Origin of the sequence: Streptomyces sp. DSM 110735, from assembly GCF_016482685.1 — a bacterium.
Lineage (GTDB): Bacteria > Actinomycetota > Actinomycetes > Streptomycetales > Streptomycetaceae > Streptomyces.
Window position 1 is genome coordinate 449,714 of record NZ_JACYHF010000003.1, and the last position, 56,093, is coordinate 505,806.

Annotated in this window: 52 protein-coding genes, 1 tRNA gene, 2 pseudogenes and 1 riboswitch (1 of these 56 cut by a window edge); of the genes and pseudogenes, 31 read left to right on the forward strand and 24 right to left on the reverse strand. The window is 71.7% G+C overall.

The features are described 5' to 3' along the window. Positions 1-225 precede the first annotated feature (225 nt). From IF655_RS07465 to IF655_RS07475, 3 genes are all read left to right on the forward strand, one after another. Positions 226-1,374 (forward strand): macrolide family glycosyltransferase, encoded by a 1,149-nt coding sequence (locus tag IF655_RS07465; RefSeq protein WP_199583172.1) that lies wholly within the window; start codon positions 226-228, stop codon positions 1,372-1,374. Between the two features lie 116 nt (positions 1,375-1,490). Beyond that, the gene (locus IF655_RS07470) at positions 1,491-2,534 is read left to right on the forward strand and encodes a sporulation protein (RefSeq protein ID WP_199583174.1); all 1,044 of its coding nucleotides are present in this window, start codon (positions 1,491-1,493) and stop codon (positions 2,532-2,534) included. Positions 2,535-2,610: 76 nt separating this feature from the next. Further along, entirely contained in the window at positions 2,611-3,066 is a 456-nt protein-coding gene (locus tag IF655_RS07475) for a tellurite resistance TerB family protein (protein ID WP_161179422.1), read from the forward strand. A gap of 41 nt (positions 3,067-3,107) precedes the next feature. Here IF655_RS07475 and IF655_RS07480 read toward each other — a convergent pair whose 3' ends face one another. The 3 genes from IF655_RS07480 to IF655_RS07490 all read right to left on the reverse strand — a co-directional run bounded on the left by IF655_RS07480 (position 3,108) and on the right by IF655_RS07490 (position 4,827). Then, positions 3,108-4,058 (reverse strand): M56 family metallopeptidase, encoded by a 951-nt coding sequence (locus tag IF655_RS07480; RefSeq protein ID WP_199583175.1) that lies wholly within the window; start codon positions 4,056-4,058, stop codon positions 3,108-3,110. Between the two features lie 6 nt (positions 4,059-4,064). Continuing rightward, positions 4,065-4,451 (reverse strand): BlaI/MecI/CopY family transcriptional regulator, encoded by a 387-nt coding sequence (locus tag IF655_RS07485; protein WP_199583177.1) that lies wholly within the window; start codon positions 4,449-4,451, stop codon positions 4,065-4,067. A 157-nt stretch (positions 4,452-4,608) separates the two neighbouring features. Beyond that, complete coding sequence (locus IF655_RS07490) at positions 4,609-4,827, reverse strand: twin-arginine translocase TatA/TatE family subunit (protein WP_199583179.1); 219 nt, start codon at positions 4,825-4,827, stop codon at positions 4,609-4,611. Between the two features lie 168 nt (positions 4,828-4,995). Here IF655_RS07490 and IF655_RS07495 point away from each other — a divergent pair, with 168 nt between their 5' ends. From IF655_RS07495 to IF655_RS07510, 4 genes are all read left to right on the forward strand, one after another. Beyond that, positions 4,996-5,895 (forward strand): ion transporter, encoded by a 900-nt coding sequence (locus IF655_RS07495; protein ID WP_199583181.1) that lies wholly within the window; start codon positions 4,996-4,998, stop codon positions 5,893-5,895. Positions 5,896-5,932: 37 nt separating this feature from the next. Further along, the gene (locus IF655_RS07500) at positions 5,933-6,565 is read left to right on the forward strand and encodes an AAA family ATPase (RefSeq protein WP_199583183.1); all 633 of its coding nucleotides are present in this window, start codon (positions 5,933-5,935) and stop codon (positions 6,563-6,565) included. A gap of 183 nt (positions 6,566-6,748) precedes the next feature. Then, on the forward strand, positions 6,749-6,952 hold the full coding sequence (locus IF655_RS07505; RefSeq protein WP_007502648.1) for a cold-shock protein: 204 nt from the start codon (positions 6,749-6,751) through the stop codon (positions 6,950-6,952). Between the two features lie 86 nt (positions 6,953-7,038). Next, positions 7,039-8,697 (forward strand): DEAD/DEAH box helicase, encoded by a 1,659-nt coding sequence (locus IF655_RS07510; protein ID WP_199583185.1) that lies wholly within the window; start codon positions 7,039-7,041, stop codon positions 8,695-8,697. A gap of 111 nt (positions 8,698-8,808) precedes the next feature. Here the strand turns inward: IF655_RS07510 and IF655_RS07515 are convergent, their stop codons facing one another. Next, on the reverse strand, positions 8,809-10,728 hold the full coding sequence (locus IF655_RS07515) for a GAF domain-containing protein (RefSeq protein ID WP_199583187.1): 1,920 nt from the start codon (positions 10,726-10,728) through the stop codon (positions 8,809-8,811). 173 nt (positions 10,729-10,901) lie between these two features. Here IF655_RS07515 and IF655_RS07520 point away from each other — a divergent pair, with 173 nt between their 5' ends. After that, the gene (locus IF655_RS07520; RefSeq protein ID WP_199583188.1) at positions 10,902-12,287 is read left to right on the forward strand and encodes an MFS transporter; all 1,386 of its coding nucleotides are present in this window, start codon (positions 10,902-10,904) and stop codon (positions 12,285-12,287) included. A gap of 53 nt (positions 12,288-12,340) precedes the next feature. Next, the gene (locus IF655_RS07525; protein ID WP_199583190.1) at positions 12,341-13,846 is read left to right on the forward strand and encodes an AMP-binding protein; all 1,506 of its coding nucleotides are present in this window, start codon (positions 12,341-12,343) and stop codon (positions 13,844-13,846) included. A gap of 11 nt (positions 13,847-13,857) precedes the next feature. Here the strand turns inward: IF655_RS07525 and IF655_RS07530 are convergent, their stop codons facing one another. Then, a complete protein-coding gene (locus IF655_RS07530) occupies positions 13,858-14,451 on the reverse strand; it encodes a TetR/AcrR family transcriptional regulator (RefSeq protein ID WP_199583192.1) in 594 nt (197 codons plus the stop codon). Between the two features lie 499 nt (positions 14,452-14,950). After that, on the reverse strand, positions 14,951-16,087 hold the full coding sequence (locus tag IF655_RS07535; RefSeq protein WP_199583194.1) for a permease: 1,137 nt from the start codon (positions 16,085-16,087) through the stop codon (positions 14,951-14,953). A 111-nt stretch (positions 16,088-16,198) separates the two neighbouring features. Between IF655_RS07535 and IF655_RS07540 the strand changes: the two genes are divergently transcribed. Together IF655_RS07540 and IF655_RS07545 are read left to right on the forward strand one after the other, a co-directional pair. Next, positions 16,199-16,522 (forward strand): hypothetical protein, encoded by a 324-nt coding sequence (locus IF655_RS07540; RefSeq protein ID WP_199583196.1) that lies wholly within the window; start codon positions 16,199-16,201, stop codon positions 16,520-16,522. Between the two features lie 70 nt (positions 16,523-16,592). Next, on the forward strand, positions 16,593-17,135 hold the full coding sequence (locus IF655_RS07545) for a kinase (protein WP_199583198.1): 543 nt from the start codon (positions 16,593-16,595) through the stop codon (positions 17,133-17,135). Between the two features lie 313 nt (positions 17,136-17,448). Here IF655_RS07545 and IF655_RS07550 read toward each other — a convergent pair whose 3' ends face one another. Together IF655_RS07550 and IF655_RS07555 are read right to left on the reverse strand one after the other, a co-directional pair. Continuing rightward, entirely contained in the window at positions 17,449-18,627 is a 1,179-nt protein-coding gene (locus tag IF655_RS07550; RefSeq protein WP_199583199.1) for a 4-hydroxybenzoate 3-monooxygenase, read from the reverse strand. A 145-nt stretch (positions 18,628-18,772) separates the two neighbouring features. Next, positions 18,773-19,585 (reverse strand): AraC family transcriptional regulator, encoded by an 813-nt coding sequence (locus IF655_RS07555; RefSeq protein ID WP_242488586.1) that lies wholly within the window; start codon positions 19,583-19,585, stop codon positions 18,773-18,775. A gap of 227 nt (positions 19,586-19,812) precedes the next feature. Between IF655_RS07555 and IF655_RS07560 the strand changes: the two genes are divergently transcribed. From IF655_RS07560 to IF655_RS07575, 4 genes are all read left to right on the forward strand, one after another. Continuing rightward, complete coding sequence (locus tag IF655_RS07560; RefSeq protein ID WP_307814877.1) at positions 19,813-20,739, forward strand: CDP-diacylglycerol diphosphatase; 927 nt, start codon at positions 19,813-19,815, stop codon at positions 20,737-20,739. A 188-nt stretch (positions 20,740-20,927) separates the two neighbouring features. Then, positions 20,928-21,329 (forward strand): BatC protein, encoded by a 402-nt coding sequence (locus IF655_RS07565; protein WP_199583200.1) that lies wholly within the window; start codon positions 20,928-20,930, stop codon positions 21,327-21,329. Further along, complete coding sequence (locus IF655_RS07570) at positions 21,326-22,531, forward strand: cupin domain-containing protein (RefSeq protein WP_199583201.1); 1,206 nt, start codon at positions 21,326-21,328, stop codon at positions 22,529-22,531. The genes IF655_RS07565 and IF655_RS07570 overlap by 4 nt, the downstream gene beginning before the upstream one ends. 8 nt (positions 22,532-22,539) lie before the next feature. Beyond that, entirely contained in the window at positions 22,540-23,436 is an 897-nt protein-coding gene (locus IF655_RS07575; RefSeq protein ID WP_199583202.1) for a sucrase ferredoxin, read from the forward strand. On the opposite strand, the gene IF655_RS07580 is transcribed toward IF655_RS07575, so the two are convergent. From IF655_RS07580 to IF655_RS07600, 5 genes and pseudogenes are all read right to left on the reverse strand, one after another. Beyond that, positions 23,406-23,675: a hypothetical protein gene (locus IF655_RS07580; RefSeq protein ID WP_199583203.1), complete on the reverse strand. Its 270-nt coding sequence runs from the start codon at positions 23,673-23,675 to the stop codon at positions 23,406-23,408. The two genes, IF655_RS07575 and IF655_RS07580, sit on opposite strands and share 31 nt — an antisense overlap. 76 nt (positions 23,676-23,751) lie before the next feature. Then, entirely contained in the window at positions 23,752-24,663 is a 912-nt protein-coding gene (locus tag IF655_RS07585) for a hypothetical protein (RefSeq protein ID WP_199583204.1), read from the reverse strand. A 114-nt stretch (positions 24,664-24,777) separates the two neighbouring features. Next, positions 24,778-25,440 (reverse strand): formylglycine-generating enzyme family protein, encoded by a 663-nt coding sequence (locus IF655_RS07590; protein ID WP_199583205.1) that lies wholly within the window; start codon positions 25,438-25,440, stop codon positions 24,778-24,780. Positions 25,441-25,477: 37 nt separating this feature from the next. Then, entirely contained in the window at positions 25,478-25,792 is a 315-nt protein-coding gene (locus tag IF655_RS07595) for a multidrug efflux SMR transporter (protein ID WP_199583206.1), read from the reverse strand. Positions 25,793-25,802: 10 nt separating this feature from the next. Next, positions 25,803-25,870, reverse strand: a riboswitch (guanidine-III (ykkC-III) riboswitch). 88 nt (positions 25,871-25,958) lie between these two features. Next, a pseudogene (locus IF655_RS07600) lies at positions 25,959-26,927 on the reverse strand (helix-turn-helix domain-containing protein); the annotation flags it as partial. Positions 26,928-27,251: 324 nt separating this feature from the next. On the opposite strand from IF655_RS07600, the gene IF655_RS31620 reads away from it, so the two are divergent. Next, complete coding sequence (locus tag IF655_RS31620) at positions 27,252-27,539, forward strand: hypothetical protein (protein WP_307814878.1); 288 nt, start codon at positions 27,252-27,254, stop codon at positions 27,537-27,539. Positions 27,540-27,956: 417 nt separating this feature from the next. Continuing rightward, complete coding sequence (locus IF655_RS31625; protein ID WP_307814879.1) at positions 27,957-28,859, forward strand: lamin tail domain-containing protein; 903 nt, start codon at positions 27,957-27,959, stop codon at positions 28,857-28,859. Positions 28,860-28,933: 74 nt separating this feature from the next. On the opposite strand, the gene IF655_RS07615 is transcribed toward IF655_RS31625, so the two are convergent. The 4 genes from IF655_RS07615 to IF655_RS07630 are packed head-to-tail and all read right to left on the reverse strand — an operon-like array spanning position 28,934 to position 34,557. Further along, entirely contained in the window at positions 28,934-30,946 is a 2,013-nt protein-coding gene (locus IF655_RS07615; RefSeq protein WP_199583207.1) for an acetoacetate--CoA ligase, read from the reverse strand. Further along, entirely contained in the window at positions 30,936-31,859 is a 924-nt protein-coding gene (locus IF655_RS07620) for a VOC family protein (protein ID WP_199583209.1), read from the reverse strand. Before IF655_RS07620 ends, IF655_RS07615 begins: the two co-directional genes overlap by 11 nt. 26 nt (positions 31,860-31,885) lie before the next feature. Next, complete coding sequence (locus IF655_RS07625; RefSeq protein ID WP_199583211.1) at positions 31,886-32,746, reverse strand: fumarylacetoacetate hydrolase family protein; 861 nt, start codon at positions 32,744-32,746, stop codon at positions 31,886-31,888. A gap of 29 nt (positions 32,747-32,775) precedes the next feature. Further along, positions 32,776-34,557, reverse strand: a complete 1,782-nt coding sequence (locus IF655_RS07630; protein ID WP_199583213.1) for an FAD-dependent monooxygenase — start codon at positions 34,555-34,557, stop codon at positions 32,776-32,778. Between the two features lie 151 nt (positions 34,558-34,708). Between IF655_RS07630 and IF655_RS07635 the strand changes: the two genes are divergently transcribed. Beyond that, complete coding sequence (locus tag IF655_RS07635; protein ID WP_199583215.1) at positions 34,709-35,410, forward strand: GntR family transcriptional regulator; 702 nt, start codon at positions 34,709-34,711, stop codon at positions 35,408-35,410. 103 nt (positions 35,411-35,513) lie between these two features. On the opposite strand, the gene IF655_RS07640 is transcribed toward IF655_RS07635, so the two are convergent. Continuing rightward, on the reverse strand, positions 35,514-36,470 hold the full coding sequence (locus IF655_RS07640) for an amidohydrolase family protein (protein ID WP_199583217.1): 957 nt from the start codon (positions 36,468-36,470) through the stop codon (positions 35,514-35,516). A gap of 61 nt (positions 36,471-36,531) precedes the next feature. Between IF655_RS07640 and IF655_RS07645 the strand changes: the two genes are divergently transcribed. Next, entirely contained in the window at positions 36,532-37,032 is a 501-nt protein-coding gene (locus tag IF655_RS07645) for a MarR family winged helix-turn-helix transcriptional regulator (RefSeq protein ID WP_199583219.1), read from the forward strand. Between the two features lie 122 nt (positions 37,033-37,154). Next, positions 37,155-37,595 carry a VOC family protein gene (locus IF655_RS07650; RefSeq protein ID WP_199583221.1) on the forward strand — a complete coding sequence of 147 codons (441 nt, stop codon included), beginning with the start codon at positions 37,155-37,157 and terminating at the stop codon, positions 37,593-37,595. 165 nt (positions 37,596-37,760) lie between these two features. Here the strand turns inward: IF655_RS07650 and IF655_RS07655 are convergent. Further along, a tRNA-Pro gene (locus IF655_RS07655) sits at positions 37,761-37,834 on the reverse strand. Positions 37,835-37,938: 104 nt separating this feature from the next. Between IF655_RS07655 and IF655_RS07660 the strand changes: the two genes are divergently transcribed. The 3 genes from IF655_RS07660 (at position 37,939) to IF655_RS07670 (ending at position 43,992) form a co-directional block, all read left to right on the forward strand. After that, positions 37,939-38,454, forward strand: a complete 516-nt coding sequence (locus tag IF655_RS07660; RefSeq protein WP_199583225.1) for a DUF309 domain-containing protein — start codon at positions 37,939-37,941, stop codon at positions 38,452-38,454. Positions 38,455-38,700: 246 nt separating this feature from the next. Then, positions 38,701-39,474 (forward strand): precorrin-6A synthase (deacetylating), encoded by a 774-nt coding sequence (cobF, locus tag IF655_RS07665; RefSeq protein ID WP_199583227.1) that lies wholly within the window; start codon positions 38,701-38,703, stop codon positions 39,472-39,474. A gap of 63 nt (positions 39,475-39,537) precedes the next feature. Next, positions 39,538-43,992, forward strand: coding sequence for a WD40 repeat domain-containing protein (locus IF655_RS07670; protein WP_199583229.1), 4,455 nt, complete (start codon positions 39,538-39,540; stop codon positions 43,990-43,992). Positions 43,993-44,430: 438 nt separating this feature from the next. Here IF655_RS07670 and IF655_RS07675 read toward each other — a convergent pair whose 3' ends face one another. Further along, the gene (locus tag IF655_RS07675) at positions 44,431-45,186 is read right to left on the reverse strand and encodes a cobalt-precorrin-6A reductase (protein WP_199583230.1); all 756 of its coding nucleotides are present in this window, start codon (positions 45,184-45,186) and stop codon (positions 44,431-44,433) included. Between the two features lie 47 nt (positions 45,187-45,233). Here IF655_RS07675 and IF655_RS07680 point away from each other — a divergent pair, with 47 nt between their 5' ends. Beyond that, positions 45,234-46,031: a TIGR01458 family HAD-type hydrolase gene (locus IF655_RS07680; RefSeq protein WP_199583231.1), complete on the forward strand. Its 798-nt coding sequence runs from the start codon at positions 45,234-45,236 to the stop codon at positions 46,029-46,031. Positions 46,032-46,124: 93 nt separating this feature from the next. After that, positions 46,125-46,412: a hypothetical protein gene (locus tag IF655_RS07685; RefSeq protein ID WP_199583232.1), complete on the forward strand. Its 288-nt coding sequence runs from the start codon at positions 46,125-46,127 to the stop codon at positions 46,410-46,412. Positions 46,413-46,455: 43 nt separating this feature from the next. Here the strand turns inward: IF655_RS07685 and IF655_RS07690 are convergent, their stop codons facing one another. The 3 genes from IF655_RS07690 to IF655_RS07700 form a co-directional block, all read right to left on the reverse strand. Further along, entirely contained in the window at positions 46,456-47,334 is an 879-nt protein-coding gene (locus IF655_RS07690) for a sulfite exporter TauE/SafE family protein (RefSeq protein WP_199583233.1), read from the reverse strand. 104 nt (positions 47,335-47,438) lie between these two features. Then, positions 47,439-48,032, reverse strand: a complete 594-nt coding sequence (locus IF655_RS07695) for a DUF4291 domain-containing protein (protein WP_199583234.1) — start codon at positions 48,030-48,032, stop codon at positions 47,439-47,441. 118 nt (positions 48,033-48,150) lie between these two features. Then, on the reverse strand, positions 48,151-49,338 hold the full coding sequence (locus tag IF655_RS07700; RefSeq protein WP_199583235.1) for a thiolase family protein: 1,188 nt from the start codon (positions 49,336-49,338) through the stop codon (positions 48,151-48,153). A 223-nt stretch (positions 49,339-49,561) separates the two neighbouring features. Here IF655_RS07700 and IF655_RS07705 point away from each other — a divergent pair. Next, positions 49,562-50,412, forward strand: a pseudogene (locus IF655_RS07705) (lysophospholipase). A gap of 77 nt (positions 50,413-50,489) precedes the next feature. Here the strand turns inward: IF655_RS07705 and IF655_RS07710 are convergent. Then, a complete protein-coding gene (locus tag IF655_RS07710; protein WP_199583236.1) occupies positions 50,490-51,389 on the reverse strand; it encodes a Cof-type HAD-IIB family hydrolase in 900 nt (299 codons plus the stop codon). A gap of 225 nt (positions 51,390-51,614) precedes the next feature. Between IF655_RS07710 and IF655_RS07715 the strand changes: the two genes are divergently transcribed. The 5 genes from IF655_RS07715 to IF655_RS07735 form a co-directional block, all read left to right on the forward strand. Beyond that, complete coding sequence (locus IF655_RS07715; RefSeq protein WP_199583237.1) at positions 51,615-52,424, forward strand: SAM-dependent methyltransferase; 810 nt, start codon at positions 51,615-51,617, stop codon at positions 52,422-52,424. 38 nt (positions 52,425-52,462) lie between these two features. Next, positions 52,463-53,866: a glutamine synthetase family protein gene (locus IF655_RS07720; RefSeq protein WP_199583238.1), complete on the forward strand. Its 1,404-nt coding sequence runs from the start codon at positions 52,463-52,465 to the stop codon at positions 53,864-53,866. Between the two features lie 2 nt (positions 53,867-53,868). Then, a complete protein-coding gene (locus IF655_RS07725; RefSeq protein WP_199583239.1) occupies positions 53,869-55,038 on the forward strand; it encodes an amidohydrolase family protein in 1,170 nt (389 codons plus the stop codon). A 16-nt stretch (positions 55,039-55,054) separates the two neighbouring features. Next, positions 55,055-55,582, forward strand: coding sequence for an NUDIX hydrolase family protein (locus IF655_RS07730; protein ID WP_199583352.1), 528 nt, complete (start codon positions 55,055-55,057; stop codon positions 55,580-55,582). A 195-nt stretch (positions 55,583-55,777) separates the two neighbouring features. Continuing rightward, a protein-coding gene (locus tag IF655_RS07735) for a cyclic nucleotide-binding domain-containing protein (RefSeq protein ID WP_199583240.1) crosses the window boundary here: on the forward strand, positions 55,778-56,093 show its 5' portion. 140 nt of this gene lie beyond the right edge of the window; only the first 316 of its 456 coding nucleotides appear in the window; it begins with the start codon at positions 55,778-55,780; its stop codon lies beyond the right edge, outside the window.

A 56,093-nucleotide genomic window follows, 5' to 3' on the forward strand; every position in this document is an offset into this window, starting at 1 on the left:
TGCGGTGCCCCGCCGCGCGAGGGCGGCTAGGGTCGCGGACATGCGTCTTCTTCAGATCTACGGCTGAGCGATCCGGGCAACGTCCCGGTCTTCCTCCGGCATGTCGTCGTGCGCCCCCTCGAAGAGACCCGCGCACCGGCTCGCCGTGTCCTCTCCTCCCGTAGAAATGAGTGAGCCTCCGTGTTTCCCACGCCTTCCGCGTCCCCTCGTCGTGCCCACATCGCGATGGTCGGCATTCCCGCCGTCAGCCATGTCCTGCCGGGCCTGGAGATCATCCGCGAGCTGGTCGCCCGCGGCCACCGGGTGACCTACGCCAACGACCCCGCCGTGGCCGACCTGATCACGCCCACCGGCGCCGAACTGGTGCCCTGCCCCTCGGTGTTGCCGGTCGCCGACAACAAGTGGCCCGAGGACCCCATCGGCGCGATGAGCCTCTTCCTGGACGACGCGGTCCAGGCACTCCCCCGACTGCGCGCCGTCTACGACCCGGACCCGGCCGACCTCTATCTGTACGACATCGGCGCCTACGCCGCCCGCGCCCTCGCGGAGTCGCAGGACCGTCCCCTCCTCCAGCTCTCCCCGACCTATGTGGCCTGGGACGGCTACGACGAGGAAGTCGCCCCGCAGATCCGGCAGTTGCCGGGCGCCGACGCCTACCAGGCGAGATTCGCGCGGTGGCTCGCCGACTGCGGAGCGTCGACGACCGACGTGGACACCTTCTCCGGCCGCCCGAAGCGGGCCCTCGCGCTGATCTCCCGGGCGATGCAGCCGTACGCCGAGCGGGTCGACACCGACGTCGTGACCTTCGTCGGTCCCTGCTTCGACCTCGGCACGGACGCGGAGCACTGGACCCGCCCCGCCGACGCCGGGAAGGTGCTGCTGGTCTCGCTCGGTTCAGCCTTCACGCGTCAGCCCGAGTTCTACCGCCAATGCCTCGCCGCCTACGGCGAGTTGCCCGGCTGGCACGTCGTCCTCCAGATCGGCAAGTACACCGACCCGGCGGAACTCGGCACCATCCCGTCCAACGTGGAGGTGCACTCCTGGGTGCCCCAGCGGGCGATCCTGGAGCAGGCGGACGCCTTCGTCACGCACGCCGGGATGGGCGGCTGCGGCGAGGGGCTGATGGCGGGGGTGCCGATGATCGCCGTGCCGCAGGGCGCCGAGCAGTTCACGAACGCCGACCGGCTCGTGCGACTGGGCGTGGCCCGTCGCATCGACACCGCCGAGGCGACCGGCGAGCGGCTGCGGGCGGCACTGATCGAGCTGATCACCGATCCCGAAGTCGCCCGCCGCTGCACGCGGTTGAGCGCCGAGGCGCGGGCCGAGGGCGGCACCCGGCGCGCCGCCGACCTCGTCGAGGACATGCTGCCCTGAGACCGTGTTCCTCGCCTCCCGCCCCGTATCCGGCGCTATGCTTCTACAGGCTTGTAGAAAAAACGGTGGTCACCGCCGGTTCGCGGGTGACTCGCACGTAAAGGAGTGAACGCCGGATGGTGTTCAAGAAGCTGCTCGGATCGCTCGGCGTGGGAGGGCCCACCGTGGACACGGTGCTGGAGCCCGGCCCCGCGCTGCCCGGCGGCACTCTGTCGGGGCAGGTCCATCTCCGGGGCGGGAAGGCCGACTTCGACATCGATCACATCACCCTGGAGCTGGTGGCCCGCGTCGAGGCCGAGCATGAGCACGGGGAGAGCGAGGGTGCGGTCGTCTTCGACCGGTTCACGGTGGGCGGCGGCTTCCGGTTGCGCGAGGGCGAGAGCCGGAGCGTGCCGTTCAGCGTGACGCTGCCCTGGGAGACGCCGGTCACCGAGCTGTACGGCCAGCCGCTCGGCATCGTGCTCGGCGTGCGCACCGAACTGGCTGTCGCCGGGGCGAAGGACAAGGGCGACCTCGACCCGCTCGCGGTGCGCCCGCTGCCCGTCCAGGAGGCGATCCTGGAGGCACTGGGTCAGCTCGGTTTCGGATTCCGTTCCGCCGACCTGGAGTTGGGGCGCATCGGCGGCACCGGGCAGCAACTCCCCTTCTACCAGGAGATCGAGCTGACCCCGGCACCGCAGTACGCCTACCAGGTACGGGAGTTCGAGCTGACCTTCCTCACCGACCCCGGCGGCATGGAGGTCGTCCTGGAGGCCGACAAGCGCGGCGGCTTCCTCTCCCCCGGGCACGACGCGCTCGCCCGCTTCACCGTCTCGCACGGCGAGGCGGACCGACCCGACTGGAACACCGTGGTCGACGGCTGGTTCCGCCAACTCGCCGAGCGGTGCGCGTCGTACGGGGCTCCCGGACCGTACGGCCACGACGCTCCGTACGGACACGAGCCGTCGTACGGACACGAGCCCTCGTACGGACACGGACCCTCGTACGGCCACGAGCACGCGTACGGGCACGACGGCGGGCACCACCGCTCCGGTCCCGGCATGGGCACCGCCATCGCGGCGGGCGCGGCGGGTCTCGCCGTCGGTGTCGTGGGCGGGATGGTCGCGGCCGAAGTCGTGGACGAGGTGGGCGACTTCTTCGAGGGCGACGAAGAGGACTGAGTAGGCGTCTTACGACGGGGGACACTCGGGAGCCGGGCACGGCACGGCTCCTCAAACCTTAGAGACTGGAGTGCTCATGGCCCTGTGGGACCGCATCAAGGAATCCGCCGCCACCATGCAGACGCAACTGGTGGCGAAGAAGAACGACCTGAAGAGCGGCGCCTTCCGTGACGCCTCGATGGCGATGTGCGCGCTGGTCGCCGCCGCCGACGGCACGGTGGACCCCTCCGAGCGGCGCCGGGTGGCGCAACTCATCGCCGGTAACGAGGTGTTGCAGAACTTCGACGCGATGGACCTCCAGCGCCGGTTCGAGGCGAACCTCGACAAGCTGACCGCCGACTTCGACTTCGGCAAGGTCAGCGTGCTCCAGGAGGTCGCCAAGGCGAAGAAGAAGCCCGCCGAGGCGCGTGCCGTCGTCCAGATCGGCATCGTGATCGGCGGCGCCGACGGCAACTTCGACAAGGACGAGCAGGCTGTCGTGCGCGAGGCGTGTTACACCCTCGACCTGCCGCCGCACGAGTTCGACCTCTGATCCGACCTCTGACCGGCGCGACGCGCCACGGGCGGCCACCTCTACAGCGGGGTGGCCGCCTTCAGCACGAGGAACAGCGTCACCGCCGAATTGGCCGAGGACAGCGCGGAGATGGCCGTCCCGGCCGCCGCCGTCCACACCGCCACGCCCACGGCCGTGAACAGCGACGGCCAGGCGTGCGCGGTGGGCGCCGGGTGCAGCAGCGCCGCGACCCGGCGCGGGACGGGCCCGGGAGCCGCGAACCCCGCCAGGGCGGGGCCCGGTCCGACACCCGGTGCGGCACCCGCGATCAGCGCGGCCCTGCCGATGGCCCGCGCCACGGTACGGCGGCTGCGCACCACCCCCGCCGCCTCCTCGTCCGCCCACCGCTCCACGGTGTAGGACACGGCGGTGCGCAGCGGGCGCAGGAACGGATTGGCGCGCGCGGCGAGTTGGACGAACAGCAGGAACCTGTGGTGACGTGCCGTCAGATGTGCTCGCTCATGGGCGAACAGCGCCCGTCGCTCCGCCGGAGCCAGCCGGGACAGCATCCCGCTCGACACCACCACCCGACCGCGCCGCCGCCCGCGCTCCGGCAGGGCGTACGCGTAGGGCGCGTCGTCGGGCAGCACGGCGACCGTGCGCCGGGGCAGCCCGGCAAGGCTCCGCTCGGCCCGCCGTCGCACCCGGTGATGGCGCCACAGCAGGCGCCCGCAGCCGGAGACCACGGTGAGCAGGGCGGGGATGGCGGCCTGGCCGGCGATCTCGTCGTACGGCACCGCCTCGCGCACCTCGTCGTCGGACCAGCCGTCCGGCAGGGGGTTGCCCGGGAGTTGGGCGGTGCCGACGACCATGAGGAGGGCGAGGCAGACCGTGCTGCACAGAGCCAGCACGGCGGCCGTCACGGTCAGCAGCCAACTGGCGGTGCGCGGATGGAGCCGCTGCTCGGCCAGTCGCGCCACCGGCCACGCCGTCAGCGGCAGTACCAGCGGCAGGAGGACGAACACTCCCATGGGACCTCAGTCTTCTCCCTCCGGGCCCAGACGGCCCAGCAGTTGGCGCAGCACGCGTTCGTCGTCGGGCTCCAGCGAGGTGACGAAGCGGGACAGCACCGCCTCCCGGTCGCTCTCGCCGTCCAGCACCTTGCGCATCCGGTGCGCGGCGAGCCCCGCCTGGTCCGAGACCGGCGTCCAGACGAAGGAGCGGCCCGCGCGCTCGCGGGTGACCGCGCCCTTGGCGAGCAGCCGGGTCAGGATGGTGATCACGGTCGTATAGGCGAGGTCGTCGCCCAGGCGTTCCTGGACCCACCCCACCGACGCGGGGGCGCGCGCCTCGCGCAGGGCCGAGAGCACCAGCCCCTCCAGCTCGCCCTGTCCCCGCCGCCGGGGACGCCGTTCGTCGCTCACGTCCGCTCCCTTCCGCCTCTGCCGGTCCGTCCGCCCCCGCCAGACCTTCCGCCGGTCCTTGCGCGCCCGACGGGTCGCCGTCCGGTCGCCGGGCACGACGGTCGCCGGGCCGCGCCGCGGCGCCCCGAGCAGGGCAGAGGTCCGGGGCGGGCGGCGGTCAGGACCGTGGCCCGTCGCCGCGCCCAACGATCTTTCCCTCCACGACGTTCCCGGCGGACGGGTCCGGCGCGGCGTCCTGCTCCTTGCGGGCCCGCGCCTCGCTCTTGAAGATCCGGACCGCCTTCCCCGTGGCACGGGTCAGCTCCGGCAGCTTCCTGACGCCGAGAATCACGGCGAACACAAGGAGAATCAGGGCCAGTTCACTCAGGCCGAACATCGTTTCGCGCTCCCTTCGGGCGGGTGGCTGACATCCGGCACACCCTTCACATCTACATTGCTGTAGAAGTCTTGCGTAGAGCATGATCGCTCAACAAGCCCGCCGTCCGCTCCGGATCGCCGGTAGGAGGGCGGAGAAGCACCGCGCCGCACGGAGGAACAGAGCAGGATGACCGGCACCACCCCCTCGATCCGGCCGGTTCCCGCCCGGGTCTCCCTCGCCTCATGGTGTCGTGGCGTCACCGGGGCGCGCTGGTTCGCGGTCACCGTGGTCGGGCTGATCCTGGCCAACGCGGCGCTGCTCGGCGCGGAGACCTATCCGGGTCTCGCCGCCGAGTGGCACACCGCGTTACGCCTGGCGGAGCGCGCGTGCGTGGCCGGGTTCACGGTGGAGATCCTGCTGCGCCTGGGCGCCCACGCCGACCGCCCCCGCGACTTCTTCCGCGACCCGTGGAACCTCTTCGACCTGGCCGTCGTCCTCAGCGCGTTCCTGCCGGTGGTCCGCGAGAACACCACCGTGCTACGACTTTTGCGCCTGGCGCGCGTCCTGCGCACCGCCCGCTTCCTGCCCCAACTGCGCATCGTGCTGGTCGCGGTCGCCCGCAGCCTGCCCGGCACGGTGAGCTTCCTCCTCGTCGGCGCGCTGCTGCTCTACGTCTACGCGATGGTCGGCTGGGTCTTCTTCGCCCACGCCGACCCCGAGCACTACGGCTCGATCGGGCGCGCCGTCCTCACCCTGTTCCTCCTGATGACCCTGGACGGCATCGGCGACGCCGTCCACGCGGGTCTGGTGATCTCCCGCTGGAGCCTCCTCTACTACGCCTCCTACGTCCTCCTCGCCTCCTTCGTCCTGGTCAACGTCCTGATCGGCGTCGTCCTGACCTCCCTGGAGGAGGCTCGCGAAATGGAACAGCCCCACCCGGACCCACCCACCGCACCGGACCGCACCCCCACGGACCTGCTCGCCCGCATCGCGACGGCCCGCCGCGCCCTGGACGACCTGGAGCAGAGCCTGTCCGCCACGGCACCGCAGGCGACCCCGCGCGAACCGGAGCACACCCCTGGCTGACGAGCCCGCGCCCCCTCCCGTCCCCTAAAGTCGCCCCATGCTCCTGTGGCTCAACGGTCCCTTCGGGGGCGGCAAGACGCAGACCGCCTATGAGCTGGAGCGTCGGCTGGCGGACAGCGTGGTGTGCGATCCCGAGCACATCGGGTTCGGGCTGCACCGGATGACGCCCCGGTCGCTGCGCGGCGACTTCCAGGACATCCGCGCCTGGCGGCAGGGGGTGTTCGAGGTGCTGGACCACGTGCTCAGCGAGTACGACGGGACGGTGATCGTGCCGATGACGGTCGTGGAGCCCGCATATTTCCGGGAGATGGTGGGGCGGCTGCGCGAACGGGGGCACGATGTACGGCACTTCGCGCTGATGGCGGAGCGCGAGACCGTGCTGCGGCGGTTGCGGGAGCGGGGCTTCGGGCGGGCCGTGCGGTTTCTCGCGGGCGAGAAGGCGGCGCTGCGCGGGGAGAGTTTCGCGGTGGCCAAGCTCGATCTCTGTCTGGAGCGGCTGCGCGGCGAGGAGTTCGCGGAGCAGGTGTGGACCGACCGGCTGAGCATTCCCGAGGTCGCCGAGCGCGTCGCGGCGAGCGCCGGGCTGCCGCTCGCTCCGGACCGGGGCGGCGCGTTGCGGGGGCGGCTGCGGCGGGCGCGGACGGGGGTCCGGCACATCCGGTTCGACTGAGGATTTCCGAGGCCAGGAGGGCTGTGGGCTGTCGCGCGGGGCGGATGTGTGGTACTTTTTAGGCGTTGCAGTTGTGGTACCCATGAACCTATGTGCGCCTGACGGGAATGTATCCATCGGGCGCATTAGTTGTTTTACCGGTTGTCTCCGGATGGGGCCTCTGCCTACCAGAAGGAGAAAATCATGGCTCAGGGAACCGTGAAGTGGTTCAACTCTGAGAAGGGCTTCGGCTTCATCGAGCAGGACGGTGGCGGCCCCGACGTCTTCGCCCACTACTCGAACATCGCGACGCAGGGCTTCCGTGAGCTCCAGGAGGGCCAGCGCGTGTCCTTCGACGTCACGCAGGGCCAGAAGGGCCCGCAGGCGGAGAACATCGTCCCCGCCTGATCGCCGGACGCGTCATCGCTCGCCGGGGTTCGCACCATCGCGGTGCGAACCCCGGTTTGCTGTTCCCAGGAAGGCACACACACCGCATGTCCCGCAGGCCGCAGAAGCCGACCCGTCGCGCCGCCCCCTCCTCCCCCGTGTCTCCGCCCCAAGAATTCCGGCTCCCGGAGAGCAGGACGCCCGCGCTCGAGCCCATCGCGGAATTCGCCGACATGGAGCTTCCGGCCGCACTGCTGAAGTGCCTGGCCGCGCAGGGCGTGACCACCCCGTTCCCCATCCAGGCCGCCGCGCTGCCCAACGCGCTGGCGGGGCGTGACCTGCTGGGTCGGGGCCGTACCGGTTCCGGCAAGACGCTCGCGTTCGGACTCGCGGTGCTGGCCCGTACGGCCGGGCTGCGGGCGCAGCCCAAGGCTCCCCTCGCGCTCGTCCTGGTGCCCACCCGTGAGCTGGCCCAGCAGGTGACGGACGCGCTGACCCCGTACGCGACGGCGGTCAACCTGCGGATGGCCACCGTCGTCGGCGGTCTCTCCATCACCAAGCAGGCCGCCACGCTCCGCCGCGGCGTCGAGGTGCTCGTGGCCTGCCCGGGACGGCTGAACGACCTCGTGGAGCGCGGTGACTGCCTCCTGGAGGACATACGGATCACAGTGCTGGACGAAGCCGACCAGATGACCGACATGGGCTTCCTGCCGCAGATCACCAAGGTGATCCAGCGGGTGCGCCCGGGCGGTCAGCACATGCTCTTCTCGGCCACCCTGGACCGCAACATCGACCGGCTGGTGCAGCGCTTCCTGGACGACCCGGTCGTGCACTCGGTGGACCCGTCCGCCGGTGCCGTGTCCACCATGGAGCACCACGTCCTCCACCTGCTGGACGAGACCGACAAGAAGGCGGTCACGACCCGTATCGCGGCGCGTGACGGCCGAGTGATCCTCTTCCTGGACACCAAGCGCTCGGCCGACCGTCTCGCCAAGCGGCTGCTGTCCGTCGGCGTGCGCGCCGCCGCCCTGCACGGCGGCCGCAGCCAGCCGCAGCGCAACCGCGCCCTGGAGCAGTTCAAGGACGGCCGGATCACCGCGCTGGTGGCGACGAACGTGGCCGCGCGCGGCATCCACGTCGACGACCTCGACCTGGTCGTCAACGTCGACCCGCCCACCGACCACAAGGACTACCTGCACCGGGGCGGCCGTACCGCCCGAGCGGGCGGCTCCGGCAGCGTGGTCACCCTGGTCCTGCCCGAGCAGAAGCGCGACGTCAACCAGCTCATGTCGGCGGCGGGCATCCGCCCCCGTACGACGCGGGTCACCTCGACCGCGCCCGAGCTGACCGCCATCACCGGCGCGCGCGAGCCGTCCGGTGTGGCCGTCGTCCTGGAACCGGCACAGCCGGAGCAGCCCGCGGCGAAGTCGTCCGGGCGTCCCTCCCGCAGGTCCCGCGGCGGGGGCGCGGGCGGGAGCCGGGGCGCCAGGGCGGGCGCGCAGTCCTCGCCCCAGGCCACCACCGGCCGACCGTCCCGCCGTACCGGGACCGAGGGCGGAACCGGCACCGGCACGGCGGCCAAGACCGGCGGCAGGACGGGCGCGAAGTCCGCGACCAAGCCCACCGCCCGCACCGGCGGCAAGCCCACGGCGAAGCCCGCCGTCCGGAACGGCGCGAAGCCCGCGGCCAAGCCCGCCGCGAAGTCCGGCCGCCCCGCGGCGGCCCGGCGCCGGAGCGGAACCAGGAGCGGCGGCGACCAGGGCTGACCTGATCCCGTCATCGCACCGCTGCCGGGCCCTCCCCGAGATCGAGATCCAGTTCCTGATCCGACTCGGGGAGGGCCCGTACGCGTTTTCAGGACGACCGGTCGCGCCGGCTCACCGCCCCTCCCCCACCGGCCCGTCCAGCACCCCCCTCAACTGGTGCAGCCGCACCGCGAGATGCACCCGCAGCCCCGAGTCCGCCGAGCGCCAGTCCTCCCCCAGCACCGCCCCGATGCGGTCCAGCCGCTTCAGCAGGGTGTTCGTGTGGACGTGCAGGGCGCGGGCGGTGCGGCTGAGGTTGCCGGAGTGGGTGAACCAGGCGGCTGTGGTCGTCACGAGGTCGGTGGAGCGACGGCGGTCGTAGTCGAGGAGGGGTCCGAGGGTGTCGGTGACGAAGCCCTCGAGTTCGTGGGCGCGCCCGGGGTCGAAGACGAGGGCGTACATCGCGTAGCGGCGGGTGGTGGAGCCGCGGTCGGTGTCGCCGAGGCAGCGCATGACGTCGAGGCAGCGCTGGGCCAGGGTGAAGGAGCGGGCGCGGTCGTGGCCGGTGACGCGGTCGGCGACCACCAGGGTGGGGGCGCCGAGGCGGCGGCGCAGCCGGTGGTGGAGGGTCTCGGCCACCGTCTCCGGGTCGTCCGTGTGCAGGAGCAGGGTCGCCCGGCCCAGGTACTCGCCCGCGAGCCCGGACCACTCGGATGAGGCGGCGTGCAGTTCGCGGACGATGTCGGCGGCGGACCGCCCGGGGCAGTCGGCGGCGACGAGGACGTCCAGGCGGTCGACGTCGACGCCACGGGCGAGCGCGCGGTCGCGCAGGGCGGGGTGGACGGGGTGCAGCGGGGGATGGGAGAGCAGCTCCATGAGCAGTTCGCCCCGTACCCGCTCCTCCGCCTCGACGCGGGCGTCGCGCATGAGCACGAGCAGACCCGTGATCTGCGCGGAGCGCTCCAGCATCCGGACGTCCGCCGACTCGGTGGCGGCCCGCCGCCGCAGGGACAGGGAGCCGAGATGGCTGCCGCCCGCCTGGATGGCCGCCACGCTGAGGACCGTGCCGTCGTCGCTCTCGCCGTGGACGCAGCGCCCGGTCCGCCGCGCCTCCTCCAGCAACTCCCGTTCCAGTGACGGGTCGACGCCCGGTGTCACCGCGTCGGGGCACCTCGTCGCGACGACCTTGTCGTCCCGGTCCCGGATGGTGACCGCGCCCTGGAGGTGGTCCACCAGCGACTGGGCGATGTCGCCGGGACCGCCGCCCGTCAGCACCACATGGGTCAGCGCCTCGTGCACCGCCGCGGCGAGTTCCATCGTGGCGACCTGGTCCTCGATGACCCGGTACGCGTCCCGCAGCCGCCGCAGCGCCACCCGGCTCTCCTCGTAGAGCCGCGCGTTGTGCAGCGCGATGGCGGCGTGGTCCGCGAACGCGCTGAGCAGGGCCACCTCGTCCTTCTCGAAGGGGCGCTCGGTGCGGTCGGCGGCGAAGAGGACGCCGATCACCCGGTCCCCGACCAGGAGGGGTACGCCGAGCAGCGCGACGAGTCCTTCGCTGGAGACGAGGAGGTCGAAGGCGGAGCTGTGGTCGAGGGCGTCGGCGGCGCGGTAGTCGCTGACCCAGTACGGCGCCCTGGTCTCGATCACCCGCCCGCCCAGACCGGCGCCGGGGGGCATCCGCGCGGACGAGAACTCCGGCGAGATGGTGCCCGCCGTGGCGCGGAGCGTGAGGTTGCCGTCCGCGTCCAGGAGCGAGAGATACGCGAAGTCGCTGCCGATCAGCTCATGCGCCTCCCTGACGATCGACGGCAGCACCACGTCGACCTCCCCGAGCACGGCCAGCGAACGGGCGGTGGCGTACAGGCTGCTCAACTCGCGTTCGCGGCGCAGGCGGTAGGCGGCGAGTTCGCCGCGATCGGCGTGGTCGCCGCGTTCGCCGCGATCGGCGTGTTCACCGCGCTCGGCGCGACCGCCGCGACCGCCGCGATCGGCGTGACGCCCCTGATCGCCTGGGTCGCGAGCGCCCTGCTCGTCGGAGTCCGTGCGTGCCATCGGTCGCCCTCCACGAGAAGCGGGCGGCGGAGGTGGGGATTTCCTCCACCGTCAAAGCGCCAGGAGTGTATCCCCGTCCCATCCTGCAAAGCGCTTGCTCAGCTCTACTCTCACCGCACGACACAGAGCTGTGACGCAGGTCGCAGCCCTACCCAGAACCGAGGGATGCCCCCATGGCCTCTTCCGCGCAGGCCCCGATCCAGGGCAACGGCTCCGGACCCGCCACCGCACCCGAGCGCCGCACCGGCTGGAAACTGCTCGCGGCCGGCCTGATCGGCAGCTCGATCGAGTGGTACGACTTCTTCCTGTACGGCACGGCGGCGGCTCTGGTCTTCCCGCACGTCTTCTTCCCGCACTCCTCCGCCTTCATGGGCACGCTGCTGTCCTTCAGCACCTTCTGGGCGGGCTTCGTCGCCCGGCCGCTCGGCGGGCTCCTCGCCGGTCACTTCGGTGACAAGTACGGCCGCAAGCCCACGGTCGTGGCGTGTCTGATCGGCATGGCGACCGCGACGTTCCTCATCGGCTGTCTGCCGAGCGCCGCGAGCGTCGGTGTGCTCGCCCCGACCCTGCTGGTGCTGCTGCGGTTCGCCCAGGGCGCGGCGGCGGGCGGTCAGTGGGGCGGCATCGCGCTGCTCCTCACCGAGTCCGCCCACCCCAAACGCCGTGGTTTCGCGGGCACGTTCGGCCAGACGAGCGTCCCGGTCGCGGTCATCATCGTGAACCTCATCTTCACCACGACCGGCTCCGTCGTCTCGGACGACACGTTCCTCGACTGGGGCTGGCGCATCCCGTTCCTGCTCAGCGCGGTCATGTTCCCCGTCGTGCTGCACATCCAGCGCAAGGTCGAAGACACCCCGGACTTCCGCGAGTTGCAGAAGGCGGCGACCAAGAACCCGGAGGCGCGCGTGGTCCGGGCGCCGCTCACCGAGGCCGTACGACGCAACTGGCGGACGATCCTGCTCGGTTGCGGCACCCTCTCCGCCACGAACAGCCTCTTCTACGTCAGCATCACCGGTCTGCTCAGCTACGGCACGACGACGCTGCACATGGACCGCGACTCCCTGCTGACCGTCACCCTGCTCAGCTCGGCCCTCATGGGAGGGCTGCTCCCCTACACGGGCCACCTGTCGGACCGCTTCGGTCGGCGCAACCTCATCCTCGTCGGCGGACTCGGCGTCGCGGCCTGGGCGTTCCCCTACTTCGCGCTGGTGGACACGGCGTCGGCGCCCCTGGTGTTCGTCGCGATCACCGTCGGTTTCCTCTTCCAGGGTCTGACCTACGGTCCGATGGCCGCGTTCCTCGGTGAGCTGTTCGCCCCCAACGTCCGCTATTCCGGCGCCTCTTTGGCCTACCAGCTCTCCGCCATCATCGTCAGCGGCGGCACCCCGATCCTGATGACCACCATCATCGCCAAGACCGGTACGACCACGCTGGTCGCCGCCTACATCGCGCTCATGGGTCTGATCACCTTCGTCTGCGCGTGGTTCCTGCCGGAGACCAACCCGGCGGAGGTGCGGGCCGATCCGGAGACGCTGCCCGGAACGCAGTTGTACGCGTGAGCGGTTGGCGCCGCCGGACTCCCGAACTTCCCGAACGACGAGGAGAGATCGCCATGTTCACCCCCGAACCGGGGTTCCCGCTCGGTGACATCCCGCAGGCACACGCGACAGAGCGCCCCGACGCCGTGGCGGTCCGCTCCGGCGAGAAGCAGCTCACCTGGGCGGAGTTGTACCGGGCGAGCACTGAAGTCGCGCGCGGACTGCGCCTGTCGGGCGTCGGGCACGGGCGCATCGTCCCGCTCATGCTGCCGAACGGTGTGGACGTCGTGGTCGCGGCGTTCGCCTGCCTCAAGCTCGGCGCCGTACCGCAGCCGCTGTCGACGCGGCTCGCGCCGCCCGAGGAGGAGGCGATCCTCGCGCTGTCCGACCCGGCGGTGGTGGTCGGTCTGGAGGAGGGCGCGCCGGTGGGGGACGGGCGGATGCGGTCGACGACGGTGGCCGAACTCCGCCGACGTGCGGGCGAGTTCAAGGAGGACGACCTAGTGACGGAGGTCGGTCCCTCGTGGAAGGCGCCGACCTCGGGCGGTTCGACCGGCAGGCCGAAGATCATCCTGTCCGGTGCCGCGGGGGCGTTCAACCCGTTCGACATGGAGGCGTGGGGGCTCAGACCCGGCGAGCAGTCGCTCGTCACCGCGCCGGTGCACCACAACGCGCCCTTCTCCACGGCCATGACGACGCTGTTCAACGGCGGCACGGTCACGCTCCTTGAGCGGTTCGACGCCGAGCGGGTCCTGGCCGACATCGAGCGGTACGCGATCACCTGGGTGTACCTGGTGCCGACCATGATGCGGCGCGTCCTGGCGCTGCCCGAGAAGACCCGCGAGCGCTACGACCTCTCCTCGCTGGTCTCGGTGTGGCACTGCGCGGAACCGTGCCCGCCCGCGACCAAGCAGGCGTGGATCGACTGGCTCGGTCCGGAGCGCATCCACGAGCTGTACGCCGGGACGGAGGCTCAGGCGGGCTGCACGATCTCCGGCACCGAGTGGCTGGCGCACCGGGGTTCGGTGGGGCGTACCACCTGGGGCGAGATCAAGATCGTGGCGCTCGACGGCACGCCGGTCACCGAACCCGGAGTGTCCGGCGAGATCTTCATGCGCGTCTCGGAGGGCAAGCCGCCCGCGTTCCGCTACATCGGCGCCGAGACCGAGGAGGACGACGGCTGGTCGACCCTCGGCGACATCGGGGAGTTCGACGCGGACGGTTACCTCTATCTCCACGACCGCCGCTCGGACATGCTCCTGGTCGGCGGGGTCAACGTCTACCCGGCGGAGATCGAGGCCGCCCTCACCGAGCACCCGCACGTCCTGTCCGGCGCGGTCATCGGTCTGCCGGACCCGGACCGGGGCAACCGCGTCCACGCCATCGTCCAGATCGAGGAGGGCAGCCCGACGACCGCCGAGGAGATCGACGCCTTCCTCGCCACCCGGCTGTCGCCCCACAAGCGCCCGAGGTCCATCGAGCTGGTCACGACCCCACTGCGCAGCGCGGCGGGCAAACTGCGGCGCTCCGCGCTGCGGGCGGAGCGATTGACCGACGGCGGGGGCGCGCGGACCCCCTGACACGCTCCCCGTTACGCCTCGACGCGCTCCGGCGTGGCGGTGAGCACGGCGTGGACGGCCGCGCGGACCTGCTCGGCCACCACCTCGGGCACGGAGGCGTCCAGCTTGCCGTCCAGATGGAGGAAGGCAAGCCCGTGGACGAGCGCCCACACCGCCGTCGACAGGGCGTCCTGATCGGCGTCCGGGAAGACGTCGTGGACGATGCCGCGCACGTACTGCGAGATGGCGATGGTCGCCTCAAGGCGCTCCTCGCTCGCCGGGTCGCAGGGTTCCGCGAACATCACGCGGAACAGCGCGGGGTGGTCGAGGGCGAAACGCACGTACGCGACGGCGATCTCGGCGAGGTCGTCGGCGCTGGTGGGCGCGGGGTGCGCCGCGGCCAGATGGGTCCCGAGTTCCCGGTACCCCTCGGCTCCGACGGCCGCGAGCAGCGCCTCGCGGTCCGCGTAGTGGCGGTACGGCGCCGTCGCCGACACCCCCGCCCGCCGCGCCACCGCCCGCAACGACAGCCCGGCGCTCCCGTCCTCCTCCAGCAGCTCCCGCGCGGCGCGCAGACAGGCGGCGCGCAGATCGCCGTGATGGTACGAGCCGGGTGCCTGGGGCATGGGTGCCTCCGTGAGGTGGATACCGCGCACATCGCTCGGTGCCGCTTGGTGTCGCTTCACAGCATGTGAACGATGCGTACAACGTAATCGAGGAGACCGACACGCGCATGACCGCGAGCCGGTCCCGCCATTGTCCCCGCACCTGGCTCACCGGGGCGCCGCTCGAATGCGGTGGACCGGGCAGGTGGCAGAGCCCATGCACCACCCGAACCGGGTCCGCGACGCTGGCCCGAGCGGCGTACCCGGGCTGCTCGGCGGTGCGCTTCGGGGTCCGGTCCCGTTCCTGGGGCGCCGGATGCGCCGGTCCGGGAGCGGGTGACGGGAACTCCGTGGTGAGGAAGCGCGTCATGGCGATCAGCATGCGCCGTACGTCCGCGAGGGGTACGGCCAGCTCGTCCCGTCGGCCGTAGTGGGCGGTCCTTTCGGGACATCACGGGACCCGTTCGTCCCACGCACCCGCATGAGGGTGCCGGACCGACCCGCGCCCACCGTCGCGCCCTCACAGGACGGCCAGCAGCACCCCGCCCAGCAGTCCCGCCAGCACGACCAGGACGGTCGTGGCCGTCGTCAGCCGCCAGCCGAACGTCCTGCCGACCATGGCCATGCTCGGCAGGCTGATGGCGGGCAGGGTGATCAGAAGGGCGCCGAGGACGCCCGCCGGGAGACCGAGGACCGCCAGGCCCTGGATGATCGGGATCTCACCGGCGGTGGGGATCACGAAGAGCGTGCCCAGGATCGCCGCGATCACCGTGGCGGCCACCACCGTCGGCGTACCGTGCCCGACCGCGTCCTGCGTCAGCGGCAGCATCCAGCCCCGGAAGGCGCCGATCAGGAGGACCACCAGCAGATACTCGGGGATGAGGACGAGCGTCATCCGGGTCAGCGTCCGCAGGAACCGCAGCGCCACGTCCTTGGTCCCGGCGGGCTCGCTCGACGCGGACGCGACGGGAGCGCCGACCGGCTGCCCGTGCCCGGATACCCCGGGCGCCGCCACCGCCGCCGTACGACGACGGTCCGCGAGGTGACTCACCAGCACCGCCCCGGCGACCACCGTGACGACCCCGACCGCCACCCGCACCACCGTCCACTGCCAGGGCGCGACCAGCAGCAGGAACACCACGACCGCGGGGTTGAGCAGCGGATTGCCCAGCCAGTACGCCACCGTCGCGGCGGTCGAGGCGCCGCTGCGCCGCAGGCTGACCGCCACCGGTGCCGTACAGCAGGTACACATCATCGACGGCGTACTCAGGAGCCCGCCCGCCACCGCACCGGACCACCGCCCGCCCCGGTCGAGCGCCCGCACCAGCCAGTCCCGTGGGATCAGCGCCTGGAGCGCCGCGCTGATCAGCAGCGCGGCGACGAGCGCCTTCCAGACCGCGACGAGATACGCCACCAGGAACGAGGTCGCCGCGTGCCAACTCGGCGCCTCCCCCGGCTGGACACCCCCGACCCCGAGAATGCTCGACCCCGACCACGTGTGACTCTCGTTGAGCCCGACGACCTTCGCGGTGTACGGCAGCCACTTCGCCCAGAGCAGCACGACGACGAACACGACGACCGCGAGAAGAAACCCGGTGAGCAGCCGTGCTCTCCCCGGGCCCGGGGAGGCTTGGTGGGTGCGTGATGGCGCGGTCACACGTCGAACGTAGTGACGCGCAGGAGTGATCGCCAACGGGAACCGGCAAGTGCCGGATGACGATCATCTACAGCATGTCCCCGCCCCCTGGTACGAGTGACGGAGATTCACATGAACGACACCGGGCTCCTGCGTCGCCTCCCCGCCCGCTGGCGGATCCCGCTGGGAGCCGAGACGCTGCTGGCCCTGGCGACCGCGGTCTTCCTCCACTCGCTCAGCGGGCATGAGTACTGCGACCAGGCCACAGAGCACAGCCGGGTTTGGATGGCCGGCGGGGTGCTGCTGTCCCTGCCGCTGACCTGGCTGCTGGCGAGCCGCGCGGACCTGACCGCCAGATCCCTCGCCTGGCTCCTGATCGTGGTGCGGCTCTTGCTGGCGGCCTTCGTCATTCTGCTGCTCCAGCCTTTCTCCGGGACCTGGTACCTGGAGTGCTGAAGGCGAGACCGGGCGGAGTCCGCCGACCAGGGCACGCGACCGGAGTCCGCCCGCTACCGTGCCCGTCGTGATGGTGGGCACCGAAGAGACGCGGCTGATCGTTCTGCGGGGGAACAGTGCCTCGGGCAAGTCGGCGGTCGCGGCCGGGGTGCGGGAGCGGTTCGGACGCAATCTGGCGCTGGTCGGGCAGGACAACCTGCGCCGGGTCGTGCTGCGCGAGCGGGACCGGCCCGGAGGAGCCAACATCGGGCTGATCGGCATGACGGCCCGTTACGCCCTGGACGCCGGGTTCCACACGGTCGTGGAGGGCATCCTGTACGCCGACCGGTACGCCACGATGCTGGAGGATCTCGTACGCGACCACCGGGGCGTCACCCGCTGCTACTACCTCGACGTCCCCCTCCAGGAGACCCTGCTCCGCCACGCGACGAAGCCCGACCCGGCGCTCCTGGCCGCGGTCACCCACGCCCACCTGTGCGACTGGTACCGCGAACGCGACCTGCTGCCCAGCGGCATCGAGACCGTCGTCCCCGCCGACAGCACCCTGGACGACACGGTGACCCGCGTCCTGCGCGAGTCGGGGCTGGACGGCGTGGCACCCGTCGACCGTTGAGGACGGCGCCGGGTCAGTGCCACCGGAACGACCACAGCGGCGAGCCGACGAGACCTTCGGCGTAGTCGGAGTAACGGAAGGCGCCGTCGCAGACGTTGTCGGGGGCGCCCCGGGGTCCTCTTCCGAGGAGTCGGCGCCTTCCGGTAGCGCGAGCCACTTCACCTGAGTACGCCGGTAGGAGCGCCAGCTCCGCTCCAGCACGCCGTTCAGATCCAGGGCGCCGACAGCCCTCAAGTCCGCTTCCCCCGGGCCGGACAGCCCCTCATGCGCTTCCTCACCCGCGTACGACCACTGAACCCCTGGCATCAGTCGTCTAGTTGGTCCCCGCCGTCAGCTCCCCGAACAGCCGACCCGCCGCCTCGGAGGCGAACTGGCGCCGGAGTTCGGCGCGGGCGACCTGCTTGCGGAACTCTCCCTCGTGGGTGGTGTCACCGGCGTTGTGCATGAGGTCGGTGATCCAGGTGGCGAACGCCTGGTAGTTCCAGATGTGGGGCAGACAGGTCTCCGAGTAGCTGTCGAGCAGGCTCGAATCGCCGTGTACGGCACGGCGGATGACGGCGCGGGCGAAGATCTCGGCGTCGTGGAGGGCGAGATGGATGCCCTTCGCGCTCATCGGGGGCACGATGTGGGCGGCGTCGCCGAGGAGGTACAGCCTGCCGTGGCTCATCGGGTCGAAGACGACGCTGCGCAGCGGGACGATCTGCTTGCTGACGATCTCCCCGGTCGGCACCGGGACACCGAACCGCGCCTCCAGTTCGCTCCAGACCCGCTCGTCCGGCCACTGCTCAACGGTGTCGTCCACACCGCACTGGAGGTAGATCCGGCTGGCCCGCGCACCGCGCGGAATCATTCCGGCGAGACCGCGCGCGTGGATCGCCATGCCGGACGGATTCGCCGGTACGGCGGCCAGGACGCTGAGCCAGGAGTACCCGTACTGGTGGGAGTACTCGGTCAGGACACCGGCGGGAACGGAGCGGCGGCTGACACCGTGGAAGCCGTCGCAACCGGCGACGTGGTCGCAGTCGAGGACCCTCTCCGTGCCGTCGGCGTCCCGGTAACGCACCTGCGCGTACGCGCCGTTGACACCCTCCAGGTTCTCCAGCGACACATCGGCGGCTTCGTACCGCAGGTCCCCGCCCTCGCGCAGAAAGACGTCGGTGAGGTTGCGTACGAGCACCTGCTGCGGGCAGTACAGGCTCTCGTTGTCGTCGTCCACCTCGATCGGCATCTCCTCCCCGTCGATGAAGAAGCCGCCCTCGCTCTCCGGGACGGGATCGCCCTCCAGCACCTCTTCGAGCCCCCACTCGCGGAACATGCGCACCCCGAAACCGTCGATGGTTCCGGCTCGTTGGCGCTGCTCGACGTAGGAGCGGCTGTGCTTCTCCAGCACGACGCAGCCGACGCCGTTGCGCAGCAGGAAGGTGCCGAGCGCCAGTCCGGCGACGCCGGCTCCGACGATGGCGACGGTGGTGTGTTCGCGTGTCCCGGTCATGGGTGGACGAGCCTCCGTGTTCAGGCGGTGTTCAGGGCGGTCGATCTGCCCCCACTCTGGAGCCCGCCGCCGGACGCGAACCACCGGTGACGGGACACCGGATACCGAAAAGCCGCCAACTCTCCCGAACCCCGGAGGGCGACGGCTACTTCGTACCGCCCCGCAGCTCCGCCTGATAGCGCCCCGGCGTCTGCCCCACCACCTCGGTGAACGCGTCGATGAAGCTCGACGGGTTCGACCACCCGCACACCATCGCCGTGTCGGTGACCGACAGACCGTGGGTGAGGTGGGCGAGGGCGTGGTGGATGCGCAGGGTCGTACGCCAGCGGTGGAAGCTCATCCCCAGTTCGGCGTGGAACAGACGGCTCAGGGTGCGCTCGCTGGCCCCGGCTCTGCGGCCCAGCTCGGCGAGGGTGGCGGCGCGGGCGGGGTCGGCGTGCAGGAGGTCGGTGACGGCGCGGAGGCGGTCGTCGCGGGGTTCGGGCAGGTGCAGGGAGTGTTCGGGGGTGTCGGACAGCTCGTCCACGACGACGCCGAGCAGACGGGCGTGGGCGCCGGGGCGGCTCTCGGGCCGGTCGCCGGTCAGCGCGAGGACCGCCTCGCGCAGCAGCGGGCTGACCGCGAACACGCTGGGCTGGTCGGTGAGTTCGCCGCACAGGTCGAGCGGGACGGTGAGCAGGCGTACGTCGGTGCGGCTGTAGAAGCGGTGGGAGTGGGCGAAGCCCGGTGGCGTCCAGGTCACGCGGTGGGCGGGGGCGACCCATGTGCCGCGCTCGGTCGTGGTGGCCAGCGCACCGGCGGCGGCGTAGACGAGCTGCCCGTGATCGTGCGCGTGCGGGCCGAGGTGGAAGCCGTGCGGCAGCCACCCGGCGCCCTGCGCGGGCACCCGCAGCGGCTCCGAAGACTCGGGGAACTCTACGGGCTCCGAGGGCTCCGAGGGCTGGCGATTTTTCGGCATCGGACGGCACTTTACCGGCGCCCGGAGACGGACGATTCCCGCCCGCGCGATCCCCACCGCACGAGCCGCCGCATACAACAAATGGAATACCTCTCAATGGCGCAGCACGTGACACCAACCCGTTCAGCCGATGGGAAATACCCTCTTCCGTCCCTACCCTGTGAGCGGATCGACGGAAATCGGAAAACCGGGTCGGAAATCCCCTCTCTCACTCCAGGAGTTCACGCGTGAACGACCAGCAGAATGCGAACGAAGTACCCCGGCGTCAATTCGTCGCACTCTCGGGCGCCGTCGGTGCCACCGTCCTGCTGACCGGCGCGGCGGCTGCGGTGAGCACGCCCGCGGCGGCGGGTCCGGCACTCGGCGGCGGTCCCTCGCCCACGCCCTCGTGCTCCACCTCCCCGCCCGGAGGGGGTGTGACCTGCCCGCCTGCCTCACTCCAGGCGATCTGCGGCAGCCCCACCGACAACGACCCGCTGTGGCACGACGTCCAGTACTGCACGCAGGGAATCGTGCCTCCGCCGCCGCAGCCCAAGCCCGACTGCCTGGTGATGACCCCGCATTACATCATTCTGCACGGCGCGCCCAGAAACACGCACAACTATCTCACGCTGCCCACCTGCCGGATCACCGGTATCGAATGCCCCTTTATCCACACCGACGCGGCGCCGAACTACTGGCACGAGGCGTGGGAAAACGCGCGGAGCGGAGGAAACGTCCCCGTGCAGGCTCCGTATATCGGGCTGGGGATCAACTCGCAGGGCGCCCGCCGTCTCCAGCAACTGCACATTCACATGGCCGCCGTCCGGGAGAGCACCCAGCGGCGGCTGCAGCAGCTCGAAGCGGACGGCCGCATGGCGACCCAGCCCTCCGCCTGGGACAACCCCGCCAACCAGGCGCCCGTCTCGGGTCCCGCGGGCAGCGGCGACCGCGTGTACCGCATCCTGCGGCTCCCCAACCTCCGCGACAACCTCTTCACCCTGCTCTACCAGAACGTGGTGCGCCCGAACTCGCTGGACATGGCGGACCAGACCCTGATCGTGGTCCCGAAGATGACGTCCTCCGGTTTCGCGGGGTCCTTCTACGTCCTCAACAGCGACACGTCGATCCACGACGGCACGAGCACGTGCGACTACCTGCTGGTCTACACCTGACCCCTTCTCGCCTGAGCCGCGGTGGACCGCCCCCGGAACGGCCGGGGCAGCGCCGCCACCGGATGCAGGCCGCCCGTTTCTGGGTGACCGTGGTCGAAGTGCGGTCGTCGCACCGCCGGGGAGCCATGAGCGGCGCCACCGGCGGGCGGCAGGGCACACCATGTCGACGCCGAGGAGGAACTGTGGCCATGTCCAAGAATCCGAACGAGCACGAGGGCCCTGCGGACGGCGGCGCGGCGGGCGAGCCGGGCGTGCACGACGGAGGCGCGGACGGCAGCGCCGAAGGTCCCGCCGACGGCGGCGCGGCCGGGGTGCCCGGCGTCCACGACGGAGGCGCCGACGGCAGCGCGGACGGCGGTGCCGAGGGACCCGCCGACGGCGGCGCGGCGGGAGTGCCCGGTGTCCACGACGGCGGTGCCGACGGCGGAGCCGAGGGTCCGGCGGACGGCGGTGCCGCGGGCGTACCCGGCGTCCATGACGGTGGCGCCGACGGCAGCGCCGAAGGTCCCGCCGACGGCGGTGCCGCGGGTGAACCCGGGGTGCACGACGGTGGCGCCGACGGCAGCGCGGACGGCGGCGCCGGCTCTTGACCGACTCCCGCCCCGGCTCCCGGAATCCCGGCTCCCCCACGGGCGCCGGGATTCTGGAGCGCCGTCTGACCGGACTCGCCTTCGAGGACTTCGCGCGGGACGTCTGGTCGCGGACCGCGCTGCTCACCCGGGGCGCGAGCGACTTCACGGACGTGTTCGACGCCGGTGCCGTGGACGAACTGATCTCGCGCCGGGGGCTGCGTACGCCCTTCCTCCGGGTCGCGAAGGACGGCGCCGTGGTGCCCGAGTCGTCCTTCACCTCGCCGGGCGGGGTCGGTGCCACCATCGCCGACCAGCTCGACGACACGGCGCTGTGGCGGCTGTTCGCGGACGGCGCCACGCTCGTCCTCCAGGCGCTGCACCGCACCTGGGCGCCGGTCGGTGACCTGTGCGCCGCGCTGAGTGCGGAGCTGGGGCACCCGGTCCAGGCCAACGCGTACGTCACGCCGTCGCAGAACCAGGGCTTCGACGAGCACTACGACGTGCACGACGTCTTCGTCGTCCAGATCCAGGGCAGCAAACGCTGGCTCGTGCACGAGCCCGTCCACCCGGACCCGCTGCGCGAGCAGCCGTGGACCGAGCACCGGGCAGCCGTGGCCGAAGCCGCGAAGGGACCCGCGTACATCGACACCGTGCTGGAGCCCGGGGACGTGCTCTACCTTCCGCGCGGCTGGCTGCACGCCGCCCGGGCGAAGGGCGAGGTGTCGATCCATCTGACGCTCGGCGTCCATGTGTGGACGCGCTACGCGCTGGCCGAGCAGCTCGCCGAGGCCGCGCTGACCGCGTTGCGCGCGGACCCCGAGACGCGCGCCTCGCTGCCCCTGGGCGCCGACGGGGCGGAGCGGGCGCTCGACGCGGTCCGCGCACGCCTCACGGCCGCCGTCGCCGGTGCCGACCCGACCCCCCTGGTCCACCGGAGCAGGCGGGGCCTGGGCCGTCCGGCTCCGCTCGGTCCGCTGTCCCAGCTCGCCGCCGTCGAGAGCCTCGACCCCGGGTCTCCGGTGCGGCTGCGCGAGGCGCTGGAGACCCGGCTGGAGGGGACGCGGCTGCGGACCCGGGTCGGCTGGCTCGACTTCCCGGAGTCCGATCTGCCCGCGGTGGTCCGCCTGCTCGACGGCGAGGTCCGTACGGCCGGTGACCTCGGCCTCGCGCTCGCCGAGCGGCTGCTGCGAGCGGGCGTCCTGGTGCCCGCCGGACAGTAGCCGCTCCGGTGACCACCACAGACCGCTTCTTCTGCGCGGACGCCGCCCGGATCCGCGGCGACTCGATGGCGGGCACGGCGCCGCGCGGCGCCGTGTGGGTGCTCGTCGAGTACCGCGGCGCCTGGCCGTCCAACGGCTTCGACGGTCTCGATCTCGCCCCGGAGGTCAAGGACCTCGTCTGGTCCGCCGCCCACGCCGTCCGGGCCCGGATCCTGCTGATCAGGCGCCTCGCCCGCCCCAGACCCGACGGTCCAGGGCGGTGGGCCGTACTGCACTACGAACGCTCCGGCGCCTACCGCCAGCGCTGGGGCACCTGGACCCGCGACGAGGACCTGGCCGAGATCGCGGACGCGCTCCAGTCCCCCGGTCAACTGGACCACCCGCCCGTCGTCCTGGTCTGCGTCCACGGCCAGCACGACATCTGCTGCGCCGTACGCGGGCGCCCCGTGGCCCGCGCGCTCAGCGAGCGCTGGCCGAACCTGGTGTGGGAATGCACCCACGTCGGCGGCGACCGCTTCGCCGCCAACGTCGTCCTCCTGCCCGACGGCGTCTACTACGGGCGCCTGGACGCCGTCTCCGCCGTCGGCGTGGTCGAGGAACACCTGGCGGGCCGCGTCCAGGCGGACCACCTCCGGGGCTACACCGACCTCGCTCCCCCGCAGCAGGTCGCCGTCGCCGCCCTCCTCCAGCGCTTCGGTCCCGCCGCCCGGCACGCCTACACCGTCACCGACACCGCCCGCGACGGCGACGACTGGCGCATCCGCGTCGAACTCCACGCGCCCCACCCCACCGCCTTCGACGTCCGGCTCCACGCCCGGCGCACGGCGCCGTACCGGCTCACCTGCCGGGGTCTGGCGCCGCATCCGACGGTGGGTTACGACGTGACGTCGATCGAGTCCGTCTGAGCCGTTCCACGTCCCTCTGCCGCAGCAGGCTCCGGCGGGTGCTGACAGGGGCGGACCGGGTCGTGCTCGATGAGCCGATTGAAGAACGGCACCGCCGGTGCGACGGCGCCCAGTCCGGCGAGGGCGCTGCGGGGCACGCCCTCACCGGCCGCCAGGGACAGGGCAGCCACCGCAGCGCCGCTGAGTACGGCGAGCAGGAGCACGAGAGCGGACCGGGCTGTCAGCAAGGGCTTTTCCATGAGGCTCCCCACGCCGGAGGTCGTCGCCGGTCGCGTCGTACGGACGGTCGGGGCTGCCCCCGCCGACAGCCGTGTCTCAGTGGTCATCGGTACGGGTGGGCTGGGCGGCACGGCGCGCGTCGCGCCCGAGCCGCTTGAGCTTGCGGCGGACGCGCTCGCCGTACGCGGCGGGCAGCCCGGCGGCCACCGCCGCCTGCCGCCAGGTCTCCCCGGACTCGGCCCATTCCTGAGCCACGCAGGTCTCGTCCGCGTGCAGTTGCCGGAGCACAGCGGCGACGCGGCCGTCGCTCAGCAGGGAACGCAGAACGGCGTCCTCGGCGCTCGAACCGTCGACGACCAGATCCCCCAGCGTCACCCCGGTCCCGATCGGTTTGTCCAGCGACTGCCACCGCTGACCGGCGGTCTTGCGTTCCCACAGGGGCTGCAGACGGCGGTGTTCGGCGAGCGTCTCCCGCTTCAGGAGCCGCAGCACCGAGTCGTCGGCGGTGTGCGGTTGGCGCAGTGCCTCGGCCCAGTCCGTGAGCAGCGCGGTGGAGACCGCTTCCCTCCACTGCGGCGCGTGCTTGGGCGGCATCCCGAGCCATGCCACCGCGAAGTCGTCGACCTCGCGGTCGCGTCCGTCGATCGCCGCCTCCCTGGCGGTCAGGGCCGCCAGCAGTCCGGGGCGCCGACCGGGCACCGGTCCGGTGAGCAGGTTCAGTTCCACCGACAACGACCTGTCCCGGAACCGATAGAGCTGGATCTTGTGGGGGGTGGCTCGCTGAGCGGGTCCGATGGCGACGTTCAGGCGGTCCCAGGCCAGCCCTCTCACGAGCTTCTGCGCCAGACCGATCAGGAGAGACGGCGCCGCCACCTGATCCGGGATGTCCGAGGTGGGCACGACACCGACCATGTAGGTGGCGTCCCTCCGGTCCGTCGGCAGTATCACCTGCTGCCACTTGATGGCGACGCCGTAGTCCGGTCGGGGCTTCTCGGAAGCCGAGGTCATCGGGAAGTCTCCTTGACGATGCGAAGTGCGGTCACTCCTCAGGCCCGGGACGGGGTCCGATCGGCACTCGAATCCGCACTTGGTCGCGTGACGCTCGTCACACTCGCTTCCCGGTCACCGAGGTATGGAGCGCGCGACGCGGAAGCCCACGTCGTCGATCCGGAAGGTCGGGTGACCGCGTCGGCGCACGGATGCCCGGCAGCTCCAGTGCGCGTCCGCCCAGCCACCGCCGCGCAGGACGCGATAAGTGCCGTACACCTCGGGGTCGTAGACGTCCCAGCACCAGTCCCAGACGTTGCCCAGCATGTCGTGGAGACCCCAGGCGTTGGGCTGTTTGCCGCCGACGGGATGGAGCCGACCGTCGGAGTTGCCCTGGTACCAGGCGACTTCGTCGAGGGCGCCGTAGCGCGGGCCGGTGGTGTCCGCGCGGCAGGCGTGCTCCCATTCGGCTTCGGTGGGCAGGCGGTAGCCGTTCGCGGAGGGGTCCCAGTGGGGGGCGGCGTCGGTGTCGGTCTCAATGTCGGGGAGGCGGTAGGCGGGGGTCAGCCCCTCGCGCCGGGACAGCGCGTTGCAGAACCGGACCGCGTCCCACCACGAGACACCCTCGACGGGCAGCCGCTCACCTCGGACACTGCCCGGCCACCGACCGGTGACCTGTGCGTACCACCCCTGCGTGACCGGGAACGCCGACATCAGGAACGGCGCGACCTTCACCGGCCAACTGCGCTGTGTCCGCCGGTCGGACAGGATCACCCGCCCCGCCGGAACGGCCACCATGGTTCGTTCTGCCCCCGAGTCCACGACGCCCCCCTGCTCAACTGGTGAGTTTCAGCCCGATCACGCTGCCGACGATCAGCGCCAGGAACACCACCTTCGGCACACTCACCGACTCGCCCCCGGTGAGCATCGCGTACAGCACGGTGAGAACCGCCCCGATCCCCACCCACACCGCGTAGGACGTACCGACCGGGAGGTCTCGTGTCGCATACGCCAGTCCACCCATGCTCGCGGCGAGCGCCACGACGAACACCAGCGACGGTACGAGCCGACTGAACCCCTCGGACTTCCCCAGCGCGGTGGCCCAGACGGCCTCCAGCACACCCGATACGGCAAGAACGAGCCACGCCACGACAGCCTCCCGCGGGCCGTCTTGTCGCACACCGGGTACGGCACCCCTCGTCCGGAAGCTCCCTTTTCGGGGCTCCCGGCCAAGCTTTCACACGGGGCGCCGCTTGGCAATCAGACCGCGCCGGGGTAGGGACGGCGCCCCTCCAGGTGGTCCCGCATGCGCCGCAGGACGGCGGGGTGTCCTTGCTCAACCGCATCCCCTTGGCCAGCGCCAGGGCGTGTTCGGAGTGCCCGTACTGGACGGCGAGCCGGACGCGTTCGATGCGGACCGACGACGGGCTGAAGACGCTGACCATACGGTTGTCGCCACCGTCGGGGAGCCTGGAGACGCGGGCGGCTTCCTTCTCCGCCCGCTCCATCATCGCCGCCGCGCGCTCGTAGTCACCGCTCCGCGCCGCCGACGTGGCGGCGCTCATCGTCAGAGCGCCCCACACCTTCAGGCCGTCGGCCGTCTCGTCGCGGCCTGCGCTCACCATGTCGTCAGCGGCACGGAGGGCGATACTCAGCGCGTCCTCCAGGCGCCCCTGCCGCTGATAGGTCCACGCCGTCGAGTTGACGATCATCGGCAGAAGCAGCGGGTCGGACGAACACTGCGCAGCGTCCATGGCGCGCTCCAGGCTGGTCAGGGCGAGGTCCGTCTTGCCCATCCGCACGGCGATGTGTCCGGCGAGCTGCAACGCCTTGCCCAAGGCTGCGAAACCGGCCCGTCGGTCGTCCTCGCCCTCCGACGCCGTGGCGGTGCGCGCGTCCGCGAGCAGGTCCGGCAGCGCCTTCATCACCATGTCGAACTCGGCGGCGTGATAGCGGGTCCACCCGTCCGCGATCTGCTCACGGAGACGGTCCAGCGAGAAGTCGGGGCCCGGCGGCTCGGGCTCCGACCCACACAGCACGGGCATGACGGCCCTGCGGACCGCCACGAAGCGCGGACCGTCCGTCTCGCCCGTGGACACGGCCGGTGGGTCCCCGAGCAGCGTGGTCAACTCGACCCCGAGCCCGTTGGCCAGCGCGTGCAGTGTGGGGAGGCGTGCCGAGTACTTACGCCCCTGTTCGAGCTGGCGGATCACATCGACGGACACGCTGGAACGCTCGGCCAGCTCTTCCCGCGTCAGAGAGGCAAGGCGGCGCAGGCGGAGCAGGGTCCGGGCGGCGTCCTGTGGCCGACCGAACCCTGGCCATCAGTGCCGTCATCCGCCACCGTGTTGGGGACGCCTCCGAGGCGCCGCAGCCTTGACCGTCACCGATCAGGATGGAGCCGGGCCGATGACCTCCCCCGTACGCTTGCGCCACTACGGCCACGACGACCTGCCAGACATCCGGCAGACGCTGCTCGACGTCCACGACGATGTCTACGCCGCCGAGATGGAGAACGAGTTCAACCAGCGTTTCTCCTGGTTCGTGGATCACTGGGGCGCGCTCACCCGGACTTCTCCTGCGTCATCGGGTACGACGGCGACGAGGTGGTGGGTTTCGCCTATGGGGCGCCCGCGACCGAAAGCCGGGAGTGGTGGCGGGACCACCTGGAGACAGCCCCGGAGCGTACCGCCACGTTCCATTTCTCGGAGCTGATGGTGCGCGAGCAATGGCGGAAAACGGGAACGGCCGAACGGCTGCACCGCGCGCTGATGGAGACTCGGGCCGAAAGCCTGGCGGCCCTGCTCGTCGATTCCCCGGTGTTCGCGGTGATGCTCGTGGATCTGCCGCCGCGCAGCGGCTCGCATCGGCAGCGGAGCATGTCGCCGTACTCGTAGAAGCCTCGGCTCTTCGTGCTCATCGTGACCCGAATGCGAACGCCTGACGCATCATGGAACGCTCATTCGTCTACTGTTCGTATTTTCCTGTTACGCACCGAAAACACCTTTTGCGCGACCAAGCCGGGCGGCTCGGCGGAGCCGCGCGTGGCTGGAAACCGCTCCCATCGCGATGATCAAAGGATGGGTGCATACGCCCGCGAACTGGGCGTCGCCTCCTGTGGGGTTGGTTGAGTACTACAGGCGACCGTCACGGAAATATCCGGATACGGCAACACGAAACGATGCGCATCCCCTCAACCCGGGCGGACGTGCAGGCTATGTGTCCTCGGCATCAGCCGGGACCCGCGCATCGCCCGCTTCTGACCTGTTCACGCTGGTCAGGGGTGGGCTCGTACCCCAAGGGGAGCACTGTTGATGTCTTCTCGTTCGATCTCCCGCATCGCGGCCGCGTCTCTCGCCGCGGGCGCCGCGCTCGGTGCGGCCGCGCTGCCGGCGTCCGCCCAGACCAGCCCTCACCAGGCGGCCCCGTACCGTTCGGGCGTGGTGATCAGTGGTGTGCAGTACGACTCGCCGGGCTTCGACAACGGCTCCAACTCCTCCCTGAACCGGGAGTGGATCGACGTCAGCAACACCTCCCGTCGCAGTGTGAACCTGAGCGGCTGGACTCTGTCGAACGAGGACGGCCGCGCCTACACCTTCCGCCACTTCCGCCTGGGCGGTGGCTCCACGGTCCGTGTCCACACGGGCGTCGGCCGGGACACCTTCCGGGACGTGTACCAGGACCGCCGCAACTACGTCTGGGACAACTACTCGGACACCGCCACCCTCCGCAACGACCGCGGCCGGTTCGTCGACGACGCCTCCTGGGGTGGCCGTCGCGACCCCGTCCGGAACGGCTGGCACCTCGGTGACCTCCTCGGCCGTCACGACCGCGGCCACGGCGGGGCGCACCACGGCGTCCCCGGCGGAGGGCCCCGCGGCGGCAGCCAGGGCGGCCAGGGCAACCACCAGGGTCACCCCGGCCAGGGCGGCGGCCAGCACCACGGCGGCCACAACGGCCAGGGCGGCAACCCGAGGCAGGGCGGCCAGGCCGGCCAGGGCGGTCAGAGCCAGGGCGGCACCCAGCAGCAGGGCGGCCAGAACGGGCAGACCGGCAACCAGGGTCAGTCCGGCCAGCCCAGCCAGGGCGGTCAGCCCGGCCAGAACGGTCAGAACGGTCAGAGCGGTCAGCCCGGCCAGAACGGTCAGAACGGTCAGGGCGGTCAGGGCGGTCAGGGCGGTACCCAGCACCAGGGTGGCCACAACGGCCACCACTGACCCCGTGTCGCCCGGTGACCGGTGAAGTCGGTCACCGGTCACCGGGCGACCTCTCGTCGGCGGCGCGCAGCGGCTCACCCAGCCTCTGCGCGCCGCTCCGCGTGACCCGCGTCGGGGCGGCCCGCCATCCGGTCGGCTGCGATCCGGACGAATTGGGTCAGCGCGTCGGCGGAGACGAGTGCGGCGGGGTTGGCGACGCTGGACGGCGGGGCGCCCTGGAGGATGCGTTTGACGGGGACTTCGAGCCGTTTGCCGGTCATGGTGTGCGGCAGGGAGGGGACGGCGATGACGTCGTCGGGCACGTGGCGGGGTGAGACCTCGGTCCGGATGCGGTCGCGCAGTCGGGCGACGAGGTCGGGGGTCAGGTCGTGTCCGGGGGTGAGGACCACGAAGAGGGGCATCCAGTAGCCGCCGTCGGGTTCCTCGACGCCGACGACGAGCGCGTCGGCGATGTCCTCGACCTGGTCGACGACTTCGTAGATCTCCGCGCTGCCCATGCGGACGCCGTACCGGTTCATGGTGGCGTCGGAGCGGCCGTGGACGACGACACCGCCGCGGGTGGTGACGGTGACCCAGTCGCCGTGGCGCCACACGCCGGGGTAGGTGGAGAAGTAGGCGTCGCGGTAGCGGACTTGGCCGGGGTCGTTCCAGAAGTACAGCGGCATCGAGGGCATCGGGCGGGTGACGACGAGTTCGCCGACCTCGTCGGTGACGGGCTGCCCGTGCTCGTCCCAGGCTTCGAGGGCGACGCCGAGTGTCCGGGCTTGCATCTCGCCGGGACGGGACGGGAGGGTGGGTACGCCGCCCGCGAAGCCGGAGACGATGTCGGTGCCGCCGCTGGCGGCGGCGAGCCAGGTCGCGGGCAGGGTTTCGTGGAGCCACTGGGCGGTGCCCGAGGGCAGGGGTGAACCGGTGCTGCCGAGCCCGGTCAGCTTCAGGTCGTAGGCCGTGCCGGGGCTGGTGCCGTCCTTGTGGGCGGCGGTCAGGTACGCGGGGCTGGTGCCCAGGAAGGTCAGCCGTTCGTCCGCGGCGAGCTGCCACAGGGCGCCGGGGTGCGGCCAACTGGGGCTGCCGTCGTAGAGCACGATCGTGGCGCCGAGGAGCAGTCCGGAGACCTGGATGTTCCACATCATCCAACTGGTGCTGGTGTACCAACTGAAGCGGGAGGCGGCGTCCAGGTCCGCGTGGAGCCCGAGGAACTTGAGGTGCTCCAGGGTGACCCCGCCGTGGCCGTGCACGATGCCCTTGGGGCGGCCGGTGGTGCCGCTGGAGTACAGCACCCACAGCGGGTGACCGAAGCGCACCGGGGTCGTCTCCAGCGCGTGGTCGCCCCGGGTGAGGGTGTCGAAGTGGACGGTGCCGGGCGGCTGGGTGCCGCCGATGTGCGGGACCCACACGGTGGTCCGCACGGACGGCAGGAGGCGGCGGAGCTGGTCGTTGTGGGCGGAGCGGTCGTGTTCCCTGCCCGCGTAGCGGTAGCCGTCGGCGACGAACAGCACGGTCGGTTCGAGCTGGCCGAGGCGGTCGGCGGCGCCGTCGGGCGAGTACTCCTGGGAGCAGGCGGACCAGACGGCGCCGACGGCAGCGGTGGCGAGGAACGCGACGACGGTGGCGGTGATGTTCGGGAGGTAGCCGACGACCCGGTCGCCCGGCCCGATGCCTTCGGTCCGCAGCCAGTGCGCGAGGGAGGCGACGCGGTCGCGGAGTTCGTCACGGGTGACCTCGTGCCGGTGCCCGCCTTCGGAGACGGCGACGATGGCGGTCCGCTCACCGGTGTGACGCAGCGCCTGCTCGGCGTAGTTGAGCGTGGCGCCGGGGAACCAGACCGCGCCCGGCATCGCGTCGTCGGCCAGCACCCGCCCCGCGCGCTCGTGGAAGCGGACGTCGTAGAAGTCGGCGATCGCCTGCCAGAACTCCTCCAGCTCGGTGACCGACCAGCGCCAGAGCGCCTCGTAGTCGGCGAAGTCACCGAGTCCCCGGGCGTCCAGCCACCGGACGAACGCGGCGATCCGTGTGCGGGAGGCGGCTTCCGGGTCGGGCGTCCACTCCTCCGGTACGGCGACGGGTCCGGGTTTCTCAGCCCGCACTGTGCGCCCCCGTCATCATCGCGGCGAGGTCCTCGGGCATGAGGAACGACGGAGGTGGCGGCGGACCCCAGTTGAACAGGCTCCTGGCGCCTTCCCAGACGCCCGGCTTCCAGAGCGCGTCGTCGACGATGCAGTCGATGTCGGAGTAGTACTCGGAGAAGTTGCCGGCGGGGTCCTTGAGGTACCAGAAGAAGTTGGACCCGATGTGGTGGCGGCCCAGTCCCCAGACGTGCCGCTCGGGGTTCTCCTCCAGCATCGCCATCGCGCCGCGCCCGATCTCGTCGATGTCCTCGACCTGCCAGGAGGTGTGGTGGAGGAAGTTCACCGGCGCCTGCTGGACCAGCACGTTGTGGTGGTCGGTCGAGCAGCGCATGAACGCCGCCAGGGACGGGACGACGTCGCTCACCTTGAACCCGATGCCGTCGGTGAAGAACCGCTGGGTCGCCGCCTGGTCGGTGGACCCGATGACCACGTGCCCCAGCTTGCGCGGGGTCACCCGGCCCTCGCGCAGGACGCCGGACGCCCGCGTGTTGGCGCGGTCGATCCGTCCGGGTCCGTTGTACGGCGTGGGTTCGACGCGCTGCTGCTCGATCCGGGGCGCCACCGAGATCACGGCGCGGAACCCGGCGATCGGCTCCTCGGTCACGAGCGAGTCGGCCGACCGCTCGACCGGCAGTTCCAGGGCGCCGAGTTGACGCTCGATCCGGTCGAGGTCGTCGGGGTGCTCCGCGCCGATGCCGATCTCGACGAGGCGGCGCCGCGGTGCGTGGGCGAGCCTGAACTGCTCGCCGCCGTCCGCGGTGGCGAACGCGTTCCCGCCGAGCGGGGTGAGGCCGAAGTCGGTGTAGTAGGCGGCGGTCGCTTCGACGTCGGGGACGCCGACAGTGATGGAGGTGAGGCGGTGCAGGGCCATGGTGTTCCTTCCTTCCCTGTCGGGTCTCAGGAGGCGGTGGTATACGGGATGCCGGGTACGCAGCGCTGACGGAGCTGTCCGATGCCCTCGACCCAGGTGACGACCTCCTCACCGGCGACCAGGAACCGCTTGGGGTTCCGTCCGCCGCCCACACCACTGGGCGTTCCGGTGAAGATGAGGTCTCCCGGCTGCAGCGGCAGGACCGCCGAGAGCCGCTCGATCAGGACCGGGACCGAGAAGATCAGGTCGCCGGTCCGGGCTTTCTGGACCTGCTCCCCGTCGATGCTGCAGCCGATTTCCAGGTTGCCGGGGTCCGGGAACTCGTCCGGGGTCACGACGACCGGTCCGATCGGCGCGAAGCCGGGGAAGGACTTGCCCAGGCTGAACTGCGGTGCGGGCGGGAGGAGTTGGCGCGTCCGCTCGGAGTAGTCCTGTCCGACGGTCAGTCCGGCGACGTACGCCCACGCGTCGGCCGCGGTGACATGGCGTGCCTCCCGGCCGATGACGACGACCAACTCCGCCTCCCAGTCGACGGTGTCGCCGGGCAGCGCGAGTTCGCCGTACGGTCCGGTGAGCGAGGTGCGGAACTTGGTGAAGACCGGCGGCTCGACGGGGAAGTCGAGCCCGCTCTCGGTGGCGTGCTCGCGGTAGTTGAGTCCGATGGCGAAGATCTGACCGGGCTCCGGGACCGGCGCGCCGAGCAGGGTCTCGTCCAGGGGCGTGCCGTCGGGCAGGTCTGCCGACGCGGCCCAGGCGGTGAAGTCCCGCCAGTCGCGGTACACGGCTGTCGGGTCCGGTCCGAACCGGCCCCGGCTGGCCTCTTCGACGTCGACGGCGCCTGTCGCGGTGACCAGGACGAGCCGTCCGGCGAGGTTGGCGATACGCATGGGGATTCTCCTCGTAAGGGCTCGTGGGGTCAGCGCAGCTCGGTCGACAGCACCTGGGACAGGGCGTCCTTCAGTACGGCGTGCGGGTCCGCGACGGCGTCGATCGAGCGGAACGCGACGTACCGGTCGGGACGCACCAGGACGGCACCGGCCGGGGAGATGCCGCGGTTCTTCAGCCAGGCGCAGCGCACGTCGATGAAGTCGGAGTCGAGGACGCCGACGGTGCCGGCCACCAGGGGCACGCCGTTCTCCGAGGCAAGCTTCTCGGCGGCCTCGACCCAGGCGCCCCCCTCCTCCCCCGCCAGGAGCAGGAACCTGCCGCCGTGCACGAGGGCGCCCAGCGGGACGCGCTCGCCCTGCCGCTCGACGAACGCGTGGGGCATCGGGTGACCCGGCCGGGTGCTGGGCTCGTAGAGGCGGACGGGGTCGAGCGGGACGTACGCGGGGCTGCCGTCCGGCACGATCGCGGTGGAGTCGTAGCGGTAGCCGAACTCGACGTTGTGGTGGTGGAACTCCATGGTCTGCGAGGCGATCGCCCGGTTCAGGGCGTGCCGCTTGGCCGCCGAGTCCGGGAGGTCCTGCCACAGCGGGGCCAGCTCGGCCCAGTTCTGCTCCGGGGTCTTGTCCGCCGACAGGTTGAGCGCCCGGTCGATGGTGAAGTGGTTCAGCGCGTTGGCGATCGCGCTGTCGATGTTGTGCTGGTCCACCGGTTTGCGCTCGGTCTCGTAGGTGTCCAGCAGACCGTCGCCCGCGCGACCGGCCAGGACCGCGGCCAGCTTCCAGCTCAGGTTGTAGACGTCGTGGATCGCGGAGGTCAGCCCCAGACCGCCCGTCGGCGGGTGGCGGTGGGCCGCGTCACCGGCGAGGAACACCCGGCCCGCGCGGAAGCGGTCCGCGATGACGCCTTCCATGGTCCAGGTGCTGATCCGGTGCACCGTGGGCACCAGTTCGGGCGGGAGTCCGAGCGTGGCGCGCATGCGCGCGAGGACCTTCTCCTCCTTCATGGCGTCGGGGTCGCCGGTGGCGTACTGCATGTGGAAGACCCACTCCTCCGACGCCGGACCCCAGTGGTCCGGGCCCATGGGGACGAGGACGCCGCTGAACGATCCTCCGAAGTCGGGGTTGACCAGCCAGCGGATCAGCACGTCGTCGTCGGTGGCCCACGGCGACAGGTCCGCGCTCATGTGGATCGAGAGCATCTTCATGATGTCCCGCTGTCCGTTCATCTCCACGCCGACGAGGCGACCGACGGTCCGTCCGCCGTCGGCGGCGATCAGGTAGCGGGAGCGCACCTGGTACGTCGTGTCGGTGTCCTTGTCGCGGACGGTCGCGGTCACGCCGTCCCTGTCCTGCACCAGGTCGACGAGTTCGTGGTGGAAGCGGACACCGCCGGGGTTCAGCTTCTCGGCGTGCTCCTTCAGGACCGGTTCGAGCCGGATCTGCGGCAGATTGCAGGTACGGCACGGGCTCGCGGCCACGTAGTCGGGGTCGGTGTAACCCCCGCCCCAGGCTTCGAGTTCGCCCAGTTTGCGGCCGTAGTTCTCGTGCGGACCGGCGAGACCTGCGTACCAGGCGCTTGCCCGCATGTGCTCCGGCGGGGTGCCGCGCTCGTAGATCTCGGCGGCCACACCGACCTCGGTGAAGATCTCCATGGCCCGCTGGTTGAGCACGTGTGCCTTCGGCAGCGTCGAGGTGACCGGCAGGGCGCTCACCAGCAGCGAGTCGACGCCGAGGGTGGACAGCGTCATCGAGGCGGTGAGACCGGCGCCACCGCCGCCCACTATGAGCACGGGGACCTGGATGTCAGTCATGGAACGTCTCCTTGATCGGGACCGCGACGCTGCGGCCCTCGACGGTGCAGGGCGTGGACCACATCGTGCGCTCGGGAAATCGATCCGTCAACGTAAAATCGATTTTCTTTCCCGGTGTCGATATCCCGGACCGCTCGCCTAGACTTCCCCCATGGCCACGAGTCCCACGAAGCCCACCCGCGCCCAGGAGGTCTACGACCGCATCCGTGGCAGCCTCCTCCGCGGCGAACTGGCGCCCGGGAGCAGGCTCAGGATGGGCGACTTCACCGAGCGGTACGGCGTGAGCCTCTCCGTCGTCCGGGAGGCAGTGACCCGGCTGGCCGGCGAAGGTCTGGTCGAAGCCACCCCCCAGCGCGGCTTCGCGGTCGCCGCCCTGACGGTCGACGACCTCCAGGACCTGACGCGCACACGCGTCCTCATCGAGACCCTGGCCCTCGCGGAGTCGGTCAAGCACGGCAGTCTGGCCTGGGAGGCGTCGGTCGTCGCCACGCATCACGCCCTGGCGCACACGCCCATGCTGACCCCCGAAGGTCACGTCGACCCGGCGTTCACCGTCGCCCACCGGGACTTCCACCACACCCTGCTCGCAGGCTGCGGCAGCGCGCGGCTGGAGGCGATCGCGACCGGGCTGCGGGACTGCGCCGAGCTCTACCAGTACTGGTCCCACGAGTTCGGCGGTGACACCACCCGTGACATCGCCGCCGAGCACAGGGCCATCGCCGAACTCACCGTCGCCCGCGACGAAGCAGGCGCGACCCGGGCGCTCCGCGAGCACATCGAACGCACCACCGCCGCCCTCATCCGCTACGCCGAGCGGCTCGCCGACGGCGACGCCGAGCGCGCCTCCGCCTGAGCGAACACCCCATCTCCCGGGGGAGGTTCGCGACCCGGACCTCGAACCGTTGAGCCCCGCCGGAGTGACCGGCGGGGCTCAACGGCCTTGCGGGTTCCCCTTGTCAGCGGGCGAGCCGGGGGAAGAGGGCTTCGGCGTTGCCGCGGTCGATGGCGGCGCGCTGGTGGTCGTCGAGGGGGTAGGCGTCGAGCTGCCGGGTGAAGTAGGCGGACATCTCGGCGGTGGCGTACGGGAAGTCGCTGCCGAAGGTGATGTGCGTGGGGTCGGCGAAGGCGAGCAGGGTGGGGAGGGTGTCGGGGTTGGCGCTGAGGGCGGTGTCGAAGTAGAAGCGCCGCAGCTCGGCGAGGATCGCCTCGTGGGACATCACGGGCTGGACCCCGCTGACCTGCTGGTGCGCCTGGAGCGCGAGGGCGATGCGATGGGCGGCGTAGGGGAGGAAGCCGCCGCCGTGGGACAGGATGAAGCGGATGTCCGGGTGGCGGGTGGTGGTGCCCGACAGGACGAGGTTCATCGCGGCGCGGGTGGTGTCGAGCAGGAAGTCGGCGGCGTAGGGCGGGATGCCGGGGACGAGCGGTCCGGGCAGCTCGGCGGGGTGGATGAAGACGGCGGTGCCGCGGCGGCCGAGTTCGGCCATGAGCGGTTCGAAGGCGGGGTCGCCGAGATAGGTGCCGCTCTGGTTGGCGAGCAGCACGATGCCGTCGGCGCCCAGCTCGTCCAGGGCGCGGGCGGCCTCGTCGAGCGCGCCGTCGACGTCGGGCAGCGTGAGGGTGGCGAAGAAGCCGTAGCGGTCGGGGCGGTCCTTGACGATCTCGGCGGCGTAGTCGTTGACCTTGCGGGCCCAGGTGGTGGCCTCGGCGCCGTCGCCGAGGTAGGTGCCGGGGGTGGAGACCGACATGACGGCGGTCTGGATGCCCTGGCTGTCCATGAAGGCGAGGTCGGTGTCGACGTCCCATTGCGGGATGGGCAGACCGCCTGCGGTCACGCCGCGGGAGAGAAGCCAGTCGCGGTAGTGCGGCGGAACGATGTGGTGGTGGGTGTCGATGCGTGCGGGACCGGTCACGATGGTTCACCTCTGTGTGACTTAGCAAGCTAACTCTTAGCTTTGCTGTTAACGTAGACCCATGACCCCGCCCATGCAAAACGGACGCCCCGCCCCGGGGTCGACCGGCGATCGTCCGCCACAGGCCGACGACGCGGAGTTCCAGGAGTTCACCCGGGCCGTGCAGGACCTCCTCACCGCCGTCCGCCGCAGCCGGGGGCGGATCGCGGGCCAGACACGTCCCGCCCTGTCGCTCTCCCAGGTCCAGCTACTGGAATCGCTCGCCGAACAGGGCACCCTCGGCGTCAGCGAGATGGCCGAGCACGCGGGCGTCACCACCCCCACCGCCACCCGCATGCTCAAGCAGCTCGAACGCGACGGCATCGTCACCCGGACCCGTAAACCCGGTGACGAACGCCGCGTCGAGATCGCCCTCACCGAGACCGGCGCCACCCTGCTCGCCGACCACCGCGCCCGCCTGCGGGAACGCCAACTGCGCGCGTTCCGCGAACTCACCCCGGAGCACCGTGCGGTGGTCACCGAGCTCACGCGCAGGCTCAGCGATCTGGTCGACGAGATGTGACGATCCCGAACGGTGACTTCGGAGGCGGAACCGGCGTTGGTCCGTCCACGCGCCCCTCTGGGGATACGTTCCACATATGGCGCGACCACAGGAGTCCGGCCACAGGAATAGGAGGAGCCCACATGGCGATTCAGCGGATGGACAACGTCGGCATCGTCGTCGAGGACATGGACGCCGCCGTCGCGTTCTTCGTGGAACTCGGCATGGAACTGGAGGGCCGGGGAGAGGTCCAGGGCCTCTTCGCCGACCAGTGCACCGGACTCGACGGCGTCCACTGCGACATCGCGATGCTCCGGACCCCGGACGGTCACAGCCGCATCGAGCTGGCGAGGTACCGCAGCCCCGAGGTGATCGACCCCGGGCCGCGCGACCGCCCGCACAACATCCTCGGCACGCACCGCGTCATGTTCGCCGTCGACGACATCGAGGACACCGTCGCCCGTCTGCGCCCCCACGGCGCCGAACTCCTCGGCGAGATCGCCCGCTTCGAGGACAGCTACCTGCTCTGCTACCTCCGCGGCCCGGAGGGCGTGATCGTCGGGCTGGCCGAGCGACTGGGCTGAGAGCTTGGTGCGAGGCGCGCGTGCGGGGTGGGACCCCGGCGCCGGTCCGCCCGTCCGGTCAGGCACGGCCGCCGCACGGAGGGCGTGTCGCAGACCTCGCGCACAACCGCTGAGGGCCGGTCTCGGATTTCTCCGAAACCGGCCCTCACCTGCGACTGTCTCCAGTCGGGACGACAGGATTTGAACCTGCGACCCCTTGACCCCCAGTCAAGTGCGCTACCAAGCTGCGCCACGTCCCGATGCGCTTACTCGCGGTGACCCGCGTGATCGCGCGAACAGCACTTTACCCCACGTAGGGGGCTGGACCGAAGCGGGGTCGGGTGGGGAGGGGACAATCGGTCGTATGGAAGACGCGGACGCGAGGCCGGTGGACGACGGGCGGGACCGGGACATCGAGGGGCGGGCGCGCAATGCGCGGCCCCGGGACGGGCTGGGGCGGCCGTTGCCGTACGGCACGGAAGGCGTGGAGCGGCAGCCGGAGGGGGTCGTGCGGTCGCCCGGGGAGACGGTCGTAGAAGCGCAGGCGCTGCTGGACGCGGGGAAGCCGTTCCACGCGCACGAGGTGTTCGAGGACGCCTGGAAGTCGGGGCCCGAGCGCGAGCGGGAGCTGTGGCGGGGGCTGGCCCAGGTCGCCGTCGGGCTCACCCACGCGGCTCGGGGCAACATCAAGGGTGGCGCCCGTCTGCTGCGGCGCGGTGCGGGGGCTGTGCGGGAGTGGGGGGTGGAGAGCGGGGAGCCCCTGCCGTACGGGATCGATCTCGCCGGGGTCGGGGAGTGGGCCGTCGGGCTGGCCGAGCGGGTGGAGACGGAGGGTGGAGCCGTCGATGCGGGGGTGGAGGCGCCTAGGCTGCGTGCCTGAGCGGGACTGATCGGGTCCCCGGGGCGTGGCTCTATTCCCTGAGCGGGACTGATCGGGTCCCCGGGGCGTGGCTCTATTCCCTGAGCGCGCCTGATCCAGTTCCACGGGTAGCGGCTCTCCGCCCGGCGCGCGCCCGACCCAGTCCCCGGACCGCAGCTCTCCACCTCGGGGCGCGCCCGCTCCCGCCCACCGTCCGCGACTCGGCCCCGCCCACCCTCGCCGAACCCCGTACGGCACACTCGACCCGTGCGAAAGATTCATGTCATCGGGATCGGTGCCGGCGACCCCGACCAGCTCACGCTGCAAGCCGTCAAGGCGTTGCGCGGTACCGATGTGTTCTTCCTGCTGGACAAGGGGGAGGCGAAGAGTGATCTGACGGGGCTGCGCCGGGAGATCCTGGACGCGCATCTGGAGCCGGGTTCGTACCGGGTCGTGGAGGCGCGTGACCCCGAGCGGGACCGGAAGGCGGGCGGGGCGGGGTACTCGCCGGCCGTCGGGGACTGGCGGAGCGCGCGGGCCGGGATCTACGAGCGGCTCATCGGGCAGGAGGTCGGCGCGGACGGCACGGGCGCCTTTCTCGTCTGGGGCGACCCGGCGCTCTACGACAGCACGCTCGCCATTCTGGAGGAGGTGCTGGAGCGGGGCGCGGTGGAGTTCGAGTACGACGTGATACCCGGGATCAGCAGTGTCTCCTCGCTGGTCGCGCGGCACCGTACGGGGCTGAACCGCGTCGGACGTCCGGTGCAGATCACCACCGGGCGGCGGCTGGCGGAGGGCTTCCCCGACGGGGTGGACGACGTCGTGGTGATGCTGGACGCGCATCAGACGTTCCGGCAGTACGCCGACGAGGACATGGACATCTACTGGGGCGCGTACATCGGCACCCCGGACGAGATCCTCGTCTCCGGTCCTCTCGCCGAAGCCGCCCCTCGCATCGAGGAGTTGAGGGCGGCGGCGCGGGAGCGCAAGGGCTGGATCATGGACACGTATCTGCTGCGCAGGCACGGGGGCGAGAGCTGACTCCGGAGGGGATTCACCGCAAGTCCCGTTCCCTGGGCGGTCGTTGGGTGCCAGGATGAAGGTGTGACGGATCTGTCCGGGGAGGGCGTACGCGTCCTGCTGATCGGCACGGAGAACCATCCGGGACCGACGCTGGCCTCCGTGCCCGCCGTCTCCCGTACCGTGGAGGCGCTGCGCCTCCGGCTCATCACGGTCTGCGGGGTCGCGCCCGGTGCGATCCGTACGCTGCTCGATCCCGCCGACGCCCACGCGATGGCGGCGGCCGTGACGGAGGAGGCGCGGCGGGCCCGTACGGTGCTGCTGATCCACTACGTCGGGCATGGACTCATCGGTCCCGGGGACGAGTTGCACCTCGCCGCGAGCAGCACCGACCGGCTCACCCCGGGCCTCGCCGCTCATCAGGCGCTGCCGCTCTCCGCGTTGCGACAGGCACTCACCCTCTGCCAAGCCCCGTCCGTCGTCGTGGTGTTGGACTGCTGCTTCTCGGGTCGCGCGGGGATGCGCGCCCCGGCGCCGCCTCCGGCGTTCATGCTTCCGGCGGCGCACGGGGTTCATCTCCTCGCTTCCGCAGAGCAGTTGGCGCTCGCGCCGGAGGACGCCGAGTACACGACCTTCACCGGTGAACTGATCCGGTTGCTCGACCACGGCGACCCGCGCGGACCCCGGCTGCTGACCCTGGACGCCGTCTACGACTTCCTGTTCCGCAGCCTGCGTGCCAAGGGCGGTCCGTTGCCGCGCCGCCAAGCCGGGGACCGTTCGGGCGAGTTGGTGATCGCGGTCAATCCCGGCCGCCCGGTCGCGGACGACGCCGATCCACCGGACGACCACGATCGCGACACCGCGCCAACCCGTTGCCCCTACCTCGGTCTCGACGCGTTCACCGTGGACGACGCCGATCTGTTCCACGGGCGGGAGCGGCTCGTCGAGGAGTTGCTGGAGACGTGCGCCTCCGCGGTGGACGCCGGGCAGCCGGTCATCGTCGTCGGGCCGTCGGGCGCGGGCAAGTCCTCGCTGCTGCACGCCGGTCTGCTGGCGGAGCTGCGCCGGGGCACCCCGTGGCTGCCGGGCTCCGAGGGCTGGCCATGGATGGTGCTCACCCCCGGCGACGATCCGATGCGCGCGCTGGCCGCCGTACTGCACCCGGAGGGACCGGCCGGGGCCGAAGCTCTCACCGAAGTCCCCGGTACGGCTGCGGTGTTGGCGCGAGAACTGACCCAAGAGCGCTTGGTGCTGGTGGTCGACCGGCTGGAGGAGTTGTTCACGGCGGGGGAGCGCGAACGAGCCGCGTTCTGCGCGGCGTTGGGGGCGCTGGCCGGGGACGGCGGGCGCGCCCTCGTCGTCATGGCGTTGCGCGCCGACTTCTACGGTCAGGCGCAGTCGCTCCCCCACCTCGCCGAGGCTCTGCGCCGTCACCAGGTCCAGGCTTCACCGATGCGTCTGGAGGAGCTGCGGGCCGCGATCGAGCAGCCCGCGGCGACGGTCGGGGTCCGGCTGGACGAGGGTCTGGCGGACCTGATGCTGCACGAGCTGGACGCCGTACGACCGCCGGGACCGCGGTCCGGCACGCTCCCCCTGCTCTCCCACGCGCTGTGGGCGACCTGGTCGGAGAGCGGTCGCGCGCGGCTCACCCTCGCCGGTTACCGCGCGAGCGGGGGCGTCGCGACCGCGCTCAGGACCACCGCCGAGCGTGTGTACGACGCCCTCGACCCGGCGGGGCGGGACGCTCTGCGCCGTATGCTGCCGCGATTGGTGCGGATCGACGACGGCACCGTGGACACCGGGCGCCCGGCGGAGCGCGACGCGCTGCTGGACGGCGTCGCGGACCGGCGGGCGGCCGAGGACGCGTTGCAGCGCATGGCCCGGGAGCGGCTGGTGGTGCTGCACGAGAGCACCGTCCGGCTCAGCCACGACGCGCTGCTCACGGCGTGGCCGAGGCTGCGCGGGTGGATCGAGGCGGACCGCGACTGGTTGCGGACCCGGCAGCAGTTGGCCGCCGACACCGACGCGTGGGTGCGCGCGGGCCGCGACCGGGATCTGCTGTACCGGGGGAACAGGCTGGCGGCGGCCCTGGAGAGCGCCGAACGCGCGGCCCGTGATCAGAACGACGAACCCCGGCTGACGGAGTTCCTCGACGCGTCCGCCCACGAGGAGCGGCGGGCGGCGCGGACCCGGAGCGCCGTGATCGCGGTCCTGGTCGTCCTGCTGCTGATCGCGACGGGCGGTGGCGTCACGGCCGCCGTCTATCAGCACGATGCCGCTTCCCAGCGCGGCCGGGCCGTCGCCCGCCTGATGGCGAACGAGGCCGTGAGCCTGCGCGACACCCAGCCGGGACTGGCCAAGCAACTCAGCGTCGCCGCCTACCGGTTGGACCCGCAACTCAGCGTCGCCCCGCTCCTCTCCATGCTGGAGACCCCCGGGTCCTACGACGGTCAGGATTCCGTGGTCGACCTCGCCCGCACCGGCGACGGACACCTGCTGGCCCTGTCGACCGGTCGGTCCGTGGTCCTGTGGCGTACGTCGGGCGGGCGGGTGGCGACCGTGCCGCTGTCCGGTGCGGGTGGGGTCGCGCTGAGTACGGACGGACGACTGCTGGCGGCGCTCGCGGCGCCAGAGGAGTCGGGCTCGGAGGCGGCCGCGAGCAAGTTGTCGGCGACGGTCCGCCTGTGGTCCCTCGCCGACCCCACCCACCCTTCTCAACTCCCCGCGCCACAAGGCGTTTCCCGCTCCGCCACCGCCCTCGCCTTCTCCCCCGACGACCGCGCGCTCGCCCTCGGCACCACCTCCGGTGCCGTACGGCGGTGGGACCTCCGCGATCCCCGGACGCCCCGAGCCCTGCCGGACCTCACCGGGCCGAAGAGCCCGCTGGACTCCCTCGCCTTCGCGCCTCACGGTCACCTGCTGGCCGCCTCGGGCACGGACGGGCGGGTCCGGCTGTGGGACACCGCCGCCGACACGACCCGCACGGCTCCGGTGGCGACGGTGGCCGGGGCACCGCTGCCCACCGAGACCCCGCGCGGGATTCCGCACCGCGTCGCCTTCCGCCCCGACGGCACCGTGCTGGCCGGGCCCGGCGAGGGCGTACGCCTGTGGAACGTGTCCGATCCGCGCAAGCCCGTACCGCTGGGGAAGGTTGGCACCGAAGACAGTCTGGGTTCGTGCCAACGAGCCCTGATCTCCGCCGCGTTCAGCCCTGACGGGCACGTACTCGCCACCCCTTGCGGGACGGAACTGTACCTGTGGGACGTCACCGACCCGGCGCACATCAGCCAGGCCAACGCGCTCGTCGAACCGGACACGTACACGAGCGGTCCCGTACCGGCGCTCTTCGCGCCGAGCCGCGATCCCGTGCTGTTGCTGCACGCCTCGACCACCGGCGTCCACCTGTGGGACGTGACCAACTCGGGCCGTCCGGGGGCGGCTTCGAGTCTCGGTCGCTCTCCCTCGGGGTTCGGGCTCACCACGCGGTTCAGCGGCGGGAAACGGCGGCTGCTCGTCGTGCACGGCGCCGACCGGTCCGCCCTGTGGGACATGTCCGGACCGCCACCCCACCGCAAACTGGCCGACCTGCCCGGCAGCGGGGACATCGCCGCTGGGTCGGCTGCCTTCAACCCCGGCGGCACCGTGCTGGCCGAGGCCGAACGCGCGGGCGGTGCACCGGTGGTCCGCCTGCGTCCTACGGCTCGCCCCACGTCGGTGCTCTCAACTCTCCGTTCTCCTACGGACGGTGTGGAAAGCCTCGCCTACAGCGCGGACGGCCGTGTCCTGGCCGTCTCCGACACCGGCTACTCCACCCATCGCAAAAGTCCGCCCACGGTACGGCTGTTCGACGTGAGCCGCCCGCAACAGCCCCGGCAGCTCGCCGTGATCCACGACACCGCCTTCCACCTCACCTTCTCCCCCCAAGGACGCCTCCTCGTCGGCAGTTTCGGCGACCGGCTGCTCCTGTGGGACGTCTCCGACGCCCGGCACCCGGTCGCGAAGACACCCCGCCCCCTCTCCCCCGGCTCGGCCGACGCCGTACCCGCGTTCCGTGGTGACGGACGCCTGCTGGCCGTCTCGGACTCCGGAAACGCCGTCCGCCTGTGGGCCGTTGAGCACAACGACCTCGCCGCCAAGCCGCTCGGCGAGATCCGCACCCTCGGCACCGGCGGCCCCCTCGCCTTCACCCCGGACGGACACACCCTCGCCGTCGCCAGCACGGGCGTGCTCAAGAGCTTCACCGGCGCGACCACGAGCCACATCGAACTGTGGGACGTCACCGCCCCCTCACTCCCCGTCTGGCGCGCCTCGTTCGGCTTCACCGCGACCGACCTCGGCGTCGACAGCCTCTCCTACAGCCCCCAGGGCCATATCCCCTACCTCGCGGCAGCAGGCGGCACCGTGTCCGTCTGGAACACCGACCCACGCGAGGTCGCGGACCATGTGTGCCGGAGCGCGGGCGATCCGATCACTGAGGCGGAGTGGGAGCGGTATGTACCGGACACGGACTTCCGGGCGCCGTGTCCTGCGGGCAAGTGACCGGCGGGTCAACGGGGTTCAGTCTCCTGAGCGTTCCCTCATACCTGAACGTCAGGTGTCCTGGATCTGAGGGACTCGCCCGTATCGACACCTTCGGCGAACAGACGTCGAAGATGCTCGGCCAGCAGGTCGGGGGCGGTTGACGGAGCAATGGGCAGCCATGTCACCGCGTCGAGCACAGGGTCGCCCGCCGCATCGAGGGGAGCGCAGCCCCAGCCCCGGCATCCCTCTCTCGCCCCCAGAACACTACGATCCCGTGCGCCCATGGCCCTCGACCGAGCGCCTGGTCCCCCTTCGTCCAGTAGAACGCCGTCCCACCGGCCTCGTCCCATCGCTCTCCTCGCGACAGGCCCGCGTTGTCGAAAGCCTGAGCCGAGGCTGAGCAGTACTGCCGGGCCTCGGCATAGCTCGTTGCGGCTGAGCCGTCGTCCCGGATGGTCACAGACTCCCCATGCCGAGCGCGCCGAGCCAGTCCAGTGCGCCCCCTACGTCCGGCACTGTCACCGCGTCCTCCGGCAGTGGGGGGCGCTCCACGATCACTACGGGCAGGCCGAGTTGGCGGGCTGCGGTGAGTTTGGGGGCTGTTGCGTCGCCTCCGCTGTTCTTGGTGACCAGGACGTCGATGCGGTGGGTGCGGAGGAGATTCAGTTCGTCGGAGAGGGTGAACGGACCGCGGGTGAGGAGGAGTTCGGTGTGTGGGGGGAGGGGTGGGGCGGGGGGTTCGACGGAGCGTACGAGGAAGTGGAGGTCCTCGAGTGCGGCGAAGGCTGACAGGCCCAGGCGGCCGGTGGTGAGGAGGACGCGGGGGCCGAGGGAGGGGAGGGTGGCGGCGGCTGCGGTCAGGGAGGGGACCGGGTGCCAGTCGTCGTCGGGGGTGGGGTGCCAGGCGGGGCGGCGGAGGACGAGCGCGGGGATGTTCGCCTGCCGGGCGGCCTGGAGGGCGTTCGTGGTGATCTGCCGGGCGAAGGGGTGGGTGGCGTCGATCAGGGCGTCCACGTGGTGGGCGCGGAGCCAGTCGGAGAGACCCTCGGGCCCGCCGAAGCCTCCGGTGCGGGTGTCTCCCGTCAGGGGGGCCGGTCGGGTGACGCGTCCCGCGAGGGAGGTGGTGACGCGTACGGCGGAGTCGGCGGCGAGGGCGGCGGCCAGTTCGCGGGCCTCCGTGGTGCCGCCGAGGATCAGGAGGTGCGGGGGCATGGGGTGAGCGTAGGCGAGGGGTGGGTCGGGGCGGTTAGGGTCCGGGTATGGCTTCCCTTGCGGACGTGCGGGGTGTGTTGGTCGACATCGACGGGGTGCTGACCGTGTCCTGGCGGGCGCTGCCCGGTGCGGTGGAGGCGCTGCGGACGTTGCGGGACGGTGGGCTCGGGGTGGTCCTGGTGACCAACACCACCTCGCGGACCCGGGCTTCGGTGGCCGCCGCGCTCTCCGAGGCGGGGTTCGCCGTGGACGCGGACGACATCCTCACCGCGCCCGCCGCCACCGCCGCCCACCTCGCGGGTGCGCGGTGCGCGCTGCTGAACAGCGGGGACATCGAGGAGGATCTGGCCGGGATCACGCTGGTTGACGAGGGGGACGAGGACGACGGGGGTGCGCCCGATGTCGTCCTCGTCGGCGGCGCCGGTCCGGAGTTCGACTATTCGGCTGTGAACCGAGCTTTCAGCTATCTTCGCCGTGGCGCGCGTCTCGTCGCCCTCCACCGAAACCTCACGTGGCAGACCGACGCCGGACTCCAGCTCGACGCCGGTGCATACATCGCCGGTCTTGAGGCGGCAGCCGGGACCGAGGCCGAGGTCACCGGGAAGCCGTCGGCCGCCTTCTTCCGCGCGGCACTCGACCGGCTGGGCGTGGACGCGACCGAGGCGCTGATGGTCGGGGACGACGTCGAGTCGGACGTACTGGGGGCGCAACGGCTCGGCATCACCGGAGTGCTGGTGCGCACCGGCAAGTTCCAGCCGGACACCCTCGACCGCGCGAGCGGCACCCCCGACCACGTGGTGGACTCGTTCGCGGACCTGCCCGCGCTGCTGGGGCTGACGTCGTAGCGCTGCCGGCCTCCGGGACCTGATCAGCATGGTGATCGATGGAGCCACCGAGGAGGTTGGCGACCCGTCCCTCGACACTGGGACAATGCCCGGATGACTGGTGACGTTGTCGAGGTGTCGGCCCTGGCGATCAACGTGCGGGTGCCGGAGGAGCTGTGCTGGACGGACAGTAGGCGGGGGCAGGAGTTCCGGCTGACCACGTTGAACGTGCGGCTGCTGCCGGACGGGAGCCTGGCGGCGAAGGCGTACGGGCGGCCGGTCGAGGGCGGGCGTGGGGCGTATGTGTCCTTCGCGGTGCCGGACCGGCCCGAGTTGGCGGCGCTCATCGAGCGGGCGGCGGGCCGGGCGGCGGAACTGTGGGGCGCGCACCAGGGGCTGTGACGGCTGGGGCGCGCCCTGCGCGGCTTGGTGACGCGGGTTCGTTCTAGCTCAGCAGGAGTTCCAGCGCGCCCACGATGGTCGCCGCGACAACCAGTCGGTCGAATAGTTGCTGGTTGATTCGGTTCACAGCCCATTTGCCGATGAACGCGCCGGGTACGACGAACACCAGGAGTGCGGCGTCAAGCAGCAGCGAGCGGCCGTCGATCAGTCCGAGCGCCGCGCTGAACGGCACCTTCGACACGTTGACGATCAGGAAGAAGAACGCCGAGGTGCCCAGGAAGCCGAGCTTGCGGAAGCCCGCCGAGAGGAGATACATCGACATCACCGGACCGCCCGCGTTGGCGACCATGGTGGTGAACCCGCCGAGCACGCCGTAGGCACCGGCGGCGGTCCGTCCGGCGCGGGTGGAGACCGCCGATCTGTCGGTCCCCGCCTCGCCGTCCACGGACCCGCCGCCTGCGGACCCGCCGTCCGCCGCCCCTTCGGCTCCCGCCTCGCCGTCCCCCGCACCCCCCGGCTCAGACCCCGACTTCGGCTGCCCCGCCGCCCGTCGCCGCCACAGCGTGATGCCCGTCATCAGCAGCAGGATCGCGCCGATGGAGGTGCGGACGATGCCGTCCCCGGCGCGGACCAGGAACAGCGTGCCGAGCACGACGCCGACCCCCACCGCCGGGAACAGCCGCCACAGCGTGGGCCAGTGGGCGTGTCGCCGGTAGGTGAGGACGGCGAGGATGTCGCCCGCGATCAGCAGGGGCAGCAGTACGCCGGTGGAGGCGCGGGCGGGGAGTACGGCGGCGAAGACGGCGAGGCTGACCGTGTTGGCCCCGCTCACCGCGGTCTTGGAGAAGCCGACCAGAAGGGCGGCGAGGGCCAGGGCGGCGAACTCCCAGCCGGATATGTGCCAGAGCGTCATCATGTTCATGCGGAGACCGATGCTATGCGCACGCATCCGGCGTCTCACAGGCCGTCCGACCTGCGGACTCCCCGGGTGCGGGTGGGCGCCCGCGCGACGGACGCCCCCGGGGCTCATGGGCGCAGGTGATCCATGAGTCCGTCGGGAACCGGGTAAGGGCGTTCGGGCGGAAGAAGTCGCCGGGCGGCGTCCAGGTCGCCGCCCCGGACATGCCCGTGGATCTCATGCGCGAGGGCAGTGGTGTCGGTGATGGAAACCGTCCACTCGTCCGCGTAGCGGTGTGCGGCTTCGCCGACGAGGCCGAGTTGCAGCGCACGGTGGGGAAGGGACCGCAGCCGCACATCGCGCTCGGGATCCCACTGGACGCGCGCCGGGGCTCGCTTCAACTGCCGCTTCCAGGCTGCCCGGTCGGAGTGCAGTCCGCGCTCGTAGTGGGACAGGCATGCTCGCCTCAGCGCCCATTCGAAGCCTTCGCGGGTGATCTCGACCGCGAGAACGGTCTCCTGTCCATCCTTGGCTCCCCATCCGCAGCGATACATCATCCAGAGGAAGGACGGCTTGATCCACGTCATACGGTCACGCTGCCAGGCGGGCGGAAAACGGCCCTCTCGCGCCGCGGGGAGGCCGAGCGTTGGCGTGTACGCCTGGTAGACGACGACGGTGGAGTCGGTGTAGCGGGCGCGGATCTGGTGCTGGGGTTCTGCCACGGTGACAGCGTGGGGACACCGTTGGACGCGCGCCAGTGAATTACCTGGGCGCCGGGTTGCCGAGCCACACCGGCTCGCGGTCGGCGGAGACGCGCCCACCGAGCCCCGCCCCGCCGCCCTACCCCCGCTCCACCAGCACCGCACTCCCCTGCCCCACCCCCACGCACATCGTCGCCAGCCCCCGCGCCGAGTCCTCTCGTCGCATCCGGTGGAGCAGTGTCGTGAGGATGCGGGCGCCCGAGCAGCCGAGGGGGTGGCCGAGGGCGATCGCGCCGCCGGTCGGGTTGACCAGGTCGGGGTCGATGCCGAGTTGGTCGACGCAGGCGAGGGCCTGGGCGGCGAAAGCCTCGTTGAACTCGGCCGAGGTCACGTCGGAGACGGACCAGCCGACGCGGGCGAGGGCCTTGCGGGTGGCGGGGACCGGGCCGATGCCCATCACGTCGGGGTGGACGCCCGCGGAGGCTCCGGCGACGTAGCGGCCGAGGGATTCGAGGTTCAGGTCGTTCAGTGCCTCCTCGCTGACCAGGAGGAGTCCCGCCGCGCCGTCGTTCATCGGGGAGGCGTTGCCCGCGGTGACCGTGCCGTCCGCGCGGAAGACCGGCTTCAGGCGGCTCAGTTTCTCCAGGGAGGTGTCCTCGCGGACGCACTCGTCGCGCTCGACCATGACGCCGTCCGGCCGCTCCACGGGCAGGAGTTCGTCGTCGAAGTGGCCGTTCTTCCGTGCCACCGCGGCGAGTTGATGGCTGCGCAGCGCGAACTCGTCCTGTCGCTCACGGGAGATGCCGTACCGCCGCGCGACCTCCTCCGCGGTCTCGCCCATGGAGAGCACGCCGTGGAGGTCCTTCATGGCGGGGTTGACCAGGCGCCAGCCGAGCCGGGTGTCGTACGTCTCGATGCGGTGCGGGAGTGCCTCGTCGGGGCGGGGCAGGACGAAGGGGGCGCGGCTCATGGACTCGGAGCCGCCCGCGATCACGATGTCCGCCTCGCCGGAGGCGATGGTGCGGGCGGCGGCGGTGACGGCTTCGAGACCGGAGGCGCAGAGCCGGTTGACGGTGGCGCCGGGCACGGTGTCGGGCAGACCCGCGAGGAGGGCGGCCATGCGGGCGACGTTGCGGTTGTCCTCGCCGGACTGGTTGGCGGCGCCCCAGTACACGTCGTCGATCCTGGCCGGGTCGAGGGCGGGCGCGTCGGCCACCAGGCGACGGATCACGGTCGCCGCGAGGTCGTCGGGCCGGATGCCGGAGAGGGCGCCGCGCAGCTTGCCGATGGGGGTGCGGCGGGCGGCCGCGAAGTGGACGGGACGCACGACGGGGACTCCTGATCTAAGACCGGTCCACGGAACCGAAGGCGACCCCCGACACCCGGCACCGGACACCTGACACCCGCCACCGGACGCCGCGAACCCCCACGGACCCACCTGACCGAGGGACGACAACCCTTAATTAACACTGCTAGTTTTGGACTATAGACCGCACACCCACAGCGTGGAAGGATCCTCTCCGACCTTCCCCGATGCCGCAGGAGGAGACATGCCCCCCACGCCCCGCGCCCAGGAGCAGTCCCTCACCGGCACCCACGGCACCGTCGCCCTGCGCGTGTGGCCGAACCCGCAGCCGCGCCTGCTCGTCCTGCTCGCGCACGGGTACGGCGAGCACACGGGCCGGTACGACGAACTCGCGGACGTCCTCGTCGCCCACGGCGCGGTCGTCTACGCCCCCGACCACGTCGGCCACGGCAGGTCGGACGGCGAGCGCGTGCTGGTCGAGGACTTCGAGGACGTCGTCACGGACGTGCACCGCGTCGCCGAACTCGCCCGCGCCGAGCATCCCGGGCTGCCGCTGGTCCTGATCGGCCACTCCATGGGCGGCATGATCGCCGCCCGGTACGCGCAGCGGTACGGCGGTGAACTCGCGGCGCTGGTCCTGTCCGGACCCGTGATCAACCGGTGGGAGCAGCCCCTGCGGCTGCTCGCGTACGACGAGATCCCGGACACGCCGATCGACACGTCGACGCTGTCCCGCGAGCCCGCCGTCGGCACCGTGTACGCCGCCGACCCGCTGGTCTGGCACGGTCCGATGAAGCGGCCCACGCTCCAGGCGATCGCCGGGATGCTGGAGACCGTGACCAAGGGCGGCGACATCGGCGCGCTGCCGCTGCTGTGGCTGCACGGCGAGGACGACCGGCTCGTACCGCTGCCCGACAGCCGCCCCGGCGTGGAGCGGCTGAGCGGCGGACGGCTGACCGAACGGATCTACCCGGCGCGCGGCACGAGGTGTTCAACGAGACCAACAGGGCGGAGGTCTTCGCCGACGTGCTCCGCTTCCTCGACGAGGTGCTCCCCGCCGCCGGACCGGAAGCCGGGTCACCTCGGGAGGGGTGACCCTCGCGTCCGCAAAGGCGCCGGTGTCAGGAAAGACGCCGGTTCAGGAAACGCGCCGCGTCACGAAAGGCTCCCCGTCAGGAGAGGTCCCCGTCCCGCCCCGCCTGCCCCGCCCGCCCCAGTGGAACGCCAAGCACCCGCGCGATCGTCCGCAGCACCCCGTTGTCGTTGTTGGACGGCGCCGTGTGCCGGGCCCGCCGCGCGACCTCCGGGTGGGCGTTGGCCATGGCGAAGGACCACTCGGCGGCGTCCAACATCTCCAGGTCGTTGAGGTAGTCCCCGAAGACCATGGTCTGCGCGGGCGTGATGCCCAGCTCGCGCTGGAGTCCGCGCAGCGCGGCACCCTTGTTGGCGGTGCGGTTCATGACGTCGACCCAGTGCTCGCCGGAGACGACGACCTGGTGGGTGTCCGCGAAACCGGTCAGTGCCGGGGCGACACCGTGCTCGGCCGAGCCGAAGTCGAAGAGCGCGACCTTGATCACCTCGTCCTCGACGGCGGTCAGGTCGGAAACGACGCGGTGCTCGACGTAGTACTTGCGGACCTCGGCGAGGAACGGCTCGTCCGTGCGCTCGACGTACGCGGCGCGCTTGCCGCAGACGACGGCACCGGTGTCCACGCCCTCGGCGACCAGCCGCCGTGCCGTACGGGCCAGCTCCGCCGCCACCGACCGCTCCAGCGGGTCGGAGCTGAGTTCCACGCCGTCGCGGACCACATAGGTGCCGTTCTCCGCGATGAACACCATGCCCTCGGAGACCTCCGCGAACTCCTTGGCCAGGGTGGCGTACTGGCGCCCGCTCGCGGGGCTGAACAGCACGCCCCGGTCGCGGAGTTCGGCGAGGAGGTCCCACATGCCCGCGGGCATCGCCTTGTCGTCGTCCAGCAGGGTGCCGTCCATGTCGGTGACGATCAGGCGTATGTCGGCCGGGCCCGTGGGCAGGTCGGGGGCGGTGGTCAGGGACGCGGGCGTGGCGGTCATGTCCTTCTTCCGGGTCGGGGCGCGAACCCTCCCAGTGTCCTTCATGCCGCCGGAGGCACCGGAACGTGTCCTTCATGCCGCCGAAGAACCCCGGAACGTGCCCTTCATGCCCCGGAGGCACCGGAACCCCATTCCCGGGACACCGCGCCCCCCGACCCCGCACAATGACGCCAGGCAGCGTGATCACGAAGCGGCACCGGCCGCACACACGAAGGGGCGCCAGCGGTGGGCGGACAGGACACGGGCACGACGGCGGGCCGGCTGGACACCTCCGTCGCGCACAACGCGCGGGTGTGGAACTACTGGATCGGCGGCAAGGACCACTACGAGGTGGACCAGGCGGTCGGCGAGCACGTCGCCGGGATGTTCCCGGTGATCCGCGACGTGGCCCGCGCGGACCGGGACTTCCTCGGGCGGGCGGTGCGCTACCTCGCCGCCGAGCGTGGGATACGCCAGTTCCTGGACGTGGGCACCGGGCTGCCCACGGTGGACAACACCCACGAGATCGCGCAGTCGGTCGCGCCCGAGTCGCGGATCGTCTACGTCGACAACGACCCGATCGTCCTCGCGCACGCCCGCTCGCTGCTCACCAGCTCCCCCGAGGGCGTGACGGACTACATCGACGCCGACGTGCGCGACCCGGAGACCATCGTGGCGCGGGCGGCGGAGACGCTCGACCTGAAGCGCCCGGTCGCGGTGATGATGCTGGGCATCCTGAACTTCGTCCTGGACGACGAGGCTGCCCGTGACGTCGTGCGCCGGATCATGGCGGCAGTCCCCTCCGGCAGCTTCCTGGTGCTGACCCACCCGACGTACGACGGCGACGTGGGCGGCGAGGGGAACGTGGCCGCGATGGAGTTCTGGAACGCCAACGCCACCCCGCCCATCACCGCGCGCGACCGCGCCGACATCGCCGGGTTCCTGGACGGTCTGGAGCTGGTCGAGCCGGGTCTGGTGCCCTGCTCGCGGTGGGGAGCCGGGTCCGACGCGGCCGCCGTCGTACCGCAGTACGGCGCGGTGGCCGTGAAACCCTGAGCGCGACCACGCGGGAGCCCGACCGTCGAGGAGTACCCATGGCCACCCTTGCCGACCCCGTGCCCGGCGGACGCCCCGGTGAGACACGGCGGGCCACCGCCCTGGCCGCCGAGCTGACCGCGCGGGGCGTCCACGGGATCGTCCTCGCGTACGTGGACACGGCGGGCGTCGGGCGGGTCAAGACGATCCCGCCCGCGCGGCTGGCGGCGGCGGTGACGCGGGGCGTGGGGATGTCGCCGGTCTTCGACACGTTCCTGTCCGACGACTCGATCGTCACCACCGACGTGCTCGGCTCCCCCGACGGCGACCTGCGGCTCTTCCCCGATCTCGACGAGCTGACCGTCCTCGCCGGGCAGCCCGGCTGGGCGTGGGCGCCGGTGGACCGGATCACCCAGGAGGGCGCACCGCACCCGGGGTGCTCGCGGACCTTCCTGCGCCGGATCGTCACGGAGGCAGCCGAGCGGTACGGGCTGACCTTTCAGGCGGCGGTGGAGATCGAGTGGACGGCGGGTCTGGACTCGGCGCCCGCCGGGGAGTTCGTACCGGCGGTGTCCGGACCGGCGTACGGCGCGATCCGGCAGGTCGAGCTGGGCGACATGGGCGCCGGGCTGCTGGCGGCGCTCGCGGCGCAGGGCGTGGACGTGGAGCAGTTCCATCCCGAGTACGCGCCCGGGCAGTTCGAGCTGTCGGTGGGGGCGCTCGACCCGGTGGCGGCGGCCGACCGGAGCGTGCTGGTGCGGCAGACGATCCGGGCGGTCGCCCGTCGGCACGGTCTACGCGTGTCCTTCGCCCCGGCCGTGGTCGCGGACGGCGTCGGCAACGGCGGCCACCTCCATCTCTCCTGCCACCGCGCCGGGGTGAACCTGCACGCGGGCGGCGAGGGACGGTACGGCATGACGGCGGGTGCGGAGTCCTTCGTCGCCGGGGTGCTGGCCCGTCTGCCCGCGCTGACGGCGGTGACCGCGCCGAGCCCGGCCAGTCGTCTCCGTCTGAAGCCGTCCCGGTGGGCGGGGGTGTTCACCGCCTGGGGCCGGGAGACCCGTGAGGCGGCGCTGCGGATCGTCACCGGCACGGCGGGGCACGCCGCCGAGAGCGCCAACCTGGAGATCAAGCCCGTCGACCTCGCCGCCAATCCCTACCTCGCCCTCGGCTGCGTGATCGCCGCCGGAATCGACGGCGTCGCCGCCGCGCTGCCCCTCCCGCAGGAGATCACCGGCGATCCGGCGCGGTACGACGCAGAGGAGGCGGCAGCGCTCGGGGTGGGGCGGCTCCCGGAGTCGCTGCCGGAGGCTGTCGAGGCGTTCCGCGCGGACCGGGTGCTGCGCTCGGCTCTCGGCCCGGTCCTCGCGGACGCGGTGACCGCCGTACGGCTCGGGGAGGCGGCAGCCGTAGAGGGTCTGGACGACGCCGGGGTGGCCGCCGCGTGCCGCTGGAGGTACTGACGATGACCGCACCCGGGTCGCTCCAACAGGCGCTGTCCGAGCTGCCGTTGGTGGACCACCACTGCCACGCCGCCTCCACCGCCGACCTCACGCGGTCCGAGTTCGAGTCGCTCATCACCGAGGGCGAGGCGTGGCCCGGGATCTCGCCGTTCGACAGCCCGGTCGGCATCGCGGTACGCCGCCACTGCGCACCCCTCCTCGACTTGCACCGGCATGCCCCGCCCGAGGAATATCTGGCCCGGCGTGCGGAGTTGGGCGCGGACGAGGTCAACCGCCGCTTTCTGACCGCCTCCGGCGCCGAGGCGTTCTGCGTGGACACCGGTTTCGCCCCGGGCCCGGGCACCTCCCCCGCCGAACTGGCGGCAGCGGCAGGCGCCTTGGCCTACGAGGTCGTACGGCTCGAACGGGTCGCGGAGGAGGTGGCCGCGCGGGGTGTGGAGCCGGACGGGTACGCGGAGGCGTTCCGGGCGGCGGCCGGGGAGGCGGTACGGCGGCCCGGGGTGGTGGCGGTCAAGTCGGTGGCGGCGTACCGCACCGGCTTCGCCCTGGACCCGCACCCGCCCACCGGCGCCGAGGTGACACGTGCCGCCCGGGAGTGGCTCGCGCGCGGCGGACGGCTGAACGACCCCGTGCTGGTACGGCAGTTGCTGTGGACCGCCGTGGACCTCGGGCTGCCGCTCCAACTGCACACCGGGTTCGGCGACGCCGATGTGACCCTGCACCGCGCGGACCCCGCGCTGCTCACGGACTGGCTGCGGCTGACAGCGGGCACGATTCCCGTGGTGCTGCTGCACTGCTGGCCGTATCACCGCCAAGCCGCCTATCTGGCAGCGGTGTTCGAGCAGGTGTACCTGGATGTCGGACTCGCGCTGCACTACGCGGGACCGGCCCGCTCGCGCGTGATCCTGGAGGAGGCGCTGGAGATCACCCCGTTCCGCAAAATGCTGTACAGCTCCGACGCCTGCGGAGTGGCCGAATTCCATCACCTGGGCGCGCTGTGTTTCCGGCGCGGACTGGCCGACCTGCTCCAATCCCGCGTCGACGCCGACGAGTTGAGGCTGTCGGACGCGCTGCGCATCGCCTCCTGGACGGGCCGCGACAACGCCCGCCGCCTGTACGAACTGCCCGAGCCCGCCCGCGATCCCGGCGGGCGCCCCACCCGGAAAGTATGATCAAGCAATGTCTGACATGACCGAGACCACGCCCGGCTGGCTGACCACGGACGAACTGGAAATGGCCAGAGCCCGGATGCCGATCCTGTATGTCGAGGCCGTGCCGGTGCGCGTGGACGACAACGGCGAAGTCACCAGTATCGGACTGCTGTTGCGGATCGGGCCGGACGGCACGGTCAGCCGGACCCTGGTCTCCGGACGGGTGCTCCACCACGAGCGGGTCCGCGACGCGCTGCTGCGCCATCTGGAGAAGGACCTCGGCCCGGTCGCGCTCCCCCGGGTCCCCGCCTCCATGCAGCCGTTCACGGTCGCGGAGTACTTCCCGACCGCCGGGGTCACGCCGTACCACGACCCGCGTCAGCACGCGGTGTCCCTCGCCTACATCGTGCCGGTCGCGGGCGACTGCCGCCCCCGGCAGGACGCGCTGGACCTGGTGTGGTTCTCGCCGCAGGAAGCCGCGTCGGCCGCCCTGCAGAGCGAGATGCCGGGCGGGCACGGGGTGCTGCTGAAGCAGGCGCTGGCGCATCTGGGTCTGGTGTTCTGAGCCCGTCCGGACCCGGTGTCGCCGGACCCGGTGACGTGGACGACCTCGGGTCGCCGGGCCCGGTGACGTGGACGTTCCCTGGCCGCTGGATTCGGACGGGACCGAACGGCCCCGTCCGGGTCCGAGTGGCCCGTGGCGGGGTCGTGGCGCTCGCGCGAACCTGGAGGGAGAGCAGTCCCGAAGGGAGCCGGTGCGATGACCACGACCACCATGACCACGGCGCTCGAACCCGTGTACCGCGAGCGGCTGATGCGCTGCGCCCGCGAGGTCTCCTTCCCCGCCGGTGCCCGGCTCTTCGAGGAGGGCGGGCGCGCCGACCGCTTCTGGATCGTGCGCACCGGCACGGTCACCCTGGATCTGCGGGTGCCCGGCCGTCGTCCCGCCGTCGTCGAGTCGCTCGGCCACGGTGAACTGGTCGGCTGGTCCTGGCACTTCGCGCCCGGCGTCTGGCACCTCGGCGGCGAGGCGATGAGCCCGGTACGCGCCTGGGAGTTCGACGCGGCGCCGGTGC

Excerpts from the sequence above, each read along its gene's own strand:
- IF655_RS07465 (WP_199583172.1), top strand. The coding sequence starts at position 226 with ATGGTCGGCATTCCCGCCGTCAGCCATGTCCTGCCGGGCCTGGAGATC.
- IF655_RS07470 (WP_199583174.1), top strand. The coding sequence starts at position 1,491 with ATGGTGTTCAAGAAGCTGCTCGGATCGCTCGGCGTGGGAGGGCCCACC.
- IF655_RS07475 (WP_161179422.1), top strand. The coding sequence starts at position 2,611 with ATGGCCCTGTGGGACCGCATCAAGGAATCCGCCGCCACCATGCAGACG.
- IF655_RS07480 (WP_199583175.1), bottom strand. The coding sequence starts at position 4,058 with ATGGGAGTGTTCGTCCTCCTGCCGCTGGTACTGCCGCTGACGGCGTGG.
- IF655_RS07490 (WP_199583179.1), bottom strand. The coding sequence starts at position 4,827 with ATGTTCGGCCTGAGTGAACTGGCCCTGATTCTCCTTGTGTTCGCCGTG.
- IF655_RS07495 (WP_199583181.1), top strand. The coding sequence starts at position 4,996 with ATGACCGGCACCACCCCCTCGATCCGGCCGGTTCCCGCCCGGGTCTCC.
- IF655_RS07500 (WP_199583183.1), top strand. The coding sequence starts at position 5,933 with ATGCTCCTGTGGCTCAACGGTCCCTTCGGGGGCGGCAAGACGCAGACC.
- IF655_RS07505 (WP_007502648.1), top strand. The coding sequence starts at position 6,749 with ATGGCTCAGGGAACCGTGAAGTGGTTCAACTCTGAGAAGGGCTTCGGC.
- IF655_RS07510 (WP_199583185.1), top strand. The coding sequence starts at position 7,039 with ATGTCCCGCAGGCCGCAGAAGCCGACCCGTCGCGCCGCCCCCTCCTCC.
- IF655_RS07515 (WP_199583187.1), bottom strand. The coding sequence starts at position 10,728 with ATGGCACGCACGGACTCCGACGAGCAGGGCGCTCGCGACCCAGGCGAT.
- IF655_RS07520 (WP_199583188.1), top strand. The coding sequence starts at position 10,902 with ATGGCCTCTTCCGCGCAGGCCCCGATCCAGGGCAACGGCTCCGGACCC.
- IF655_RS07525 (WP_199583190.1), top strand. The coding sequence starts at position 12,341 with ATGTTCACCCCCGAACCGGGGTTCCCGCTCGGTGACATCCCGCAGGCA.
- IF655_RS07530 (WP_199583192.1), bottom strand. The coding sequence starts at position 14,451 with ATGCCCCAGGCACCCGGCTCGTACCATCACGGCGATCTGCGCGCCGCC.
- IF655_RS07540 (WP_199583196.1), top strand. The coding sequence starts at position 16,199 with ATGAACGACACCGGGCTCCTGCGTCGCCTCCCCGCCCGCTGGCGGATC.
- IF655_RS07545 (WP_199583198.1), top strand. The coding sequence starts at position 16,593 with ATGGTGGGCACCGAAGAGACGCGGCTGATCGTTCTGCGGGGGAACAGT.
- IF655_RS07550 (WP_199583199.1), bottom strand. The coding sequence starts at position 18,627 with ATGACCGGGACACGCGAACACACCACCGTCGCCATCGTCGGAGCCGGC.
- IF655_RS07555 (WP_242488586.1), bottom strand. The coding sequence starts at position 19,585 with ATGCCGAAAAATCGCCAGCCCTCGGAGCCCTCGGAGCCCGTAGAGTTC.
- IF655_RS07565 (WP_199583200.1), top strand. The coding sequence starts at position 20,928 with ATGTCCAAGAATCCGAACGAGCACGAGGGCCCTGCGGACGGCGGCGCG.
- IF655_RS07580 (WP_199583203.1), bottom strand. The coding sequence starts at position 23,675 with ATGGAAAAGCCCTTGCTGACAGCCCGGTCCGCTCTCGTGCTCCTGCTC.
- IF655_RS07585 (WP_199583204.1), bottom strand. The coding sequence starts at position 24,663 with ATGACCTCGGCTTCCGAGAAGCCCCGACCGGACTACGGCGTCGCCATC.
- IF655_RS07590 (WP_199583205.1), bottom strand. The coding sequence starts at position 25,440 with ATGGTGGCCGTTCCGGCGGGGCGGGTGATCCTGTCCGACCGGCGGACA.
- IF655_RS31625 (WP_307814879.1), top strand. The coding sequence starts at position 27,957 with ATGTCTTCTCGTTCGATCTCCCGCATCGCGGCCGCGTCTCTCGCCGCG.
- IF655_RS07620 (WP_199583209.1), bottom strand. The coding sequence starts at position 31,859 with ATGGCCCTGCACCGCCTCACCTCCATCACTGTCGGCGTCCCCGACGTC.
- IF655_RS07625 (WP_199583211.1), bottom strand. The coding sequence starts at position 32,746 with ATGCGTATCGCCAACCTCGCCGGACGGCTCGTCCTGGTCACCGCGACA.
- IF655_RS07630 (WP_199583213.1), bottom strand. The coding sequence starts at position 34,557 with ATGACTGACATCCAGGTCCCCGTGCTCATAGTGGGCGGCGGTGGCGCC.
- IF655_RS07635 (WP_199583215.1), top strand. The coding sequence starts at position 34,709 with ATGGCCACGAGTCCCACGAAGCCCACCCGCGCCCAGGAGGTCTACGAC.
- IF655_RS07645 (WP_199583219.1), top strand. The coding sequence starts at position 36,532 with ATGACCCCGCCCATGCAAAACGGACGCCCCGCCCCGGGGTCGACCGGC.
- IF655_RS07650 (WP_199583221.1), top strand. The coding sequence starts at position 37,155 with ATGGCGATTCAGCGGATGGACAACGTCGGCATCGTCGTCGAGGACATG.
- IF655_RS07660 (WP_199583225.1), top strand. The coding sequence starts at position 37,939 with ATGGAAGACGCGGACGCGAGGCCGGTGGACGACGGGCGGGACCGGGAC.
- IF655_RS07675 (WP_199583230.1), bottom strand. The coding sequence starts at position 45,186 with ATGCCCCCGCACCTCCTGATCCTCGGCGGCACCACGGAGGCCCGCGAA.
- IF655_RS07680 (WP_199583231.1), top strand. The coding sequence starts at position 45,234 with ATGGCTTCCCTTGCGGACGTGCGGGGTGTGTTGGTCGACATCGACGGG.
- IF655_RS07685 (WP_199583232.1), top strand. The coding sequence starts at position 46,125 with ATGACTGGTGACGTTGTCGAGGTGTCGGCCCTGGCGATCAACGTGCGG.
- IF655_RS07690 (WP_199583233.1), bottom strand. The coding sequence starts at position 47,334 with ATGAACATGATGACGCTCTGGCACATATCCGGCTGGGAGTTCGCCGCC.
- IF655_RS07710 (WP_199583236.1), bottom strand. The coding sequence starts at position 51,389 with ATGACCGCCACGCCCGCGTCCCTGACCACCGCCCCCGACCTGCCCACG.
- IF655_RS07720 (WP_199583238.1), top strand. The coding sequence starts at position 52,463 with ATGGCCACCCTTGCCGACCCCGTGCCCGGCGGACGCCCCGGTGAGACA.
- IF655_RS07725 (WP_199583239.1), top strand. The coding sequence starts at position 53,869 with ATGACCGCACCCGGGTCGCTCCAACAGGCGCTGTCCGAGCTGCCGTTG.
- IF655_RS07730 (WP_199583352.1), top strand. The coding sequence starts at position 55,055 with ATGACCGAGACCACGCCCGGCTGGCTGACCACGGACGAACTGGAAATG.